This is a genomic window from Shewanella sp., from assembly GCF_013214165.1.
Classification (GTDB): Bacteria; Pseudomonadota; Gammaproteobacteria; order Enterobacterales; family Shewanellaceae; genus Shewanella.
The window spans coordinates 1-57,671 of record NZ_JABSSM010000026.1 but is presented as its reverse complement, the minus strand read 5'-3'; the positions used below and the strand labels follow the sequence as shown (position 1 = coordinate 57,671).

Here is a 57,671-nt window from a genome sequence, read left to right as displayed (position 1 = left end):
GGCGCTTAATGACTTGCCTCTGCTGACTCAGCCTTCGAAGGCCAATGAGACAGTGGCCTGGCAGTTGCTGGCGCTGTTAGAGTTGGTCGATGCACAGAGGACGCTGACCCGCCATGGTAGTCAAGCTTATCAGCTGGGCTGTCATCCAAGATTAGCGCATATGTTACTCAGGGCAAAATCGCTGTCACAAACTGAGGGAGATGAGCATCTGGTGGGTTTGGCTTGCCTGCTCGCCGGGATTTTAGAGTCCCGATCCCTGGGTCGACATGGCGTCGATATCAGTCACTACCTCAGGGAGGCAATCCAGGGCGAAGCCGGAAAGCAGGTGCGTAGCTGGATGAAGAAACTCAAGGTTAATGTCGACCTGTCGCGGCTCGTCTCATCTGTGGGCTCGGGGGATATCGCCCTGCTACTCGCGCTGGCCTTCCCGGACAGAATAGCCAAGAGCCGCGGTGTGTCCGGCTATCTGTTGGCGAATGGTACCGGAGTCACACTACCGGAACATGATCCCTTAGCCCAGGCCGATTGGCTGGTGGTGGCGGATTTTCAGGAGAGTGAGGGGCGCACCAGTGGTCGAGTCTATTTGGCGGCCGAGATAGATGAAGATTTGTTTAAGCAGCGATTATCTTTTTTGGTCAAGCGCCAAGATTATTGTGGCTGGGATGAGGCGAAAGGGCGATTCTTTGCCGAGAGTCGACGGAAGATCGGTCAAATAGTCTTGAGTAAGGCAGCATCGAATAAGCCTGCACCCGAGCAGATAAAAACAGCCATATTTGAACAAATACGCAGTAAGGGGCTGGAATTACTTAATTTTAACCCTAAGGCATTACAGCTTCAAAGTCGAGTTAAGCTAGCCGCCGAGCTAGATACTGCTACCGGCTGGCCGGATATCGGCGAGCAACACCTATTAGACACCTTGGAAGAGTGGCTGGGGCCTTACATTAATGATGTAAGAAGCTTGTCACAACTGCGCGCGCTTGACTGCTATACTCAGCTGCTTAATCTGTTTGAGTGGGATAAACAGCAGCGCCTCGACACACTTTTTCCCTGTCATTGGCCCATGGCGACCGGGACCCGTGCGACCATCACCTATGATGATGTAGGCAGGGCTCGGCTCAGTGTCAGATTGCAAGAAGCATTAGGCATGGCTCAGAGTCCTATCTTAGCGAATGGCAAGCTAACGGTGACCATGGAGCTACTCTCTCCAGCGCGTAGACCTTTAGCTTTAACGGCCGATCTTGCCAGCTTCTGGCAGGGGCCATATATCGAGGTTAAGAAAGAAATGAAAGGCAGGTATCCCAAGCATTTGTGGCCAGACGATCCTGCCAATACCTTGCCGACCCGTTTTACCAAGAAAAAGACATTAAGTAAAAATGATCGCTAGCTCCTGAGCTTAACCCTAGGAGCTGAAACCTTTTTTCGGAATAAAGATGACAAACAAAGCCGTATCTAAACAAGGTGCTAAGAAAGCACCATCTAAAGCTAAGCCGCGTAAAAAGTCTTCGGCTAAAAAAGTATCCTCTGGCTGGGGCCGTAAAGTCTGGTCTATTATCTGGAAGCTTGGCGTTATTGTCATCGCCACTGTGTCTATTTACAGCATCTATCTGGATCAGGTTATAGCGCGAAAATTTGAAGGGCAAAAATGGCACCTTCCTGCTCAGGTATTCAGTCGTTCCATGGCCCTTTATCCCGGCGCTGCAGTCAGTCATGGCCAATTAATTTCAGAACTTAAACTACTCGGCTATCGTAAGGTCGCCAACCCCAGGCAGGTTGGTGAGTTTTCCGCATCTAAAACCAGAGTCGATCTCTGGCGTAGGCCTTTTCTGCATCCTCAAGGGGATCAGGCTGAGCTGAGGGTGATGATCAGCTTCGATTCTCAAGGTGTGAGCTCAGTTTCCCGCTCCCAAGATCATCGTCAACTGGCTGTCTTCCATCTCGAGCCGGTATTACTGGATCGAATCATCACCGGCGATGGCGAAGATAGGGTGTTTGTCAAAGCCGATAAGATGCCGTCATCGATTATAGAAGCCCTTATTTTGGTCGAAGACAGAAGCTTCTACCAACACTATGGTGTGAACCCTTTAGCCATTCTCCGCGCCTTGATGGTCAACATCAGCGCGGGAAGAACGGTGCAGGGGGGCTCGACACTGACTCAGCAGCTGGCTAAAAATTTCTTCTTGTCGAGTGAGCGTTCACTGGTGCGCAAAGCCCGTGAAGCCTTGATGGCCTTGATCATAGATTTCCGTTATGGCAAAGATGAGATCTTAGAAGCGTATCTCAATGAAGTGTACATGGGTCAAGATAAGGCCCGCGGCGTGCACGGAATGGGGCTGGCGTCTCAGTTTTATTTTGGTCGTCCTATCGCCGAATTGACTCTGTCTCAACAAGCTTTCTTAGTCGCCGTGATTAAAGGGCCTTCTTATTACAATCCCTGGCGTTCTCCCGAGCGTGCACTGGAGCGACGAGACCTAGTGCTTAGGCTCTTGATGGAAGGGCAGAAGATCTCTGTTGCCCAGTACAAGGCCGCCGTCGAGTCTCCTCTGGGGTTGAGAAAGTCAGATAGACCCGTGCATCAAAAGTTACCCGCCTTCTTTGCCGTGGTGAAACATGAACTGGCGAGACGCTTCGGCGATACCTTACTCAAGCAGTCGGGCATCAAGGTTTACACCACACTCGACCCTATGGCCCAGGAAGCGGCCGAGAAGTCGGTCAAGAAGGTGATGGCTCGATTGGGCAAGAATGATAAGCAGCTTCAGGTTGGCATGGTGTTGACCGATAAGGCTACGGCCGGTATTGCTGCCATGGTGGGAGATAAGTCTCCGGGCTACAAGGGCTACAACCGCGCGGTTGAAATACGTCGTCCCATAGGCTCCCTGATAAAACCTTTTGTCTATGCCACCGCGCTCAATCAAGCGGATAAGTATAATCTGGCGACGCCACTGAAAGACCAGCCCATCACCTTGAAAAATGGTCATGGTAAGACCTGGTCTCCACAGAATGTGACCAGGACGTTTAGCGGTGAGGTGCCCCTGCTCACGGGCTTCAAGAAGTCGATGAATGTGCCCACGGTGAACTTGGGCATGGCTATCGGAGTCAGCAGTGTGGCTACGACCTTAGACAAGGCGGGCTGGAGGGAGAAAATTTCTGAGTATCCTTCTATGCTGCTGGGAGCGGTGAATGGCTCACCCTTGATGGTGGCTCAGGTCTATCAAACCATTGCCGATAATGGACGTTATCGTCGACTATCGTCTATCACGGCCGTGTTAGACAAGGACAATAATCCACTGCCAGTATTACGTATTTCTCAGCGCCAGGCGATAGACCCTGCAACAGACTTCCTGGTGCAATATGCCATGATGCAAGTGGTGCAATCTGGCACGGCGGCTCGTTTAGGTAAGGCATTCCCAAGCACTAGCCTTGCGGGTAAGACTGGTACCAGTAACGATTCTCGCGACTCTTGGTTTGCTGGCTTCGATGAACGTAACGTCGCCGCGATCTGGGTTGGCCGCGACGATAACGGTAAGACTGGACTCTACGGCAGCAGCGGCGCCATGGCCGTCTACCAAGACTTCCTCAATAATCGTCCTCCTATCAGTTTAAGGCGCACGCCCATCAATGGCGTAGTTAATGGACACTTCGACCGTTTAACCGGTAAAGCGATGGAGGCAGGTTGTGACAACACCATAGCACTGCCAGCCTTGAGTGGCAGCTATCATCCGGCTAAAAACTGCGGCGACCCCTTGTCTTGGTGGCAGAAGTTCACTGGTGGTTAAAGTGGTCAGAGTAAGATAAGAGTATTTAGCTATATTCTTATCTTTATTCGCTAAACAAGCAGCTAAAGGTATTAAAACCTAAGAAGGATGTTTAAAAATGTTCTTCAGTGCTCAATAATGTCAAAAGATATAAAAAAATAGTAAATGTATTTCTGTCATCGCAACCTTTGGTAGGCGGGATCTGGAATTATAACAATATACTTTTTAAACTTAATTTTTGAGTATAATGATTCAGCTCTTGTATATACATATTTAGCCATGTTGTCTTTTGGAGCTGCGGTAAGTATATATAAAGTTATCACGAAAAATTATTTACCGTCCAAATGAGGGGGGATCTAGACTTCTAGTATTCTTTCATCTAATAACGCGAGTCTACTTATGAATAACAAGGCACAATCATGATTAATCTGCTACGAGTATTATGCGTCTCTGGCGTGCTGTTGCCGCTTTATATGCATGCAGCCCCGATGGATGCGGAGTTAAGCGTTTCTGTTCGAGTGATACAAGAGCAAAGAGCCACATTGGCTCTCAATACTCAGGGTAAAGGTTACGGTCCTCAATCACCACGGGATATTGACACCATCAAGGGCAATAACCCACGTATTTTTGCTGAGGCTCCTCCATACTCGAAAATGAACCTGTGTAACATACATTTTCATAAGAATGCAGAGCACAGAGGTGGTGAGTTTACCCAGTATGCCGGCCATGGAGATGGTCATGGTAATGGCAGTGGATATCAGTATTCGGGCCAATTATCTGCAGCCGAGTTAACTCCGCTCCCGCATACACTCGGTGATAGCAAGCACGGCAGCCTACATCCTGGGGATACGATAGAGGTGCACTATGTCCACTCGAGTGCTCAAGTGAGTCCTGGCCCAACTCTCGGTGCCTGCCTCAGTGAGGAAAATAGTAATCCTCAATTACGGGTAGAGACACAGGTGTATGTGCTGGTGCACGACGCAGAAGGTCGAGATTTTACCGAACTGACTCAATTAGGGGTGATCAACGGACTGCATCAGGCACTCAATATTCCTGCTAATACTGGCAAGCCGGTGCAATATGCAGGTTCAACGACTGGGCCTGGATATAACGAGAAAGCATCGCCTCTACAGGTAAGCTGGAGTGTGCGTCCTCTGGTCATGAAGCTAGATATTAATACTGTGGCTAGCTGGTTAAAAGGCAATGTCTTCAATGAAGATCATGCTCACGGCGTCAGAAATTTAGTCGTTAATCCAGATTTATTATCAGATAACACTGAAGAGTGAAGCTGGAGTTATAGCCCATTAATACATGCTCGCAATAAGAATGTAACTCTGCTTCATTCAGGCTTGCTTGTATTGATACTATCTGAGTTTATATTGAGTACAATCAAAGTTAACGTTAAAAATGCGCTTCAACTGTTAATGATGTTTGAGGCCTTGGTAATCTTTTGTTATTCTCTCGACTTGCAGAGGAATAAACCAAGGAAGATTAAATACTAGATGAAATACAATGTACTCGCATCGGCGCTAGTAGCCGCTATATTTGCCCCGTCAGTAGCGGCAATCGAAATTTTTAAAGATGACAAGAACGCAGTGGAGATTGGTGGATTCATTGACGCACGTGTGATCAATACCCAAGGTGCCACCGAAGTGGTTAACGGCGCATCGCGAATTAACTTCGGTTTCACTCGTGTAATGAGCGATGGTTGGAAAGCGTTCACTAAGTTGGAGTGGGGCGTTAACCCATTTGGTACCAGTGAAATCGTTTATAGCAGTGAGAGTAACTTCGAGTCTCAGAGCGGAGACTTCTTACATAATCGTCTAGGTTACGTCGGTATTGGCCATGATACCTACGGTACATTAAGTATAGGTAAGCAGTGGGGCGCTTGGTACGACGTCGTTTATAACACTAACTATAGCTTCTTGTGGGATGGTAACGCCGCGGGTGTTTATACCTACAATAAGGCTGATGGTGCGGTAAATGGCACTGGTCGTGGTGATAAGGTAGTTCAATACCGTAATAGTTTCGGTGATGTTAGCTTCGCACTTCAAGTTCAGCTAAAACACGATACCTTCTATACCTGTGAATCCGCACTCAACTTAAGCACTGATTGTGAAGCACGTTGGAACGCTGATAAGGATCCACAAAAGGATAAAGAAGAGTCACAAGAGGTCAATTATGATCAGACCTACGGCGGTGCGATCACTTATCTGGCTACGGATATGCTCACGTTAACTGCAGGTGTTAACCGCGGCGAGTTTGAAGTGGATTTTCATACCGGTGAAACGCTCACCGCGATCGATCTTATTTATGGTGTCGGTGCTACCTGGGGAAGTTTCGATGATGAGGGCTTCTATGCCGCCGCCAATTTTAACAAGAATGAAAATCACGATACCGATAACCTAGGCCGTCTAATTAATGACTCTTATGGTATCGAATCTTTGTTCTCATATACGTTTGATAACGGCCTACGTCCATTTATCTCTTATAACATCTTAGATGCGGGCAGCGATTACGTTATTCAGCCAAACAGTGCCGATCCAAACGACGTGTTTAAACGTCAATTCGTCGTTGCAGGCCTGCACTATGTTTGGGATGTGAGCACTGTGCTCTATGTGGAAGCCCGTAAAGACTACAGTGATTTTACCAGTGCAGACAAGGAGCAAGAGGCGAGAATGTCTATCTCTGAAGATGACGGTGTAGCCATAGGTATCAGATATACGCTCTAACTCATTAATTACACTGGTTTAGATGCGATTGTAAGCATAAAAACGCCGAAAATGTTTGCTACATTTTCGGCGTTTTTTTATCTGGAGATGGTCTAAAAGTCCCAGCTACGAGTGCCTAGAAAGTCGAGCCTTCTTTTTTGGACGGACTTGCTGCCATAGATATATCCCCGATATGGCCATGATGATCAAAGACAAGGCCACTAGATCCATAAACCAGGGGCCGAGTGAGCCGAAGAAGCGTCCGCTATGAATATCTAATATTACTCTCTCCCAGGTGAGGTGACTCGATCGGGCCAGTAAGGAGATAGTATCCGATTCTGCTTGAGCGGTTTGCGTATCTAGGACCTGTGACCAGGAGATGGGGGCAAACGGCATGGCTGGTGTCCATTCGATAAGCTCATCATCTGCCATGAAGTATCCAGCCTGAGTCTTTAGCCAGACTTGGCCATCGAAACCTATGGCTTCTATGCCTCTGGGGAAGCCCATGGAAGCATCTTGTTTCTCCATCAGCTCGCCATCCTGTGACACCATGTAGAGATTATTCGAGTCGACGGCGAGTATCATCTTGCCTAAAGTGAGCATACCTTTAATGGGAGAGTCGGCTTCGACGGCTAGCCGATGTTGTACCCAGACTAAATTATCTGAGCTGGCAAGACTGAGGGGCTGGGTCTGATAGATAGCAAGCTTGTTGGGTGGAGTGATGCCGTAATGATCCAGTAGCCAGGCTTGTTGCACGGGAGCCGAATCTATGGATAGATGATTGCTATGGTTGATAACCACGCCGCTAATGGCCATTAGCATGATGAACAGGGCGCTGAATATACCGAGACGGCGATGCCAGCAACGGAATTGCTTGGCTAAGGTATTTCTTAGCTGCTTGGTGCGACTTCGTCGTCTTTGACTATTAATTCGAGTTCTATGATGCTTTTGAGTCATTGTTCCAGTCTTAATCGTTCGTGGTTGCCCTGCCTCCTGCATCATAGCCAAACTTTAGCTTAACTTTTGGTGACATGGGCATCTAACCATAATGCGATGCGAGACAGTTTAGTCAAGGCTCTGACTGACAGGGTTGCACCTGTGATGCCATCTATGTGACGATCTAATTTTAGATCATCCTTTAGTTTGACCGATTTAAATTGATCAGTAAAGAAATCATGCCTGACTTCATCGCCGCGGCTCTCTCTATAAACCAGTACCTTAGTCTGGGCGATCGCCTGATCTTTAATATGGATACCGACGGTGATCGGCGACTCTTTACCTATCTCTTCTAATATCCAAACGGTTTCAGATTCTTGTTGCCAATATCTTAGGCGCATCTTTTTGAATCTATGTGACAATATCTCTTCGATAACATCCTGTGCCTCATCGTCTATCCAGAAGACTCTTGCCTTGGGCGTTGGGGCATTGAAGGCGTGACTAATGAAGTCATCTGGTTGCTGATAAACGCCGCGAGCGAGCACAGATTGACTCAAGGCTAAGCTAAAAATGAATGAGAAAGCTAACAGGTAAACAGAGGTAAACTTCATATTAGACTCGGATGCGGGAGAAAAAATCGTTAAAACTAGTTAAAATATAGATGAGTGCCCGATAAAGGGCACTCATTTTCGCACTCATTACTCATGGGCGCTTAGCTTAAGGCTAATTAGAACTGGTAGCCGATACCTAGGTTGAAACCGTCAGAATCTTTAGCGCCGCCAACTTTCTCGTAGTCAGCCTTGAACACGACGTTTTCGTGCAACCAGTAGTTCACACCAACATTAGTCTGAGTGATATTGGTGTCATCGCCGTTGCCAGCCTCGTTATCATACTCGTTGTAACGTGCGAAGACGCCGAAGCTGTCGTTGAAACGATAAGCAGGCTCTATGTACCAACCATTTTGCTGGTCACGACCTAAATTTTCAGCTTCTTTACCGTCGATATCCCACTGTGCATAAAGGGCCTTAACCGTGAATCCCTGGATGCTATAGATGACGTGTGCAGTCAACAGGGTCGCAGATGCCGTGTCGACACCGCCAGCGCTCTGAGTCAGATCTGACTGGTATTGAGCGGTAGCAGCAAGCTCTAGGCCTGCAATAGCGGTGTATTTTACCCGTGCGGTGTAAGCGAGATCTTCAGCTTTCGCCTTAGAGACTTTTTGACGTCCACCTCGGATGCTATATGTCTCATCGACATATAGACCAGAAGTGATAGCACCATCGAAGGCTAAGCCTGGAGCTGCCTTAATGTTTAAGTTTATACCGGCTTCCCACCAAGTGGCAGGGATGATGTTCTTCTCGACCGGATTACGCTCGACACCGTAGAAGGCTGGTGGCTCGTGAGTCTCGTTGATGATACCCACTGGTATCAAGAATAGACCCGCTTTACCCGTTAGCATCTGGTTGAAATCGTGCTCGATATAGGCCTGCTCTAGCTCAACTTCACCTTTCTTGCCATCACCCGAGATCGAGTGTTCAACTTCAAGCTCGGAGAAGAAGCGGGTGCTCTCTGTGAATTCATGGCCGACGAAGAGCACGAAGCGGTGGAAATCGACTTCTTTCTTATCTTTGCCAGTCTGGTTATTAGAGATGTTGTTGTAGTGAAGCTCACCATAACCACCGAGTGTAGTGGCACTCTTAGACTCGGCTGTCGCTTCTACTACGTCGGCAGTCTTTTCGACGCGTTTCTCGGTCTCATCGAGGCGGCGCTCAAGATCTTGTAACACTTGCTGCTGTTGTTCGATCACTTTTCTTAGCTCTTGAGTCTCATCCGATGCAAATGCTGCTTGAGATGCGAAGATGCTAAACAAAACGCTAGCAATTATAGTTTTCTTCATCATTCTTTTCCCTATTGTAAATGGAGGGTTATTAAATTTAGGGGGATTCTATTCAAATGATTTGAGTAATGCAAACTATTATCATTTGGGTTTTGGTTAAGAATCACAAAAGTAAACTAACAGTAAATAATACTTATGGGGGGTTAACATCTGATTGTTGTTGTATTCACGTTAATAATCAGTGTGATATTAATATCTAGGTACAGAAACGTTTCGGCAGAGGCTCTTTTTTTTTAGCGAGAATTTTTTTTCAGTGTCGAAAAATAAACGCACTATTTACATCATAAATTTACATATAAGCATTTCATCTAATATATATCCATACAAATCAGGTGGATATAGTCTTATCTATTATTGCTTCAACTTGCCTAAGACCCTAGGTGACAATCATAGGCTTAGTGGCAACATTTGATGCCTGACGTGTCAGCGGGACCAATGAAGTGGGATTGATATTAAGTCTTAATGGCTAACGAGTTACAGGGGATTGGTAATATAGCCGCACCAAGCTGGGCTAGCCTCGATATTAAGCTTGCGGGACTTGAGCTAATTTAAGTCATCGGGTGTGTGTTTTAGTGGATCTGATATAAGATGTGGCGCAATGTTTGTATACCAATAGATTTATAGAGTGACTATGTTCTTAACACCTTATTTTAAAAAAGAAAATCAAACCATTACAGTACTTGCAGAGCAGGCCAGTGATTTCGCCAAAGGCGTGGCTCAGGACTTCAATCCTATTCATAGTGTGGGGGCTAAGCGTTTCTGTGTGCCGGGAGATCTTCTTTTTTCATTGGTGTTAAACGAATATGGTTTGAGTCAGAAGATGACGTTTAACTTTGCTGGCATGGTCGGAGCAGGCGTTGAGCTGCAGTTTCCCGAAACTGCAGAGCAGCGAGTCGAGATCCGCGATGATAAGGACAAGTTGTATCTGAGCGTCGAACGTCTGGGAGATGTGAGACATTGCCAGACTCAGATAGAATCCTTTATTCGCAGCTATGTCGCCTTCTCCGGTCACAATTTTACCCATGTATTAGTGCCCATGATGGAACAGCATCAGATGATGATCAATCCGGCGCGCCCTTTAGTGATCTATGAGAGCATGTCTTTCGATTTGACTAGCTTGGATTTCGAACAAGTGAGCCTGTCTCTGGTTGGACAAGAGCTTAAGATTAACGGTAAGCGTGGAGATGTGACCCTTAAGTTTGAGCTGCACAGTGGTGATAAACTGGTAGGAACCGGCATTAAGACACTAGTGATGAGCGGCCTGCGCCCCTATGATGCCGATCTAGTCAAGGGCATGGTGGGCAATTATGAGAGTTATCGCACCGAGTTCGACAATAGATAACGGTGAATGTTTGATGAACCTCGGATGTTTCGGATGTTTCGGGGATTTCGGGGCTAAAGCCTCTCCTACAACATATCGGGGATTTCGGGGATTTCGGGGCTAAAGCCCCTCCTACAGGCAAGAAAATATATTGATTGAACCGATATATATCGACATAATGTCTGATTCCTTATAAATTATCACCCCTTCCCAATTCGTATTACTTCTGTTTGAAAACCGTTCATATAAGGATCTAGCATGGCTCAACAAGGCTATTCACTACTGCGTATTATTATTATAGACAGTTTCTGGAAGGGTCAGGTCAATGAGCTGGACTTATCGGGGCATACGCAACTTGAAGGGACTAATGGTGCGGGTAAAACCTCATTAATGCGACTACTACCATTATTTTATGGCATGCGTCCGAGCGATATCGTCAGTAAGGTCGATCAGGCGCGTAATTTTGTTGATTACTACCTGCCACGTACTTCAAGTATGTTGATCTATGAGTATCAGCGTCCCCATGGGCAAACTTGTATGGTTCTGGTTTGTAGCGATGGGCGTGGCGCGCAGTATAAGTTTATTGATGCACCCTATAACAGCGAGCACTTCATTGGCGACAACCACCAACGTCGTTCAATGAAAGAAATTGAAGGCTTCTATCGACAGCTAGGTTGCGACTCAAGTCGCTATCTAGCCGTTGAACAATACCGCCAAGTGATTCAAAATCTCCGTAGTGGCCGTAAATTAAAAGATGTCCGCCAATTGCAAAATCGCTACAGTTTCTGTGAGCAACCCAGCCCGCATATCGACAAGGTGATTAACGGCACTATAGAGAAAAATCTTGATTTTGAGGCGGTTAAGCGGATGTTGGTTGCTATCGCAAGCGACTACATAGCCCGAGGTTCAGTGGAAGGAAAAGAACAGATAAGCCTTAATAAAGAGGACATCAGCAACTGGCTAGCGGATATTCGAGCCAGCCGTGCGGTACAAAAAGTTGCGGATAAAATTGGCCTATGGCAGGGGGACTTCAATAGCCTAGACAGCTTATTGATCAAGCTGCAACATCTGCATTTTGAAATACTGGCTCACCAAGAAAGCCTCAATGAGCAGCAAGCATTAGGCGCCGAAAAGAAACAGCAAGCCCAACTTCAGCTATCAAGCTTGATCAACGAGCTAGAAACAACTAAGCAATCATTAAGTAAGCAGGTGTCTAACCTAAAAGCGGATATCGAAGGCGATCAGAGCCGTATTGATCGACTTGATACCGATAAAATGAAGTTTGACGATGATGATGCCGCTAGCTATCAGCTACAAGCCGACAAAGCGCCGCATTATCAAGACCAGCTTAATGAAATCAACGCCATTATTAATGCCTTCGAAGGCAATATTAGTAAGCTGCAGCAAAAGTTTGCCGACCTTATTCAAAAGCTTAAGTATCAACATCTGCAAGAACAAAGCAATAACCAAGCGAAAATGACCGACATTCGAGACATTGCCACTGGGCAACTGACTAAAATCACCGACACTGATAGGGTGCAAAACCGCGAATTAGAACAACAGCTGAATGCACGAAATATTGATCTTCAGCTGAAGAAACAACAGCTGGAAAGCGATCTTAAAACCGAGCAACAAAAGCTCTCTCAAGTTCAGCTCAATCAAGTTCAACTTGCGCCAGAACTACAGCAAAACATTGCTCTAAATACCGAAGCATTAAGTGAGGCTAAAGATAAGCAGAACAGCCTGTACCAAGCACAATCTCAAGCGTTAAAGCAGCACAGTGACCTAATAAAGCGTCGAGATAAGCAGTTAGAGCAATACACTCAAGAAAAGCGTCAGCTCGAAGGGCTGTCTGCTGAGTATGAACAAGTTAGATCGCAACTTATTCCAGCTGAAGGCTCATTGCAGTATTTTCTTGATAATGAAGCGCAAGCAAAAAACTGGAAGAACAACATTGGACGCCTGCTCACCAGTGAGCAACTTACTCGTTGTGATTTGGCCCCCACATGGGTTGGCGGTGACAGCCTTTATGGGCTTTTACTCGATTTAGAACCATTACAGAGTAATGATTCACTGTTTCTCGATGAGATCCAGCTGCGTGAGAAATACGAAGCGCTAGGGGACAAAATCAATCTACAGGCTGAGAAGATTAAGCAGCTTGATGAGCATATAGGCTTATTAACTAAAGACATTTCAGCCGCAGACGCCGAATGCTCAGCCGCAACGCAGCAACTTGCTATAAATGACCTTAATTTACAGCAGCTAAATACGCAAAAACAGAATTTTGAAGTTAAAAAACGCATCGCAATTAAAGAGTACACCGATGCGGTTAATCAACAGCTTAAAACCCTAGAATCAGCACAAAGGCGCCTAACCAAACAGCAGCAAGAGTACACCCAAGATGCTGAAGAGCAGCGCCATGAGTTGCACAACCAACTACTTGAAAAGCGCATGGTGGTTGAAGGTGACCGGGACTGCCAGTTGTCACTGTTGAAGGCAGAAAGTGCCGAGCTAGAAGCCAGCTACAAGCAACGTTTAAAAGATTTGAGAAAGCAGCAAAATACTGACTTGGCCAAACTGGATCCAGACGGTGAAGTGGATAAGCGCACCACCGAGCGTAAGGTGATAGAGCAGGCATTGAAGCAATGCCTAGTGTTTGAACAAAAAGCTCATCGTTACCAGCACTTTATGACGGATCAATACTGCCATCGTGATGGCCTAGTCGAGCAGAACCAGAGTAGGTTAGTACGGCAGCGGGGGATTGAGACTCAGCTTGAAGATACCAGCATCAGCCTAAATAGTGATATCACGGCACTGCGCAGTGATATCAAGAAATTAAACCATAAGAAAACCTATGTTGAGGATCTACTCAATCAACTAAGCGACAGCCAGCGTCAGTGTGAAAACCTGGGTATTGAAGCGTTAGGGTCGGCAGAACAGCCGCATAACCAAGCGGATCTGAGTGTCAGTTTTTGCGCCGATTGGCTCAATCAATTTAAAGTGATTCAAAAACGTTTAGGCGAGCAGCTTAATAAGTTTAACGACGGCTTTAAAAAGGTGCATTCTAACAGTGACTTGTACGATAACTGGCAAAAACTGGTGGCCGAACATGATAATTTTAGTACTGCTAAAAGCCTGTTTAAGTATCGTGAGCCCATTGTTGAGCTATTAAGCAGTGCAGAGCAAAAACAGAAGAATACCTATCAGTTGGTGTCCGTTAACGCCACCATGATTAACGAGTTTTATCAGCATGTAGAAAACTTTGCTCGGCAAATTAAAACGATAGGTAAAAAGTTGTCGAGTAAGGTGACTGGCTTAGCCCATTTTGATGCCTTAGCGGAGATCAGCGTCACTACGGTAATGAAGCAAGAAGAGTTGGAATACTGGGGCTCGCTAAAAGAATTCTCCAAGGCTTATGAGCTATGTCGCGACCAATTAAGCGATGGTGTTGGAGAGATCCCTGACGATCTTGTTTATGCGATGCAAAAGCTAGCGACATACCTGCCAAGCGAAGGTTTTGTCTTGAACCATTGCAATCTCTTTGATATTGAATTTACTATCATAGAAAAAGGCCAAGTTAAGCATGCTCGTAATGCTCGTCAACTCAAAAAAGTGAGTTCGACGGGTTTGTCATATCTGGCTATGTTGTCATTGTTTGCTGGCTTGCTTGGTATGTTGCGCGGCGAGAGTCAATATGGCAGCAAGATTATTTTACCCGTCGATGAGCTAGGTGAATTAGCGGCTGAAAATATTGATCTACTATTGAAAATGTTTAGCGATAACGACATCAACATTTTGTCAGCATCACCGTCTACCGACAGGCATATTCTGTCTCTGTACGACAGACACTATAAGTTGAAAGATAATAAAATTTACCATGCTGAGATCCCGCAGTCGCGCCTCGATGAGTTACTTGCGAACCGTGCCAATCAGCAACAGGCGGCTATCGCTAAGCAGGAGTTATAATGTTTAAACAGACTATCCAAAAGCTATTAACTGGGGCGGTGATTTGTGAAACCGCCTTTGCTGAAGAGTTTACCTATCTAAAAGTGGACAGTGAGTTTGAGCGAGTCAGCGATTTTTTGTCGAACTTAGATCGCAATATTACCTACCTAGATAACGCCGATGCTTTTTTCTGTACCTATAAGCAGGTGGACCAAAGTAATTCAGCTGAGTTGTCAGCTCTGTTTAACGAAATGCGCAGTGTATTTAGGCCGTTAGTCGAATTCTTAGACCTATTACTTACCGCTACGCAAGCTGATTTACCCTTGCATGGCAAATCAGTGGTTAATATCAATTCCTTGTTTGAACCGTTCGAGCAAGATCAAACCTTGCGTGATCAACTAAGACGATTAACGTCTATTAAGCCGTTTAAAACCAATAAAGAAGAAACCAGAGAGCAGCTTGCGACCTTATTTAATAAGCTCGAAGAGATGCAATACTTCGTCCGTAAAAACCCAGGTAGTAGCCGTTATTTTGCCACGGCGCGGTTTGACCTTATCTACAGTTTAATTGAGTTTTTAAATGACTCTGAACAGGTCGATTTGCCCGATGAGCAGGCCGAAAAACAAGATGAGTTATTGTTCTAATGGCCGGTTTTGATGCAGGGCAGGTATCAGCGCTACTCAGAAAAATTGGCGCCAATGACGATCTACTGGCTAACGCTTATGTGTATGGTTCAATAGCGGCAGATAGCCAAGACAGTAAAACCATTTCAACGCTACATAAGGCGGGTTTACTGCGGCCAGATGATGAAGCGGGCGAGTTTAGGGTCACGACTGATTTTAAGCGTATGCTCAACCGCTTGATGCGAAAGCAGAGCAGTTACCGCCAGTTGACCGATATGGGCAAGGTGATTGAAGCCCTTGACGAAACGGTTAAAGACTATCAACTTTCGGTACAGGCAGAACAGTCGGAAGATGCGGATCTTTTTTTAGAACAGCTGGATGACCTTTTGTATGAGACCAAAGACGGCTTAAACAACAACCTCGATAATATGCATTATGGCATTGTGAGTCAGTTTGGTTTTGTCAGTAGTTTAGCGAATAAGATAAGGCAGAATGAGCGTTATCTTAACCATGCGCAAAACCTACTGACAGAGCTACAACAAATTGACCCTGAAGCCTGTTATGAGTGGATAAACTGGGCCTGTCCCAATGAGTTTGCGCGTAAGATTACCGGCTTTGTCTATTGGTTTAACCAAGTGCTGCCAAGGCTACGATTTATCATCGACAATATGCGTTTGAGTTTGTTCCGCTTGCGCCGTGATGAGAAAAAAGCCAACCAACTTCGCAGCATGGCACGTTTTTTACGTCAGCACCCTGAGTTTGAGTTAAGTGATAACTTGTATGAGCACCCATCACTGCCAGAGGGGTTAAAGTTAGCCCCATCGATGCCGCTTAGATCTTATGTAGATACGCGAAATACCGAGCTAGAAACACCGCTTGTTCAATTAGTACAGGCTTTACGCAAGCAGTCGATTGCTCAGGATGTAAAAGAGCGAGAAACGGCCGAGATTGAGGTTAATCCGATAGAGCGGATCAGCTATCAAAGTGACTTCTTCGATCTTCAAACAGAATCTTTATTTGAGCAAGCGATTACCTCAGATTCCCCTATCTCAGCGTTAGCGTTTTGGCGACAGTCTCAAGATGACTGGCTCGCGAATGAGCATTGCATTAACCCAAAAGCTTGGATTGAATTAGTGTTTAGCTGTTATTGCAAGCTAACCAATGAGCAGCAAGCAGCCTTCAGTATTAATATGAAGGGCCTGCAAGTGCAGGGGACATCGGATAACTTCAGTTATCATGATGTGGTGATAGGCTTACATTAGTATTTTAGCTGATGATAACTTAGACCAGAGTGGATAAGTTGCACTCGAGGCTTAGAACCTACTGAGCGAGTGCTTAAGGATAAGGTATTTGTGTGAAAGAAGGTTTATTTAACAAAACAAAGGACCTCTTGCTGACATCCTCAACGGGCGACAAGATCCCTACTAAAGAGTATTTAAAGCAGCTAAAAGAGGACTTTGATTTTGGTTCGTTTTCTGGTTCATCTTTTAGTTACAGCCTGACCGATAAAATTCACCTAATAGCAGAAGTTAAGCAGCAATTAGGTGTACAGATTGAATTTGATTCCTACCCAGAACAAAAAAGTCGATATGACAACTCAAAGACGAATAGAGCTGAGAAGCTAAATAGTTACCCTGTTAGCCGTGACTTTATTCTTATCAACAGCATTAACGAGCTTAAAATTAACCAGGGAGTGATCGCTAAGTCGCCACTATCATCATTAGGGCAGTCGGTGAGGGCTGATGAAATCGACAGCATTGAACATTCATACATAGTGCTGGTGGAGAACCTAACCTTAATGGCGAACTTAGCAGCTCTCAATTTGCCAGAATCATTAAGGGATGCGTTGTGGGTATACCGTGGTGATGTAAAACCCAGTCAGCAAACCGGTATGGCCTATCAATTTTTTAGGCGTTGGAAAGATAACCCTTGCTATAAATTAGTGTGTTTTAGCGATTTAGATCCCAAAGGCATTGAGATTGCTTACACCTGCGAAGCGGATTACTGGCTGTCGCCTGCTGATTGTGAAGCTGCGATAGCAATCGAGTTGCAAGGAATTGAACAAGAGTGGCATAAGCAAACACAATCGCGCCTTTATTTGCACCGTCAGCAGCAGTTACCAGCACAATGTCAGTTAGCTTTTTCCCTAATGAATGAGCAACATATAACATTGAAGCAGGAGCATATGCTGAGCCATAATTTGAAGTTGCAATTATTTTCTTTGAAGAAGAAAGGAAGCGTATTATAAATCAATTGCTGAGGTCTTTTGTCAATACCTACAAATGTACGCGAGATCGCCACTCGGGTAGAAAATCTACCGTTAGTCACTTTATATAAAACGGCTTAATACAATTGAGCAGTTATTTGATTCGATATTTTCTAGCATCACGACTATCTATACTTCTGCGGCATGGCTTTATTGGCTGGAACTACTCATCCGTGATGTCGAGCTAGGTTTCGCTTAGTCAGGTTTCTCTAGCGATTAATATCTGGCTTGAAAAATATAATTAGCAAATAACAGGCGTATAGCGGAAGCGTTAACGGCTGTTATTCTGACCTGAGTCAGATGCCAATCCACTTTTAGCTTGCACCTATTTAGTGCTTAATGCTTATGGATGCTTACTTTGTAGTTTTAACTTTGGTTTTACGTTTTTTTGTGGATTTTTACTCCGTCATTGTGTCGGTGGCGCCTTTCCTGGTGTTGCTAATTTGATAAGGATGTAAATTTTATCGTTACTACCTTCTGCGCGCTTTCCTCTAGAACGCAGCGCTAATGGCCGCTAAGTCAGATGTTGCTGTTATGTGGTTTTTCATCTCGACCTTAATTCGGTTGAAATTGTATCCAGCATGATTCACTATCAGTCCCCACAAGTGGGATAGAACCCCAAAATATGAGCATCGGCATAAGTGCAAATTAATAAAGGCATACATAAAAGATATGCTGAATCGAAGGCAGGTATATGACTAAATCACTTTCATCACGGATCTTTATCGGTCTGTTTTCTGGATTAATTTTCGGTTCAATCATTCAATATCTTCTTGGGGATGTGAGTTTCTTCTCTGGCACTGTGGTCGAGATATCTTCTGGCGTGGGAACCATGTTCGTCAGCATGATCATGATGCTGGTCGTGCCTCTGGTGTTCGTCAGCATAGTATGTGGCGTCCTCGAGCTTAAAGATCTGAAAAGCTTCGGCCGTTTGGGCGGTAAGACATTCGGTTTCTATATCATCAATACCTTAGTGGCTATTTTTGCCGCCTTAGCCGTGGCGCTACTGATACAGCCTGGCTTAGGTGTCGACATGTCCGGTGGTACTGGCGCGACAATCACAGCCACCGAATTGCCAAATCTAGTCCAGTTGATCGTGAATATCGTGCCGAGTAATCCGGTGGCCGCGTTTAGCTCGGGTAACATGTTACAAGTGATCTTCATGGCCCTGCTTGTGGGCGGCGTACTCAAGTCTTTAGGTAATGCGGCTCCCTTATTGGTTCAAGGTTTCCAGGAAGGCAACAAGTTGATGATGAAGCTGATCACTGTGGTGATGCAGCTGGCTCCAATCGGTGTCTTTGCCTTGATGCTTAAACTTGGCGCAACTTTAGAGGCTGGGGTATTTGTCAGTGTTGCCGAGTATCTGGTCGTCATCGTCAGCTTATTATTACTGTGGATTTTTGTGGTATATCCGATGGCAGTGGGGGCGTTCACCTCTGTTTCGGCTAAAGAGTTTCGCGCTAAGACCCGTGAGCAGATCTTGTTCTCACTCTCTACGGCGAGTTCGAATGCCACTATTCCTGTGACCATGCGTACCTTGACCGAGAAGCTAGGTGTTAAACCTTCCATCGCTGGTTTTGGTGTGCCGCTCGGCGCCACCATGAACATGGGTGGTGTGTCTATCTATATCACCATAGCAATCTTCTTCGTGGCGAATGCTTTTGGTGCGCCAATTGCGATGGAGCAGCTACCTGCATTGTTATTCAGTATATTTCTGCTCTCTGTTGGCGCCGGCGGCGTTCCAGGCGGCGGTATGGTGATGATAGGTGTGCTTATCCACCAGATGGGCTTGCCGGTAGAAGCTTTCGCCATCGTCGCCGCATTAGACCGTTTAATCGACATGGTGCTGACCTCGTGTAACGTAGTGGGAGATGCCGCGGTATTGACCATAGTCGATGCGACTGAGCAGGGTTACGAAACAGCAGAGCAAGCGCCAAACGGCGCTGCAGCGCAAACCAAAGAGAGTTAGTCTTAGGACAATAGCTTGGTAAAATATGCCCATAGACCCGCCTTACTCGGGGGACTATGGGCTTTTTTATGGGTCTCAATTAGCATCGATTCAACAGCCAAGGTAGCGCTCAGCCTCCTTAAGGGGGAATGCGAGTCCGAAAGGGTGATGGATCGCTTGCCTGAATGAATTATTAATACACCTTAGGTACGATTTATGGGCGGTGATTGTGGTATGTTGGTGGATTGGGTTACTTGTATGTAGCGGGATGCGTTACTTATATATTAAGGATGATGACGAGTGAAAATTTTTGTATTGTTAATCTGTGTAGCTCTACTCACAGCATGCTCTTCCAATGACCTAGCTCATGTCAGTTGCGATTTTATTTCCGGGGCCGTAGAAAACGAGCAACAGCGTGAACAGAGTCTGGCTAGTCCTGGGGCGCGGAATATTCAGCATGATAGCAATAAACGAGCTCAAGATACGACCGTAGGTATTTTAAACGTCCTTGTAGGGGCTCTGAGTAGAGCATTATCGAGTGACGACGCCGATACTCGGTGTTTATAACTCTGCCGTAATTCAATTTTTACGCTCAGCGGTGAAGCTAGGTAAGCTCAGGCTGTTTGTATGAACGTGTGCGCAGCGAGAGGCAATGATACCCATTGGTATTATCCCCCTAGAGTTTGCCCCATCATCAAATACCGTTACCCGATAAGGTTGCGGTATTTTTTTGCCTCACTTTTAGCGAAATCCAATCTCGTAAAACAGACGATAAAAATAGCTCATAAAAAAAGCCGCTTAAAGCGACTTTTAATATGTTGCTAGAGCCTAGCGTCTAGCGTCTAGCGCCTTCAGTTAAACCTCTGGCTCTTCGCTATAATCGATTTCATGGTACTCGAGACAAGCATCGACTTCGTTAGCCGAGCCTAAGATAACGGCTACGCGCTGGTGAATTTCACTAGGCTCGATATCCATGATGGTTTCATAGCCGGTAGAGGCCTTGCCACCCGCTTGTTCGACTAAGAATGCCATAGGGTTGGCTTCATACATCAATCTGAGCTTGTAGGGCTTCTCAGGGTTCTTGTTGTCGCTAGGGTAAGTGAAGATACCACCGCGAGACAGGACGCGATGAACATCGCCGACCATGGCTGCTATCCAGCGCATGTTGAAGGCTTTCTCTCTCGGCCCTATGGTGCCAAGCAAAAGATCGGCAATATAGGTCTGCATCGGGGCTTCCCAGAAACGCTGGTTAGACATGTTGATGGCAAACTCAGTCGTGTCTTTACTGATAGACATGGCTGCTGTGGTTAACAGGTATTGGTTGGTTTCTGGGTTTAGGGTAAATAACTGCACCCCTTGACCTGTGGTGAGAGCCAACATAGTCGAAGGACCATATAAGACATAACCGGCTGCGACTTGCTTGCGACCCGCTTGTAGGAAGCTTTGTTCACTGAGTTCGCCTTCTGGAGCGGGAAGAATCGAGAAGATGGTACCCACTAGCGAATTAATGTCGATATTCGATGAGCCATCTAATGGATCGAAACAGACCAGATAGTCACCCTTGGTGCCCACTTCGACGATAAAGTCTTCCTCTTCTGATGCCAGCCCACGGACGGTATCGTCTTTATCCAGCGCATCTTTGAGCATATCGTTGGTAATAACATCCAGCTTCTTCTGGGTTTCACCCTGAACATTTTCTTGCTCTGTGGTGCCGAGTACACCGGCAAGCGCACCGTGGCGTACGGCATGGCTTATCTCTTTAGAGGTGTTCGCTAAGGTGTGAATAAGCTGAGTCAGAGAGGCATTTATGCCTTGTGAAGTCAGATTTTGGGCCAAGGTCTGCATGTTATTTCCTATTACAAGTTCGAGCGATACTCGAGATTGGGGTCGGGTCAAATGTGAGTGTTCTTATTTGGCGCGATCATACCTGAGATTGAACTTTTTTTCAGCGTAGCATGGCGGCAAATTATAACTTGGGCAGCGTGTTGCAGTTTTTGCCGATTTTAGTGCACAATGTCAGTGATATTTATGCCGTTTGTTAATTAATGTAGGCCTTGCCTACAGCGCTTTGAACTCCCGCTGAAAAACCAGGTTATTTAGTGGGGTTGCTAATTAGTCGGCATGGGGTAATTACATTCAGATCCAGGACATAATAATGACAATAAAATGGATGACATCAGCGCTATTGGCGGTTCCTATGATTTTATCAAACACAGCTTGCTCGACAATCACGAGTACGACTAATGCAGAAACAGACCGCTCACTCGAAGGAGGTGTTACACCTCTGAGTATCGAAAGGCTATACGCTTCTCCCGGATTGGCAGGCACGAGTCCCAGGGGACTTAAGCTTTCACCCGACGGTAAAACAGTGACCTACCTCGCCGGACGTAAAGACGATCAGTATTTTTATGACCTGTGGCAGATGGATGTGGCCAGTGGTAAGCAGTCGATACTACTCGATGCGGATAAACTCACCATAGGCGAGCTTTCTGATGAAGAGAAGGCCAGGCGAGAGCGGCAACGAATATATGGTCAGGGGATCATGGAGTATTTCTGGTCTGATGATAGCCAGGCCATGCTCATTCCTGCCTCTGGCGTGCTTTACTACTTTTCGGTTGATGATGGCGAAGTAAGCTTGTTACCTACGGGGGACGGCTTTGTCACCGATGCTCGTTTATCTCCCAAGGGAAATTATGTCTCTTTTGTACGCGATCAAAATCTGTTCGTCTTAGCGCTGAAAACCAGCAAGCTAACCGCCATGACGACTGATGGCGGCGGGGCGATAAAAAATGCCATGGCCGAGTTTGTCGCGCAAGAAGAGATGGGCCGCATGACTGGCTACTGGTGGTCACCGGATGAGTCGGCCATCGCCTATACCCGTATCGATGAGTCCGGCGTTGAGTTGGTGACCCGCAATGAGATCTATGCCGATGGTATCAAGTTAACCGAGCAAAGGTATCCCTATGCGGGTAAGAATAATGTCACGATTAAATTAGCCGTGGTGACACTCGCCGACCAGAAGAAAAGCTGGGTCGACCTTGGTAAAGAACAAGATATTTATCTGCCCAGAGTCAACTGGTTGCCGGGTAGTAAGCAATTATCTTATCAATGGCAGAGCCGAGATCAGCAAAGCTTAGAGCTCAGAGTCGTTGCCCTTGCTCAGATCGATAAATCTAGGGTCTTAGTCGAAGAGCGCAGTGATGCTTGGGTGAATCTAAATAACGACCTGCATTTCTTAAAGCAGCAAGACAGCTTCATTTGGGCCTCGGAGCGTGATGGTTTCAATCATCTGTATCTGATTGGTCTGGATGGCAAGGTGAAAAAACAGCTGACATCGGGAGACTGGACCGTCGATGAGGTCGAGCTGGTGGATGAGGCAACGGGGTGGATCTACTTTACCGGCCGCAAGACTCTGGTCACCGAAAAACATCTATATCGCGTGCCGTTAAAGGGCGGCGAAGTCGAGACTATCAGTCAGAGAAACGGTATGCACTCACCAGTGTTTGCCGAGAATGAAGCCGTTTATCTGGACTATTTTAGCAGCTTGTCACAACCGCCGCAGATCAGCCTACACGGTGATAAGGGGCAGCAACTCGCTTGGGTAGAGCAGAACGAGGTGAATAAGAGTCATCCTCTTTATCCCTTCTTTGGATTGTGGCAGCTACCAGAGTTTGGTCAGGTCAAAGCAGAAGATGGCCAAGCGCTGCAATATCGTCTGTTTAAGCCGACTAATTTTAGCGCCGACAAGCAGTACCCTGTAGTTGTGCGTGTCTACGGTGGACCCCATGCTCAGCTAGTGGTCAACAGTTGGAGCGAGCAGGATTACTTTACTCAGTATCTACTCCAGCAAGGCTACATCGTGTTTCAGCTCGATAACAGGGGCTCGGGACACCGTGGGACTCAATTTGAGCATGTGATCTATCAGCACTTAGGCGAAGCGGAAGTTAACGATCAGAAAGCCGGCGTCGATTATCTGCGTACACTTGCCTTCGTCGATGACGAAAACATAGCCTTGTACGGGCACAGCTATGGCGGATACATGGCCTTGATGGGTTTGTTTAAGGCGCCGGATTACTTTAAGGCTGCCATCTCAGGTGCACCAGTGACTGACTGGGCCTTGTATGACACCCATTACACCGAGCGTTATCTGGGGCATCCGCAACAGAATGCTGCAGGCTATGAGGCCAGCAGTGTACTGCCATATGTCAAAGGCTATCAATCTGGCTTGTTGATGTATCACGGCATGGCCGATGATAATGTACTGTTTGAAAACAGTACCAAGGTGTATAAGGCGCTGCAGGATGAGGGCAAACTATTTCAGATGATAGATTATCCAGGCTCTAAGCACTCGATGCGCGGCGAAAAAGTCAGAACGCACTTGTATCGCTCACTGGCCGATTTTCTCGAGAGAGAATTGAAATAAAGAGTTGAAATAAGGCTCTAGGTTCTAGCTATAAATTTCGAGCTAGAGCTAGAGATTGAGTCTAAGAGTCGTAGCGCTGAGGCGGGTTTTAGCGCTATCTCGAGCCTTACAGCTTTATTCCATATATAACGTCCTTCCTATACCATCCATGGTGTAAGGACATAAATGTTCCAGACATAACGTCCTTCCTATACCATCCATGGTGTAAGGACATAAATGTTCCAGACATAAACCCCCTCTTTGGCCGTCCGTGGCCACCGGGGATAGCTTTTAGTTATAGGAAGTCCATGTATAACGTCCTTCCTATACCATCCATGGTGTAAGGACATAAATGTTCCAGACATAAAAAAACCAGCCCTTGGGCTGGTTTTTATTTAACAAGTATAAAGCGCTAGCTTTATACTTCTTCTAAGTTACCGCAGAAACGATAACCTTCGCCGTGAATCGTGGCGATGATTTCTGGCGTATCTGGCAAGCTTTCGAAATGCTTACGGATACGACGAATCGTTACGTCAACGGTACGGTCATGTGGCTTAAGCTCGCGGCCTGTCATCTTCATAAGAAGGTCGGCACGGCTAAGGATCTTGCCTGGGTTCTCAACAAAATGCAGCATAGCGCGGAATTCACTACGTGGCAGCTTGTATGGCTCACCTTGAGGGCTAACCAAAGAACGGCTGTTGATTTCAAGGCTCCAACCGTTGAAACGGTAGAACTCAACACTGTTCTTATCTTCAGCTTCTGTACCTGTGCTATTGACACGGGTCAAAAGGTTGCGAGCACGAATAGTCAGTTCACGTGGGTTGAATGGCTTAGTGATATAATCATCTGCACCAATTTCAAGCCCTAAGATCTTGTCAACTTCGTTATCTCGGCCCGTTAGGAAGATTAGACCGATATTGTTTATTTCACGAAGTTCACGTGCTAACAGAAGACCGTTTTTACCAGGAAGGTTGATATCCATAACAACCAAGTTTATTTTATTTTCCTGCATGGCCTTATGCATTTCGGCGCCATCATTGGCTTCAGTTACCACATATCCTTCAGCTTCAAAAATACTTCTTAGCGTGTTACGGGTAACGGCTTCATCTTCAACAATCAGAATGTGCGGGTTTTGCATAATAGTTTACCTAATTTTGTTCAAATCTGTTCTAACCATGAGCGTGTGTCATCAGTGCCCAATACGCTCGATCTTGTCATGTTGACGCTTACTGATCTACGATAGGTGCTTTCAAACTGGCTGAAACAGCAACACACTTCCATGATTAGTAAAGTATGCGTATCTCATTAAATGGGAACGCGAACTGTATTCACTTCGAGTAACAATATTAGGGTTAGTTCCCTATTATTAATAAATATTTATGAAGTTAAAATGCAAAACTAAGCACTGGTCGCATTTTATACAGAAATCTGGCTGGCTGTAAGTTCTATGTCAGTTCCACTTGTAACAAAATGCATCGTATTAATCAGTGATGCAGAACCAACCGACTGGTCTATTGTACTCGTTTTAGGCAATTGTTAACAAATGAAATGTTAACAAATTTGCTTGTGGACTTGACCTAGGTCACACTTTATTTATTAACCTGTTGATATTTAAGTATGTTTTAAAACCCGCTTTAGTGATATAGATCTCGCTTATATGAAGATATACTAAATTTGCTATAATAATTTCAATCAAATTGAGGGAATTGGTCCAGATGATCGACTCGAGCAAGCAATTCTTGAACAAAAAACGGTGGCAGCATTACCAAGAAACTGAATTTCTATTTACCCAAACGTTATCTACTCAGTTATCTTTTGCGATCATCACGGCCCACAACCCCAGAGGCCAGATCCTCACCTCTTGTCAAAATCGACTCTTAGATAGACAATTACTGCTCGCGATAGAGACATTTAACAGACCCTATCGTGCCGTGATGGGCACATCCCGCGACCGAACTCATATGGAAAAAAGCTGGGCAGTCGCTATCGATAAGCTGAGCGCGGCATATCTGGGATTGAAATTTAAGCAAAATGCGATCTATTTTGTCGATAATAACCAGTTAATTTTAGTTCCCTGCCTATTCTCTCAAGCCGAGCATCAACAGGAGCTCATCATAGGCGACTTCTCTGAGCGGGTTAACTTGGTGAGTGAGCTGCCGGATTTTGATTATTAGCTTAAATCTTTCAGCAATAGTTGAGATTCTCCATTGCTTGGTTAGCCAAAATTTGATATTTTCTCTCCCCTCGCTCTCTTTTTGAACAATGACAAAAGAGTGCGAGGTACAGAAGAGGAGCGTTAGCTAGGTAGTAAGTCTGAAGAGTCCAAACTCTGATGATGACTTATGAGGGAGATTAGCGCCGAGATATCGAGTATTTGGAATCACTCTATGTCGGTCGAAAGGGCTGAATCCCTTAGGTTGTCACCTGTTTATTGGTGGAGAGCTTCTGGTGGTGATCGCTGTTTCCCGTCTCTGGGGTGCGTAATCTTTGCACCAGGCTCTTCGAACGAAGTCAGTTCGGAGTGTAATCATGTTTATTCTATATCCTTATATATCTTTAAATGAATCTTATCAGTGTCTGCAATCTGTGGAGGCTGTGTAATGGCCCTTATTGTCGCTAAGTTTGGCGGTACCTCATTGGCCGATTATGCCGCCATGAGCCGTTGTGCCGATATTATTCTCGCCAATCCTAATACCCGTGTTGTGGTGGTGAGTGCTTCGAGTGGTGTCACCAATTTGCTGGTGGAGCTGACCCAAGAGCACATAGGTGAAGAGCGAAGAATGCAGCTCGTTAAACAGATAGCCCACATTCAATATCAAATATTAGACTCCTTGGGGAGCCCACAAGAGGTCGCCGCAAGACTAGATACCGTATTGAGTCGTATCTCTGTTTTGAGTGAAGAACTGAGTAAAAACAGAAACAAGGCAAGGATGGATGAGCTGCTTGCTCAAGGTGAGCAATGTTCATCGGCCTTGTTTGCCGCCGTATTGAGGGAGAAAGGGGAGGCGGCCAGCGCATTCGATGTGCGTCAGGTGCTGCGCACCGATAGCCATTTTGGCCGCGCCGAACCACAAATAGAGACCATATCTCTGTTAGCTGCTGAGCATCTAGCTCCACTATTATCCTCCCAGCGTATTGTGACTCAGGGATTTATTGGCGCCGACGATGCTGGCGCTACGACGACTCTGGGTCGTGGGGGGAGTGATTACTCTGCCGCCTTGTTAGCCGAGGCTTTGAAGGCGACAGCCGTCGAGATCTGGACCGATGTGGCCGGCATCTATACCACTGACCCTCGCATCGCTCCTAAAGCCCGCCCTATTGCCGAGATTAGCTTCAATGAAGCCGCCGAAATGGCGACATTTGGTGCTAAGGTGCTGCATCCTGCCACCATTCTTCCTGCTGTGAGACAAAAAATTCAAGTATTTGTTGGCTCTAGCCGTGAGCCTGAGCGAGGTGGCACCTGGATCCGCCATGAAGTCGAAGATGCTCCGGTTTTTCGAGCGGTAACTGTGCGCCGGGATCAAACATTACTCAATCTTCACAGCTTACAGATGCTCCACGCCCAAGGTTTTCTGGCAGAAACCTTCGCTACGTTAGCCAGGCATAAGATCAGTGTCGACTTGATCACAACCTCTGAGGTGAATGTCTCACTGACCTTAGATAAGACGGGGTCCGATTCTGCAGGCAATGGCCTACTCAGTGAGTCTCTGCTGCAGGAGTTGTCTCAGCATTGCCGTGTACGAGTCGAAGACTCTCTGGCGCTGGTTGCCATAGTTGGCAATAAGATTGCGTCCACTCCAGGGGTATGTCGCCGCGTATTTGAAGTCCTTGAACCCCATAACGTGCGCATGATCTGTCAGGGAGCTAGCCCCCATAACCTGTGTGTTTTAGTCGCCGAGTCGGAAGCCGCACAGATAGTCAGGGCGCTGCACAAGAATTTGTTTGAGTGATAAAAGACTTGGACGCTAGATGATAAGTTCTTAGCATCTAGGTATTAGGGCTGTATGCCTTTGAAGGATGAAATATGCGTTTTACCCAATCATCATTGAAGATAGGTGAATTGGCCACAGGTCAAGATCTCACCATACCCATATTTAGCCATGAGTGCGAAAGCGCCACGGCGCCCAGCGTCTATATTCAGGCCAATGTACATGGCGCCGAAGTGCAGGGTAATGCTGTTATCTATCAGCTGATGAAATTGCTGGATAAATACACAATATGTGGCGACATCACACTGGTGCCTCTGGCTAATCCGCTGGGGATTAATCAAAAAAGTGGCGAGTTCACCCTGGGCCGCTTCGACCCAATTACCGGTGTGAATTGGAACCGGGAGTACTTCGGTCATGGAATCGATGTGGCAGCCTGGTATCAGGCGCATGATTCTCTGAGTGATGCAGACTTGATCGCTCAATTTAGGGCTATATTAGTTGAAGGCTGCTTTACACGTTTAAACAGCGAATGGGGTATCACTACCGGGCACCAGCAAGCGGTCAATTTACAAGTGATGGCACATCGAGCCGATATTGTGTTAGATCTCCACACCGGGCCTAAGTCTTGTAAACATCTCTATTGCCCTGAATATGATGCACAAGCGGCATCTTTCTTCTCTATCCCCTATACCTTGCTTATTCCCAATGATTTTGGTGGCGCCATGGATGAATCTATCTTCTGCCCTTGGTGGCAACTCACCGAGCATATGCAATCTGTGGGAAGGGATTTGCAGGTACCTATATCAGCCTTTACCTTAGAGCTAGGTTCTCAAGAGAAGATCAATCTCGACGATGCCCTGGTCGATGCCAAAGGGATTCTGGCGTATCTGAGCGAACGCGGCGTGATCGAACAGAAGCTTGTTCCAGCTACGATGAAAAGGTATGCCTGTTATCTGCAAGACTATAAGAAATACCATTCGCCTCTCGGTGGCATGGTCGAGTATCTGGCTGAGGTTGGCCAACCATTGGCTGCCGGAGAGTCACTGGCAAATATCTTAAGGCTAGATCTTTATGGGACCGATAAGGCCATAACCCCACTCAGTCTAAATCAAGCTTGTGTCCCCATCCTGCACTTTGCCTCGGCATCGGTTTATCAAGGCACAGAGCTGTATAAGGTGATGACTAATGTGTTTGAAATTTGATAAATCTCTTTGCTAGGAGGAATTACCTCTTTACAAGTGTTACGCTTGTGTTTGTTTTGTTAGGCATACCAATGAACGTAGGTGGATTATGAAAAAAATGATGTTGAGTACCTTATTAATACTTACTACTGCGTGTTCGAGCGATCAAGTTGACGACAATCAAAAGTCAAACAGTGCGTCTACAGAAAAAAGTATTGCAACCACTATCACTCAGCTTCCAGAGAGTGATAGCAAAAATATAGAGCTTAATACAGGTAAAAATAGCCTGACTTTTTCTAACACATATAGTTATGGATTAAATGAACGAAAATTTACCTCTAGTACTGATGTTTTAATGAAGGGGAGTCCTGTCTCTAGCCCTACTATGTCTGAATATGGGATCTTGAAAGGGGGCTTTATTGTTATTACAAAAAAAAATACAGAGCAATTATTTTCTGGTTACCAAGTTAAAAAAATAGCTAAAAATACCTATCGATTAACCCCCTTAAAAGCTCAAGAAAACTTATATGTTCTGTATCTAGACCTACTTAATAATGGTGATTTTTCACGAGTAGAAATTGAGATTGATTTTAGCCAGCCTTTTAATCCACAAAATTATTGAGTGTAATCTTAGCAGCGTAAGAAATTTAATTTACTAATAAAAAAGAGCCATAACTGAAAGGTTATGGCTCTTGTATTATTAACGTTTAGTTATTACTTACGGCGACGTAGAAGTGCCAATGGTAATAAGAGTAAAGTGAGGAACCCAGTTGAACCGCCTGAACTTTTAGATTTAGCAGGAACGACTTCAGGAATATCATTAACCTCGACACTAACAGTAGAAACGACATCTGCAGTTCCGTCATTTACTGTTAAGGTAAACTCTAAAGTTTCATTACCACTAACTTCTGGAGCTGTGAAGCTAACCTCGTTAGTATCTGCACCTGTCAGTGTCGCTTCTGTTCCTGATGTTTGTGTCCAAGCAAAGGTATGCGTATCAGTTGCATTAGCATCAACCGTTACTGAAGATATGGTTACAGTTTCACCTTCATTGACGCTTTCAGCGCTAGCAGTTGTAGTTACACTAGGTAAACGGTTATCACAAGCATTTACATCGCCGGCTATTTGTGTATGGAACACATTTGAAGTGATATTGTTGAAGGTTAAATTATCAACAATCCAACCAAATGAACTCGTATTCGTATCAGCTACGATACGGAAGCGGAACTGTACTTGGTTACCATTTAACGCTGTGCCAAAGTTCAGCGACTCAGTTTCACCTGGCCATGCAATGTTACCGGTAAATGCTTCTCTACCAGGAAGTAGATCCGCGAGTTCACCAGCATAACCTGCACCACCAAAGTTTCCACCCATCTCAGTGACGTCAGCCCAGTCACCACCATTAACGCGGATCTCAACAACACCGCCGTCATATGCTGCTTCGATTTCATAGTACTGGAACCAGCTAACAGTGAAATCGCCACCATATCCTACGGTGAAAGGCTTGGTTTCATATGCAACATCTGATGCGAAGCCATTGTTAGCTATGTATAGATACTGACTGTCTACAGGGAAGCTAGCTGCATAACGACCACTCAGTGATGCTGTATTCTCGGCAAGTTCGCCACCGCTAATGACAACTTCTGTCAAGTCAATAAGAGCTGAGTAATCTTCCATATCACTCATTGAGCTGTTCGCGTCAATATCTTTGCTGCTGAAGTCCATATTAACAATCGTTGAAAGACTGTAATCACTGACTTCTACTTCTTCATCTAACTCAGGGAATGAGAGCTCGAAAGTAACTTGCTCAGCGGTACCAGCTTCATTTAGCGTAAACTCGATTGGAGAGCTTGTTACTTCACCGAATATAGGCACTGCTGAGAAGGATACTTTACCTTCGTTAGCAAATGTCACATCGTGACCACTTGTAACTCTGATTTCAGCCTCGATACTGTCGAAAGCTGCGCTGCCTTTATTAGAGACTGTGAAAGAGACCGTACCTGTTTCGCCCATATCCACAATGCCATCTTTCGAGCAGTAACCAAGAGTCATACCTTCATAATCAGCATCAATAGAGTGGCCCGTTACACTAAAGGCAGCCAGTTTCGTTTCATAAGACTCAATCACGCCTATATGTTTGGTATCGAAACGCTCTGGAGACACAGCACCAAGGCCCAAACCGCGGCGAGCGAATGCAGTGAGCATAAGATCGTAATCGGCAACATCATTAGCGTATGCCGCCGCAAGTATTGCATCACGTGCTTCAGTATAAGTTGGCGCAATCGGCGTCATCTTATAGCCAGCCACTAGATAATCCATCATTAAGCTGCGGGCTTCTTCAAATGAATGACGCTCATCATTGATTAATGCTACGTAGCTATCCCATAGCATTGCTGCCCATGGTTCACCTGCATCATGCACTTCTGCATCGCCATATTTGTCAGCCCTAGTCCCCTTTCCTAGTTCAACATTCGCAAATGTTAGAGGGTTGACTGTCATGTCGGTACTGTACGGGTAATTACGAATACCGGTATAGAAAGAACCAACATAAGATACCGCAGCATAAGCCTTTTGGAACATGTCGTTACCGTCAAGGTTGACATCATCGGCTTCAGAAACGAGTAGTAATGCGTGGAAGTCACCCCAACCTTCACCCATTGAGCGACCCTGCTGGTTGATTAAACCTGAAGAGTTACCCACTAAACGGTTAGAGATATAATGTCCCCATTCGTGAGCGATGATAGCGTTGTCCCAAGAGCTCGCTTTAAATGGTTTGTGGTTGAACATAGATACAGCAACATTTTCACCAGCATCGAGTAAAGCGTAGATTTTAGCACTATCATTTAGTGATAGACCCATGCTAGGTATTTTCACTGTATCGTCGCTACCACCCATAGGTGTTGGTTCATCAGTACCTCTGTTATTAGCAATGAGTACTGCAATAGCACCCGCATCTTGAGCGTGTTTCACTTTTATGGTGAAGTCACAAGCACCACGATCTATTATGGCAATTTTACCAGCTATATCAGCTGCATTTATTGTTGTTTCACATCCATCGTAAATGGTGCCATCAATGATCTGACCATCTGGGCGGGTTGTGAGGATCGAGCCATCATCGATTTTAACGATTGAGCCAGCAACCTCGAACTGACCTTGGCCAAAGCTCGCACGTTGAGTTGATTCAAGAAGTCCTACCGCATCGTCTGATGTAACGGTTACACCAAAGTGCTCACCAACGATTGCGTCTTTACTGTCCCAAAGGTACATCTGCATACGTGGAGAATTACCATCGGCGGGAGTAGTCATGTTGGCATTGTTAAAGCCAGAGTTATCTTGAACTTCTGCTCGTATCGCATCGCCTTCAACACCACCGCGATCGTAGTTTAATGCCTGTGCGTTACCAGATGCTTCGTCGAAGCCGTGGTCATAGAAAGTATCGTGTAAATAGTTATTGATATAGAAAAGGTTAACAATTGCAGCTTTACGGTTCCCGACAGAGCTTTCTGGCTCTGAAGTAGTGTATTTGTAATCGAATGTATTACCACTAGTGACTTCTGCGGTGAAGTCGCCATTAGTAAAGCCGTCAGGAGCGATTGCATCAACATAAGCATTAACGTTATTGCCTGAAGTGGTGGTAGCATCTTCAGCCAGCCAAGCGTCTTTAGTGCTTATAGGGCCATGTGTCATGGTGACCATTGGTGCTTCAAGGTATTCAGTAGAATCAACCTGATCGGCACTTGTGGCTGGAATTACGTTTCCATGTGGACTATCCCAAGGCACACCAGTTTCATCAGCATAAACTCGATAGTCAAATGCTGAATCTTCAGAGGTTAAGTTGTGTTTAAAAAGAACTTCATTTGTATTGGCATCGATAACGAAACTATAAAACTCAGAGTCGACGCTTTCTGCGTCTGAAACTTCTAGTTCAACATAGTGCGCGGCAACAAGCTTACCTTTCTTGTCGAAATAAACTTGCTTAGCTCGAGGGGAGCCTACAATCTGCTTTGTACCAGAGGCGTTTGAGCTTAAATATGATTGATACTTATTGGATTTAGATGATGTAGATGTAAGCGTTACTGAACTGCCCCCCATGTTTGAGAATGCGGCACTAATCGCTGAAGTACCGTCGTCAAAGTTAGCTTGAAGCGCTTTAATGCTCTTACTTTGATTAGAAACATTCGCAAACTTTCCAGATGAAGCTACTAAATTGAACTCACGGTCCATCATGATATTTACTTCATGATTAAAGACTTCAATATTATTAATCTCTTGATTATACTTAGCAATTGTCGCACCGCGACCGTTATCGTGCATGCTAACTAATACTGCTTTTGCTGCACCTTTATTAGCCGTAGATATGCCTGTAACCTTGTTGAGGTAGAAGTCGGCTACTGTCGCGATTTTGTATTTTTGTTCTAGGGCGCCTAGCGAAGGGGCTATTTGACCTTTCTTAGCCCACTGGAACGTAGCTTGGCCTGTTTTAGAGTCGAACTGATCACTCATTCCACTGAGGCTGGTCGTTGTTGGGCTAGAGGCAACATTCTGTAAATCAGGAATTAATTGCTGCTGGCTGATGGTGGCTGGCTGCTGTGCTGAATATGCTGCTGATGAAATCAGTGCTGCTGTTATTGCTATCGATAGTTTTGTTTTCACAACTTCTTCCTTGTCAACTGAAGGCACAACACCCGAGTGCTGTACTAATTTATTTCATACTATTGTTTTTTTTATGTTGCTCTAACGAATGAGCTGCACATCTTGTAACACAAAAGTACCAAAACGTTAACCTTAAAGTGAAAAAAGTTGCAATTTACATTTTTTAGTCTACTGATATGGGCGAAGTCACTTATTTATATTCAACCTATGGCTTCACAGCCCTTGTAATGGGGTTTTGTAGGCTGATTAATGTTTCGGTAGATTGAATTTCATCTATGGATTGAATGCGATTAATGAGCACATGTTGTAATCCGTCGATAGATTGGCACATAACCTTTACAAAAACGCTGTAATTTCCTGTGGTGTAATAGGCTTCTACCACCTCTTCAAGTTCGTTTAACTTAGATATGGCAGCGGGGTAATCACCAGCACTCTTTAAGTTGATGCCGATAAAGCAGCAGACATCGTAGCCAAGCGCTTTAGGATTTACAGTTATCTGTGCGCCTGTGATGATCCCGGCTTGTTTCATCTTTTCGACGCGAACGTGAATGGTACCTGCGCTGACGTTGAAACGTTTAGCCAGCTCTGCAAATGGCGTTCTCGCCTCTTTCATCAATGCAGATAAGATTTGGTTATCGAGTTGATCTCTTTGAAATGATGTTTCCATAATAAAATTCTTAAAGTAATAACTAATGATAAGTAACTTACCTGTAATTATGATGAAATTCTATTAATAAGGTGTGATTGATATCAAATCAGCAAATATAGAGGTTGGTAATGAGTGACAATGGATTAAAAGTGAGTCAGCTACATCATTTGCTCACGTCACTTATCTACTGTAAGTGACGTATGTGATGCGAAACTCATAAGATAGGGGGGAGAGCTGCCGTTTTCTTTCTTGATGAGTTTTAGCAACTAGATTCTGGTCCATTTGAGGCTGATTAACAGTGGATTCACCTAGCTATTGCTCAACAATGCGCCTCAATTTAACTGGCCTGAGAGAGCTCTGAATTGCTCATAAATTTAATGGCATTGGTATTACGTCTCTACTGGTTATCTTCAGCAGCCATAAAAGGCACTTTGCAGTTAAAAGTAAGCTCTTTACCTGAATATGGCTGTTTGATAGTGAGCTCATGTGCGTGCAGTAGTAATCGACTCGCTAAGCGCTTAGCTAAGGGGTCTGCATAGAAGTTATCACCGAGTATAGGGTGGCCTATGGCCATCATATGTACTCTCAACTGATGTGAGCGACCCGTTATAGGGGTCAGTTTGACCAGTGTAGAGTGTTTTGCGTAGCTGATCACATCAAAATGAGTTAAGGATGGCTTGCCTATTTCATGATCTACTTTTTGTTTCGGTCGGTTGGGCCAGTCACAGATTAAGGGCAGATCTATACTGCCTGTGTGTTGCTTTATATGTCCCGCAACTCGCGCGTAATATATCTTCTTAGTTTCTCTTTCTCTGAACTGTCTCTTTAACTCTTTTTCAGCATTTCTCCTCAGCGCCACCACGATCACGCCCGATGTCGCCATATCTAAACGGTGGACTACTTGGGCATTGGGATACTCGGCTAAGACACGACTATAGACGCTATCATGATGCTCAGTTGCTCTACCTGGTACGGATAGAAGCCCAGAAGGTTTATTTACCACCAAAATGTCTTTGTCTTGATAAATTATTTCGAGCCAGGGATCGGTTGGTGGAGAGTAAATAAAGTCTGACATTGGAAGCGCCTAGGTGAGAAAACGAGGCCAAGATAACTGCAAGCGGATGGGCTAGACAAGTGAAAAGTTAAAATTGGAGTGATTTCTTTCAATCTAGCTTACGGATATTGTTTGATTAGTATTGATTTAGCTTGTTTATATTGTTCTAATCCCACTCTGAAATAACGCAATTATCTTACTAAAATCATTGATTAATTTACTGGGATGTAATGATAACTCAACCTCGATATCGTCTGGCTGATAGGATAATAGATCCTAGCCAATGTACCATTATAAAGGATGGCTCATTGCTCAAAGTTGAACTTAGAGCCATGCAGGTACTGGTGTGCTTGATCAAGCATGCGGGTGAACCTGTGAGTCGAGATATGCTGCTCGAGGAGGTATGGTCGGGAGGAGAGGTCTCTGACAATGCAATCAACAGAATCATAGGATTACTACGCAATCAGCTAGGAGATAATGCAAAGTCTCCCAGCTTTATAAAGACGCTCCCTAAGGTCGGTTATGTACTAATTGCCGAAATCACATTAGTTAAAGAAATTACTAAAGAGGAAAAGTTTACCGAGGAAGTAATAGCTGGCAGTCATATAGATGAGAGAGATGCTAAGGAGCGGGGCTCGGTTAAGAGAAAACTGTTCTCTGTTCTTTATGAGCACTCGAGTAAGTTTATTTTAGTTTTTATAAGCCTAGTTTCATTAGCTTCTTGGCTAGCATTTCAGTATTTTGGCAACAATCCCTTTGTGGCTCCTCTGCAGCATAGTACCGAACTTAAACGTTTAACTTTTTTGGATGGACAAGAGTTCAGTCCTGTACTTTCACCAGATGGAAAATACTTGGCATTTTCACAACGTGAACTAGGAGAAAAGAGCTGGCGAATAGGCATGATGGAGATTGATAGCCGCTCAATCGTTTATTTAGAAGACCCCATGGATAATCAAGGGTATCCAGCTTTTAGTCCCGATGGTTCTAAACTAGCTTATCTCTCTTTTGATCTGACTGGTCGCTGTAAAATCAACATGGTGGATTTAGCTAACGGAGAATTTGGACTGATAAGTACAATTACAGCCTGCAAGAGTCAGATGCAGGCAACGAGTATTGCCTGGAAGCTGTCTGGTAAAAGCCTGTTCTATATAGATGAGGATCATCAATATGATTATTTAACAGAGAAAAAAATATTTTCCATTGGAATCAATGGTGACAATAAACAACAGATAACTCAGCCATATTCAATTGGCAGAGGAGATTACTCTCTAAGTCTCTCACCTGACGGTCGGTACTTAGCAATGGTGAGAAATGTACGCTGGTATCAAACTCAGGTGATCTTACTTTCATTAGAGACTGGTATCTGGCAGGACCTTTTTACGGTAGATATTATTTTACATACAGTGGCTTGGACTAGGGATGGCAGCTCTTTGATTTATCGGTCTTTAACTGGCCATCTCACTAAATTCAACATAGAATCTCATTCTCATAGCCAGCTGACCAATATCATGCAGCCAATTATTTCTCCCATTTCAAATCAAAATGGTGAAATTGTTGCGGTTCTTGGAGATTTTTTTAGAACTGAAGTGTGGCGTCTTGAAGCTTCTCAGAAACCCAGTTTAGATAAGTGCTCTGCAACTAATAACATATGCTCAAATCGCTATATTTATTCAAATGGAAAGAATGATAGAGCAACTACTGACTTTAATGGGACTAAGGTCGCCTTTATCTCTGATAGAACAGGTGTCCCTGAAATTTGGTTAAAGAAAAATGATGGCGATGAAATAAAAATTAGCAACTTCGAGACTATTAATAATATAAAAGACCTTAGTTTCTCTTTGGATGGTGAGAAACTACTAGGAAGGCTAAATAGCAAACCATTCATTTTTTATGTTAAAGAACATAAAATCAAATTTATTGAAATAACGAATACGGATGAGGTTTATAGTGTCTCTTGGGGAAGGGATGCTAACTCCATAGTCGCCACAATTGATAATTTGGGGCAATCATCATTGAAACTCATTGATATCAATTCTGGTGAAATAATCAAGAATCTGGCTGGCGGTGGAGAATATGGGAAGTTTTCTGATGACGGTTTATTTTACTTTACTAAACGTGCAGATGGAGGCTTGTGGATGTTAGTGGATGGGAGTGAAAAGCTGATTGTAGATAATTTTAATATCAGAAGTAATTTATCTTGGAGCGTCATTAATGGATATTTATATAATTTGGTCAATAAATTTGGTTCATACAATTTGGAGCGTATAGATATTAAGACATTTGAAAAGATAGCTATAAAGCTGCCTTTTGAAGGTTTAAGGGGGCATTCCATCTCTGTCGATTCTAGTGGCGTTGTATATGTCGTCATATCAAAAGCAAAAGATATCGATGTGATAAGTATTGAGTATAACTAAACCCTGAGTCTATGCATGTTGTTGTTTTTTATGGTAATCACTTTTTAATCACCTTCTTATTATGGTACGTCCGTCATCGGGCAGTGTAGTTTAGTAGTCAGGCAGGTTAGCTCAGTTATTTTTAATGTTTAGTTTTAGCTTGATTAACTTTACCCTGGGTTACTTCATTAATATGAGTTCTTTCGACAATTATATAATGTTCCATCTGGCCCCAGAGTATCTGGTCCATACTGTGGGATTTCTACTTTTATTAGTAGTTATTAGTTGGTTTCATTTATTAGTCACTATGAACTGATGTTTTTAACTAAATTCACTGTAGTTAACCTGTCAACCTATTTGTTGAAAGTCACATCGGCTTTTATTTATGTTTTTTGAACACGATTTTTATTAACTAGTAAGTAAGGGTTTAAAATGAAAAATAAGATGTTAAATACCGTTCTACTCTTTGCTGTTTGTGGTTCTGTTTCTGTCTATGCAGCACAAAGTTACATTGATGATAATTACGACGTGGCACCTATTAATGTTAACGCAGCAATAGATAACAACGATGATGTTATTATTATCCCTATGGGACAGTGCACTCCGATGCCATACTGCCAACAGTTAGAACGATAGAAATATATTAATATTTTGAAGTAAAGTTTTGTCGATAAGATGCGATAAAATTATATTGTTTATTAGTGGCTCTAACAATATTTATGGTATTGGTTATTCACAAGGTATGTGTGTATTTAAAGAGTTACTTAATAGGATATAGTCATCTCCCCCTTTTAGACATAGGTGTTTTCATTTTGATTACACCTTTTTTTTGTCCTTTTTATAAGGGGGTTATTTACCAGGAGTACAATAGAGTCAGATTAACCGAAACAGTTTAATTTTTAGATTATTTCCTCAAGAGAAGCTGTTGCCGTTAACGTGCATTAATGAAAAAGTCCAAACCACGAATGAGAGTAGAGAGTGAATCAAGGCGTAGACGGCTTGATCTAGACGCTCCATTCCTCGAGCCTGCCATATCAAGTGTCCATGAAGCATCACAACCACTGGAAACAATAATAAGACGGGGTAGAAGCCGACGGCGCGACTGAGTGCAAAATGCGTGTCGCTGAAAAGGAGTTGGCTCAAGAGAGCCCACAAGACCATGAGTCCGGTAAGCATGGGCGGGGCGATATGCCGAGACTGCTCTGAATTTAGCACCATATTCTATCTTCCTTGTAATATTGAGCCTAGGTTTTCTGGCTGTTTATTCTTCTTGTCTTTTCTAGCCATATCTAATGGTTTAATTTCGATTCTAGCTTAACGCATATCTTACCTGTATTTTAGCTTAGCAATTAGGCTTGCGGGCGATCAATTGTGCCTTGTAACTCAGGTTTGAACCCTTTATCACCTCTCCTTCAAAATAATGCATAAGAGCCCATGTCTTAAATTCATTTTTGAGTTCATTGGATTTCAACAGAAACTTTGGGTTTCTTGGTCGCCCAATTTCTACTTGTTTCTCTATGAAGGTTTCATAAACGAGCAAGCCACCAGGTTTTACTGCGGCCGCGATCTGTGGAAAAAGCGGGCGGTGCAAGTAATTGAATACTAACACCAGATCATACTTGTTTTGCGTGAGCTCTGGCGCCGAACCATCTTCAAGATCCCATGCCAGATAGCTGTGCCTTGTTGGCATCGGATCCGTGTGTGGCTCTGAAGGTGCATTGAGATTAACCAGTGATTTGTCAATAAAGGTAACCCTATGGCCCTTATCGGCAAACCAGAGCCCATTGCGGCCACTGCCACAGGCGAGATCTAAGACCTCACTCTTATCTAGCAGGCTTAGCTCTAGGCTCTCGGTGATTAGCCTAGAGGCCGTTTCAGCCTTTAACTTCTTTTCTTGCATCGATTCTTCGCCCATGTATAACTGAAAAATGCCTTAAACCTGCCGGACCATGTGAGACGACGACAGAGAGGAGTAATACTGTGATTAACAGCTCAGGCTTGTAGCTTGCGAAAGGAATGAAAAGGCTCAAGAGTCCTAATTTTACTAAGGTGAGTACGCCTTTCAATTGAATTAACCAGCGCCAATCCCTGATTATTTCCCATAACATAAGCAGTGATCCTGTCGTCATGGCCATGCACCAATAGACGAGCCACTCTTCCTGGGCCACGCCCAACAGAATACCCCCGCCGGCTCCTGTTATTCCCAAAATGTGTATCGCTCTAAGAGCCGTTTTTCCAAGTCTTTGCACCCAAAATTGCTTTTCTGATAACTTAGTGTTTTTCATATGAGAGCGGATACTGGCTTGGTGTTGAAGGGCTATTAGCTTATCAGGAAATAACAGGTAGTGAAGTAATATGGGCCCTATTTAATCATTCCTGCCCGTGTGTGGGTACACAGTCAAATAACTTACACAGCTAAATGAAACCAGAAGTACCTAAATGTGATAACAAGGGGTAAACTTTGATGATTAAATATTGGAAGGCAAATGGAATGAAGATTGGATTTTTTAGTGCCAAGCACTACGACATGGAGCACTTCGATAAGACTAACCATGCTTTTGGTGCTTCCATAGAATATTTTGATTATCGGCTGTGCATGAAGTCAGTTAAGCTGGCCCATGGTTTCGAAGCCATCTGCGCTTTTGTAAATGACTCCCTCTGCGAGGAGGTGCTCGTCGAGCTGGCTAAGAATGGCACTAAGATCATCGCCATGCGCTGTGCAGGCTTTAATAATGTGGATTTGGTCGCGGCAGAAAGATTGGGACTCAAGGTCGTTAATGTGCCAGCTTATTCTCCCGAGTCTGTGGCCGAGCACACAGTGGCCTTGATGCTGACGCTGAACCGTAAGGTGCATAAGGCTTACCAACGAACCCGGGATGCCAATTTTTCCTTAGAAGGCTTGGTTGGTTTCAATATGCATGGCCGCACTGTCGGTGTGATTGGCACAGGTAAGATAGGTTTAGCGACAATTAAAATATTGCTGGGTTTCGGCTGTACTGTTATCGCCCATGACCCCTATCCCAATCAGTCAGTGCTAGATCTCGGTGTTGATTATGTGTCCCTGGATGAAATGTACCCTGTCAGTGACATCATCACGCTGCATTGCCCTCTTACGGATGAAAACCATCATCTATTATCTGAATCTAGCTTCAATAAGATGAAAATGGGGGTCATGGTGATCAATACCAGTCGAGGTGGGTTGCTCGATGCCTTAGATGCTATGGAGGCATTAAAAACCGGACAACTTGGTGCGTTAGGCCTAGATGTATATGAGAATGAGAAAGAGCTATTTTTTGAAGATAAATCGAATGAGATCATTCAGGACGATATTTTCAGGAGACTATCGGCCTGCCACAATGTCATCTTTACCGGACATCAGGCGTTCTTAACTGCAGAAGCCCTTGGAGCGATCGCATTGACCAGCCTCACCAATGTTCGCCAGTTACTCGATGGGAAACATTGTCCCAACGAACTATTTTAAGCTTCAACAATATTAATATCCCATGACAGCATGTTTATTGACTGATAATCATTGTCAATGATAGCAAAAGGAAACTAACACCATGATGGTAAAACAACAAGTTCATGATATTCCAACCAGTACAGGTTTGATGCGGACTTACCTTTATCGCCCTAAAGCGGAAGGGGTGTTTGCGACTATTATTTTTTATTCAGAAATTTTTCAGCAAACGGCTCCCATTGCCAGAGCTGCGACTATCATGGCCGGTCATGGCTTCGTAGTACTGGTGCCTGAGGTATTTCATGAGCTCAATCCTATCGGTACAGTGCTGGCTTATGATGATGCTGGTAAAGATAAAGGCAATGAAGACAAGTTTGCTAAGCCGCTTGAGTCCCATGACTCAGATGTCGACGCTCTGGTTCGCTTCGCCAGAAGTCAGGAGTTCTGCACCAGTCAGGTTGGCAGTATGGGGGTCTGTATCGGTGGACATTTGGCCTACCGCGCCGCGCTTAATCCTGATGTCTCGGCCGCATTCTGCCTCTATGCTACAGATATTCACTCCAACACCCTTGCTTGCCAGCCTGGGAATGACTCCCTGAGCCGCACTCAAGACATACAAGGCGAACTGGTGATGGTGTGGGGCAAGCAAGACCCCCATGTCTCCGGTGAAGGGCGTACGTTGATCTACGCTAAATTGGAAGAGAAAGGGCGAAACTTCACCTGGCTAGAGGTCAATGCCGAACACGCCTTCATGCGTGATGGTGCTGATAGACACGATCCGGCGCTTGCGATGCAGATGTATGGTCAAGCCGTCGACTTTTTTCACCGTTTATTAAGGTAATTCTACTTAGCGTTTGCTTCTCGCTTTCAATCGCTGCGTTAACGGGCACTTCATCTCCAATAACTGGGTGAAGTGCCGGCTCGATGACTTCCTTTCATGACCCGCAATTCGTATAATGCTCGGCCAATTCCTCTCCAAATCATAAATAGATGCAAGACGAACAGATTCTCCACCAAAGCCAAGATGAGCTAGGCCCACTCATTGTGTTAGATGATAAATATATGCGGGTGCTTTCATTCGGCGATAATGATGAGCAAAGTAAGTTACTCAAGTCTGAGCCACATATTCCTCAGCATACTTATATCCAGGCCATGCTATTAGTTCTGCTGTTTATCAAGCCAAAGCGGGTCATCATCTTAGGTTTAGGTGGTGGCGGGCTGATCCATGCCCTGCGTAGATTCGATACCGGCATTAAAGTGACAGCGGTTGAGCTAAGAGCACAAGTCATTGAGTTAGCGAGACGTTACTTTCAACTGCCAATCGGTAAAAAGCTGTCGATAATCCATCAAGATGCCAACGTGTTTCTCGAGCAAGGCGATCATAAGCAAGCCGATGTTATTTTTGCCGATATCTATGGTGCAGATGGTGTCGATGAGAATCAGTTATCAGCGACCTTTATTGCCAATGCAGCAGCCTTGATTAAAGCCGATGGTTATCTGGTATTGAACTGCTGGAAGGAACATAGCCAAAATCGAGCGCTATTGAGTCACCTGCAACAACATTTTAGCGAGGTTAGGGCCTGCCTGACCGGAGGCGGTAACTGGGTGGTGTTCGCTGGAAAAACCAAGCGAGAAATCACTAGTGCCGGATTGAAGTCCAAGGCTCACTCCTTATCGCAACAGCTCGATTTTACCCTTGGGCGTTCCCTGACGCGATTCGCCCTGTGGGAATAACCGCATTGAGTCATAGGGTTTGCTCTGGTTATCTGCTTATGATCTTCTGTTCTGAAAAAACGATTAGGATGATAGGTTTTACCCGTTATATTTAATGTTCCTGCTTGGTTAATATCATCACATCGAAAACGAACTGACGAATCACTTGAGCGTCATGACTCAGATTTTATTAGCATTTACGGAGCATTCAATGAACCAATCTATCATCAACACAGTCATCAAGCCTTTCTCTGCAACCGCTTTCCATAAGGGCGAGTTTGTACCCGTTACCGAGAAAGACCTATTGGGCAAGTGGTCAGTGTTATTCTTCTACCCAGCCGATTTCACCTTCGTCTGTCCAACAGAGCTGGGTGATATGGCAGACCATTACGCTAAGCTGCAGCAGATGGGCGTTGAGGTCTACTCAGTATCTACCGATACTCACTTTACCCACAAGGCATGGCACGATACTTCCGATACTATCAACAAGATCCAGTACCCAATGATCGGTGACCCAACCGGCGCTATCACACGTAACTTCGGTGTGATGATCGAAGCAGATGGCTTGGCACTACGTGGCACATTTGTCATCAACCCTGAAGGTCAAATCAAGGTTAGCGAAGTTCATGACCTGGGAATAGGCCGTAGTGCTGCCGAGCTGGTGCGTAAGATCCAAGCCGCTCAGTATGTCGCAACTCACGACGGTGAAGTATGTCCAGCTGCATGGCAGCCAGGTGCCGATACTCTTGCACCCTCTCTAGACCTAGTCGGTAAAATCTAAACTGACATAAATCCGCTGGTCTAGATTTTCCTCTAGGCTAGCGGGACTTAAGTGAAAGCTCGCTTAAGCCGAATTTTATCTCCTTTGCTGGTTCGAGCCACCCCCTTTCAGGTTCGGGCTAGCAAACTCTCAATTTTTATAAAACCAATTATTTATAAAACCAACTTTTTATATCACAAATGGTATTTTTCTAGGAGTCATCATGCTGGATACGGATCTTAAACAACAACTGAAAACCTATCTGCAAAACCTCAAGCGTCCAGTTGAACTTGTCGTGTCTGCAGATGATAGCCCTAAGGCACTGGAACTTAAGTCACTGGCGCAAGATATCACTAGCTTATCTGAATTAATCTCAGTGTCAGAAATTCAAGGTGAGCGTATGCCATCGATGAAGGTGACAAGTGCCGCAACGGAGACCAGTATTACGTTCGCCGGCTTGCCCATGGGTCATGAATTCACCTCGTTAGTATTGGCATTACTGCATACCGGCGGACACCCACTGAAGCTAGATGATGAGGTCATCGCGCAGATCAAAGCGCTACCAGGCGAATACCATTTCGAGACTTATGTTTCTCTAAGCTGTCAAAATTGTCCCGATGTGGTTCAGGCATTGAATATGATGGCTGCGATTAACGCTAATATTACCAATGTGATGATAGACGGCGCCCTGTTTCAGACAGAAGTGTTTGATCGAGACATTCTGGCGGTTCCTTCCGTGTACCTTAATGGCAAGCTTTTCTCCCAAGGGCGCATCAGTTTAGCTGAGATCTTAAATAAGTTAGACACAGGTGCGGCGAGTCGTCAGGCCGAGCAATTAGATCAGAAAGACGTGTTCGACATGTTGGTGGTTGGCGGCGGGCCTGCAGGTGCAGCTGCCGCGATCTACTCGGCGAGAAAAGGCCTCAATACTGGCGTCGTTGCCGATAAGTTTGGTGGCCAAGTGGCTGAAACTGTGGCGATTGAGAATTTTATCTCAGTCAAGGCGACCGAAGGGCCCAAGCTGGTTGCTAATCTTGAGTCCCATGTACGTGAGTACGATGTTGATGTGATGGACAATCAACTTGGCGTTAAGTTGACCCCAAGCCAAGGGCCAAACCCCTATCATGAATTAACCCTTGAAAATGGTGCGACACTAAAAAGCCAAACCTTGCTGCTCGCCACTGGTGCGCGCTGGCGTGAGATGAATGTCCCCGGCGAGCAAGAGTATCGTGGTAAAGGTGTGGCTTATTGTCCTCACTGTGATGGACCCTTGTTTAAAGGTAAACGTGTTGCCGTCATCGGCGGCGGTAATTCGGGAATAGAAGCGGCAATCGACTTGGCCAATATCGTTGAGCATGTAACTGTGCTGGAATTTGATATCAAGCTTAGAGCCGACGATGTGCTACAGCGCAAGGCGGCATCTATGAATAATATCAGCATAATTACTCAAGCCATGACGACCGAAGTACTCGGTGATGGGTCACGAGTCAAGGGGCTTAACTACACAGATAGAGCCACAGGTGAGCAACATAGTGTTGAGCTAGCCGGTATCTTCGTTCAAATTGGGCTAGTGCCTAATACCGAATGGCTTAAAGGTGTGGTAGAGCTGACACCGAGAGGCGAGATCATTGTTGATGAGCGTGGTCAAACATCGGTTGCTGGCATCTTTGCTGCGGGGGATGTAACTAACACTCCCTATAAGCAGATCATCATTGCCATGGGCAGTGGCGCTACTGCCTCATTAGGGGCATTCGATTACTTAATCCGACATAGCGTACCAGAGCAAGTTAATGCCGCTTAATTGTTTAATTTACATATAGTCTTAATGAGAGCAGTCAGCGTTAAATGCTGGCTGTTTTTTTTGACCGCTTATAATCTTATGATATAAAGACTGTAAGATCATATCTGAGCCTCATTTTAAACAAGACGAAGTTTTGATATGGATTTAAATATGCCTTCATCCGAAGTGCAATTGAAGAAAGAATGTCACTTATACCTCATCAAAGGTGGCAAGTGGGCGGCATTAATGTCTACTTTTATTTTGTTTGCCATGCTGGTAAATATTGTTTTACAAACTTCTAAAGTATTGCTCGCATCGAATATCATCTTATACATGCTGCCTGTTTTTATTACTATTATATTGGCAGCGCTAGTGATGCGGGTTTATGCAATCGACGAAATATCCAATAAAGCATTTTTAGCCTATCTCTTTTCTTTAGAGCTCAGTTGGTTATTTTTGATCTGGATGATTTTTGATAGCTCAGAAGCGAGCTTTAGCGGCAATGCCGCTCTGGCAGGTGTCGAGTCAATCGTAGATGTGCTGGTGTTAACTTTTGCCATTGCACTATTTGTTGATAGGAAAATTATGCTAATGGCTGTGTTGCCGTTAATGTTACTGAGTTTTTTTCTGCGGGTAACAGAGATCCCAGATAATTATTTTTTTCCTTTAACTAAGTTTCTCTGTTTTTTTGCCATTATAGTTTCAGGGCAGAGAGTGCTTTACACTTGGTTTAAGAAAGCCGTAGTGCGTGATGTGGAGAAGCAGCACCTGTTGAAACATTTTAGGCGAATGGCATTAATAGATGGGCTGACTAACATCAGTAATCGCCGTCATTTTGATGAGATTTTATCTCAAGAGATCAGGGCGTCTGAGCGTAATAACCACCCACTGTGTGTGATCATGATAGATGTCGATTTCTTTAAAAGGTTGAATGATAGTTTAGGGCATCAGGTTGGAGATGAGTGTTTAATTACCTTGGCTAAGTTGCTTAGCTCGGTAGCTAATAGACCCAGAGATCTTGCGGCACGCTATGGTGGCGAGGAGTTTGCTATTTTGCTACCGGATACCGATAGAAATGGTGCATATCTTATCGCTGATAAATTAAAATCTATCTTGACCAAAGTTAAAATTCCTCATCCAGATTCAGATGTGAGTGAATATATAACCGTTTCGCAGGGAGTGTGTCAGTGGCAAGAAGGGATGAAGCCAGACGAGCTAATATCTGACGCTGATCGGCTACTTTATCAAGCAAAATTAGCGGGTCGAGATCGTTTTTTTGGCGCTAAGGGATAGAAGTCACTTATATCAATTGGTATTACTATGGATGGTATAAGTTGCAGGGAAATAAATGACCCTCAATATTTATCGGTATCGAGGGCATTCTGAGCTAGCTGTTAGCGCTTGTTAAACCGTAACATTGATCTTGTGGCCGCTATTACCTACAGGAGCAGGATTAGCTGACTCAATCAATTGAAGTGCAATTTCTCCTTCAGCTTTTTGCTGTTCCTTCGCGAGTTGAGCTACTTTCACTATCATGCCGCCGCTACTTAACTGTGGCTCGAGATTCGCCGTACCCAAAGAAATTGCCATCGATATGCCTCGCCTTTGTTTTAGATTAGTTACCAATAAAGAACTATCGGCCCGCCTAAAAAAAAATTGAGCATTATTTTTGACTGAGTTTGGAGCGTATTTGAGCGAGAATTGGCCGTTGAATAACGGCCAATTCGTTTATTTTAAAGACTTGCGCACCATAGTTATGATTAAACTCAATAGAATAGAGCCTGCAATCAGCATCATAGCTACAAGGGGACTCTGCAGCAAAACGGGATCTATAGCGAGCATAGTGCCCATACCTATCATCATAATTCCTGACATCAACTTAAGTGTCTGACCTTCTTTCTCTGTGAGTTTTCGTTTCCCCATAGTGGCACTAAAGACGATGACAATAATGGCCAAAGGAATAACATAGACTAGGTTATAGAAAACGAGATACATATAGCGCTCTATGTCGGATAGATCATGCATAGAAAGTACACTGGTATAGATCATCGGGAAGCCTGCGGTACAAAGTAACTCATAGGCGTTAGCGACAATCGCTAGGATAACGGTACCGCCAATCATCGCAGCCATGGAGCTGGCATTGGTCAATTTTCCCATACGTTTAATCAAGCCTGTGCGGTTTTTAGCCGACATGGACAGTGTCACTTCCCCCTTGGTGAAGAAGTAATCCTTGATATTAATGACTCCTGCGATGAGCGCTAGAATACCGGCCCCTAAGATAATCAAACTACCATCACTGCCTGCGCCTAGAAGCGTAAAAATATTGAGCCAAGCTATCATAAACAGGAAGTAGATAAAGCCAGAGAAGAAGACAAAGATACCGCCAACTATCAGCATGCGTGTTTTTCTCTTAGCATTTACCATGATGGATAGCAGGAAGAGTAAAACAAAGAATGCGCAGGGATTAAAGGCGTCGATACCCGCAAGTACTATGGTCAGTAGGGGAGTGATAGCTTTTCAGGTGCTACGATTCCTATTAAAGGGATCTCTATGGGTTGAACCTGGCTTTGTTTAGCCATTTCACCTGTAGAAGCTAATTCGCAAGTTGCTTCATTCCCCGGGTTTTTGCTGGTATCGCTGCATGTACCAAAGAGAGACGAATGCCCCTGCTCATCTGTAGCTTGGAGCGGGTCGTTATCGATAACTGTGCCACCTAAGCTGCGATAGCAAGCTTTCAAGTTATCGAGTAGATACTTACCTGTGACAGCTTCACTGCTATAGCCAAAGGTTGCCAGTTCACAAGCCGCTATATAGGGAACGGAGCGAGCTTCAACTTGAGTCTTCTTAGCGATCCCTTGCCAAATATCCATGGTGTCAGGATCTGACACCAGATGGGTTTCAAGATCGATCCAAGGATAACGTTCAGGCAGTGAATCTATGAAAGGGTGGGCTTCAGCGCAGTGAGGACATGTCTTGGACCAGAAGAAATAGAGTTTAATTTTGAGCTCGCCATCTTGATTAACGTAATGCCAGCTCGAATCTTGACCGTTCTCTTGTGGTGTTATCACAGTATTGGCTAACGTTGAGAATGAGCTGAGGCAGAAAATCATAAGTACGAATAATGCTTTAACCATGTACCCTCCTATGGGATGCGCTAGATGTTATCGCGGATACTGATATCGCAACAAATATCTTACTTATCTTGATTGTGGGGGATACATCGCATGCAAATTTTGCAACAGAAATCTCGAATTATAAGAAAATGGGAACTGAGGCCGATTAACGATATAAGGTTTAAACCTATGGTCACGGGGAGACCATAGAGTGGGAATTTACATCTTATTGGTATCAACTAAATTATATAAGCCTTAACGGTGATAAGGCTTAATCATTGACCCAGTCTTGAAATTAGCTTATTAATTTCATTCACTAAGTTCGTTGCAGAAGTCAGTTCATCAAGGTCACTGGATAGTAAACCTCAACTTCTAGCGAGAACCAGAGAAAGTGCCTGCATGAGTATCACTTGAAGCACCATCTTCAGTGTTAATGGAGGGTAAGCTGATATCTTTAACTGGGAGTTGCTTATCAGCAGCTGCTGCTAGGGATACAGCTGCACTCGATTGAGCTGCATTACACCAACTGACACTGACATCTCTGATATCTTCGTTGCTGGCTGTTAAGATACGGCTGATAACCGGTGCCGAGTAATGTGAATTGGTCAGATATTTTTTTATTCTATTTATACGTCGATTTGCCAGCCACATATTGTACTTGCGGGCATCATCGTTTACTTGCTGCTTTAATATCTGAAACTCGAGCAGTAAATAGCCCGGTTTATTTGATGTAGTTTCAATTAGTTCATCCAACTGCTTGGCATACTTACTGGGGAAGTAAGAGCTGTTTTTAGCATAGGGGATTTCAGTGAGGTGTATATTAGATTCACACTCTGCTATTGCGCTTCCTGCAAATAGCAAACAGGTGATGGATATGATTGCTTTCATTTAGAACTCCTTCGAAGCAATGCCCAGTAGACCTTTTGGAGACAACAAATTTACGGTCTAGGTAGATAATTTAGGTGCAAATCTATGCCAATTAAGGATAAAAATCAATCCATTGCATCTTGATTTTTTTGTAGCTGAGGTTTTTTTAAGCTCAGATCTTATGTGTCATAATATCGACAGGCGCCGAAAGCGTTACCACCTCTGCTTTACTGGTATGTCGTCATACTTTTGATTTATTTTGGCAATAATTATCGGCGAAAATTAGTGTGGATAATTTACAATCCCGATCATCTGTTCTGCCTCTTTTATTAAAAAAGTCGATTTATACCCTATATGTAAGTATATTGCACACAATATAACAACTGTGGTTTTGCTAACATGCCTAACGTAAAAGATACCAATCCTCTGTCACTCGATAATCAAGTTTGTTTTTCCCTGTACAGTGCCAGCAATGCCATGGTGAGAGCATACCGTCCGTTATTGAATGAGTTGGACCTTACCTATCCTCAGTATTTATCCATGTTGGTATTGTGGCAGCATCCAGGTATTAGCGTGAAAACCTTAGGAGAGAAACTGCATCTGGATTCGGGCACCTTGACTCCTCTACTTAAGCGTTTGGAGGTGAAAGGTTTGGTTAGTCGTGGTCGCAGTGAGCAAGATGAGAGAGTTAGAGTGCTGCATATTACTCAATCCGGGAAGCAGTTAGAGGCACAGGCTACAAAAATTCCCGAGCAGATGCGCTGTAAACTTGGGGGAGAAGCGGCAGTATTTAATGAATTAAAACGCCTATGTGATCATGCCTACCAATTACTCACATCTGCTAAGTGAGGCGACTGTTATTGATATGAAAGTGAGGTCGAACTTTCGTTAAACATTTGTGCTATCTTGGTTTTATTCGAGTAAATAGGGAAAACCATGGATACAATAGATGTGGTCATCATAGGAGGTGGGATCAATGGGGCCGGTATCGCGCAATGTGCGGCGGCCGCAGGTTACAGCGTCTTATTACTCGAGAAGGGCGCTATCGGCGGGCAAACCTCCGCGAACTCAAGCAAACTCATTCATGGTGGTCTTCGTTACCTAGAGACCGGACAGATATCTCTAGTCAGAAACTCCCTATCTGAGCGCCGAGCCTTGCTTCGTTTGGCGCCTCACCTAGTAAAGGCCGTACCCTTCTACATCCCTGTCTATGACACGAGTCAGCGCAACCAATGGGCAATACGTGCCGGATTAACGGCGTATTCTGTACTGAGTGAATTCGATCCTTTAGGGCGTTTCACCAGTTTGCCTACTGTGGAGTGGTCGAAAATTGCCGGATTAAAGCTGCAGGGACTAAAAGCCGTGTTCAAGTATTGGGACGCGCAGACCGACGATAAAGCGCTGACCCAAGCTGTGATGAGAAGTGCCCAAGATCTGGGGACGCAAGTGCTCAGGTATGCGGAGTGTGACGCGATAGTCCATACGCCAGACTACTGTGAGGTGAGCTATCGTTATCAGGATAAACTCCTGGTACAAAGAGCATCCAGTGTCATCAATGCCGCCGGTCCTTGGGTCAATGATGTGATAGATAGTCTAGTTCCCCCCATGGCTAAAGAGTCTGTCGACCTAGTACAGGGCTCTCATCTCCTATTGGACATTCCTGCGCCCGATGGGATCTTGTATCTGGAATCTTGCTTCGATAAGAGGGTGGTGTTTGTGATGCCCTGGAAGGGAAAAACCTTACTCGGGACCACTGAAACCATTCTAGAGGAGCTAGATGGCAAACCTGAGTCGACGCGAGAAGAGATTTCTTACTTGCTTGGGATATATAAGCATTACTTCCCAGCCCAGGACAATATTGAACAGCTGGAGGCGTTAATCATAGACACGTTTTGCGGGGTAAGGGTGCTGCCTAAGCTCAATGGCAGTTCATTCGATCGTCCAAGAGAGATATTACTTAAAACCAGTATTACTCATCCCAGGCTGATGACCCTCTATGGGGGCAAGTTAACGACTTTCAGAACGACTGCTAGAGAGGTGGTCCAGTGGATGGAGTCTAGGATAGGCAAACGAGTCGCAGTAGCCGATCTAGATACCACTCCGATCGTATGACTATGACAATGATTATTATCGCCATTTAGTTCCTGATGACTGAGGTGTCATATTGGTGTAATCTTGGTGTCATATCATTCACGATAATTATTTCATTACCCAGTCAATAACGCTATGTGGCATATCTTTGTTCGTTTTCTCTCTTTGGGACTGGTCAGTTTCGGTGGTCCCGCCGCGCATATTGGTTATTTCAGGCAGACGTTTGTCGGTGATCTGCAATGGCTCGACGATAAACATTACGCGAGTCTGGTTGCATTGAGCCAATTTATGCCAGGGCCGGGTTCGAGTCAGGTCGGCTTCGCCATCGGCTATCACAGGGGTGGTTTACTCGGTGGCTTAGCCGCCTTTGTCGGCTTCACTCTGCCCTCATTTTGTTTACTCTTTCTGCTGGCTGTGACCAGTGCTCAATGGCTGGATAATGGCGTGTTTCTGGGGGCCATATATGGGCTGAAATTACTCGCCGTGGTCGTGGTTGCCGATGCTGTGTGGATCATGTTCAACCAGTTTTGTCGCAAACGTCTAGCCAAAATTCTGATGTTAACCTCTAGTGTGCTATTGATTTTGCATGGTTCACTGCTGAGTCAAATGTTGATTTTATTGGTGGCAGCTCTGGTGGGGGTTAAATATCTTTCTCCCATTGATGCGAGTGATGTATTTTCTGAGGCCGAGGCCGAGACCAAACCTATCAGGCTGGGCTATGTCTGGTTAGCCGTCTTTGCCATCTTGTTTATCGCTTCCTTGGCGTTAATAAAGATGGATGCCCACTTGGGTCAAGTATTTGGTCAGTTTTTCCAGGCGGGTAGCCTGGTATTTGGTGGTGGTCATGTGGTGTTGCCGTTATTGGAGACCTTAGTCGGCGATGCCATGACCAGCGATAGATTCATTACCGGTTATGCCTTAGCCCAAGCTGTGCCAGGCCCCATGTTCGCTTTGGCTGCTTTCCTAGGAGCCGAGCTGTGGAGTCAATCGCCTTTAGTTGGTGCCCTAGTGGCCACGATTGCGATCTTTCTTCCTGGCTTCCTATTGATGTTAGTGGCATTGAAGACTTGGGCTGCCCTGAGTGCTCGTCCTAAGGTTGTCGGAGCATTAGCCGGTATCAATGCCTGTGTGGTTGGTTTTCTGGTTGCGGCGCTCTATATGCCGGTGTTTACCAGTGCGGTGAAAGTGCCTTTGGACATGGCATTGGTGCTCTTGGGCTTTGGTTGTTTGAAGTTGTTTAAGCCGAATATCTTATTCTTGGTGGTGATCTTCGCATCGGCAGGGGTATTGGTTAAACTGCTAGCATAGGATTAGCTAAATATTAGGAGGGACAAGTCATTCCCTGTTTATGTTTGGCATTATTGCTGATTATCTTTTCCTAGAACTCTCACTCACCTCGTCATCTTCTTTACAAAAACCACCACGAACAGGGCAATGGTGAAACTGCCTGTGAAGGCTTCTACTGCCGCAATGGCTCTTGAAAAGCCTATGGGGGTAAAGTCGCCGTAACCTAAGGTTGTAAAGGTCACCACGGAATAATAGATACAGTTAAAAAAAAGAAACAGGTTGCTGCTGAAGTCATTGTCCGAATTGAACACGTGTATATGACTGTCGTAACTCAAGCCAGTGAAAAGGTATAGCATGGCGCAGACTAAGATCAGTCCCATAGAGAAGCCGATAACGCGCATCGGCGCCTCACCGTAGCCGCAGAAGATATCGATTGCCTTAGAGACAAAACGTTTGAAGCTATTTTTAGGCATCTGATAACGGCGCATGGTGAGCTCTTTGCGGATATACTCACCCGACATGGCAAATAAACCTTCGCGTTCGGCGGCTTTTCTCAGGTCTCGATAGATCTCTTCGGCTTGTTCGAAGTAATCTATGGCAATCTCCTGTTCGCCAACTTTGGCCGCTTCTAATGCGAGCTTCTCTTGTTTTATTCTCTTGCCAATCGAGATGTTCTCGATCTTGGCGCCATTCCACTTGATGCCAAGCAAGTTTGTGCCGACTAAATTGGCACAGTGGACGTTGGACTCCCTCAGATCGGCCTTCATCAGGCTGGCATTGTGCAGGTTTAGATTGAACAAGTGAGCCTCTTGCAGATCGGCACGGTAGAGTTCGGCATTGGTCATATCGAAGCCGGTCTTCTGATGATGACGAACCAGATCGATTCCATGGAGCTTGGCACGCTTGAGAGATATTCCTCTGAGCATGCCTCCATTACGGGCAAATTGCTCTAAATTGGCGATGTCTTCAGGCTTATCCTTGATGATTTTTGGGTCATGCCAGTAACATAATCCTGAAGGTTGGGCCGGTTCTGAGCAGGAGTAACCTTCATCTTCGTGGTAGCAACATATTGAGGTTTTATCTGTCATGATGAAAGTATAGACAGGAGATTTCTGCTTTGTATGAAGCTGAGATATTAAATATTTGATACGACATCAGTTTAGCTGAGTTTTCTATTCTGGCTGTAATTCTAGTTCCGCTCCCTGAGTGTTAGTTGATTATTGAAACACCCTGTCTTCAATCCTAGCGTATTAAGCTCGAAATAAGCACCATTCATCTCCCCGAACTACTAGTGGTATTGTTCCGATTAAGTTAAAGTAACGGGTTCGCAGTTACTGCCTAATCTATTTTGAGTTGAAGAGATATGTTTGAAGTAAATCCGGTAAAATTTAAAATCAAAGATCTTGCAGAACGTACCCTTAGCCTTCGGGGGTTTCTTTGACTACGATGCTAAGAAAGAGCGTCTGGAAGAAGTTAGCCGAGAGCTAGAGAGTAGTGATATTTGGAATGACCCGGATAACGCCCAAGCCTTAGGTAAAGAGCGTGCAGCATTAGAATTAATCGTTAAGACCATCGACGATATGGATACGGGTCTCGAAGATGTCGAAGGCCTGCTTGAACTGGCTATCGAAGAGGATGACGAAGAAACCTTTAACGATGCGAGCTCCGAGCTCGATGGGTTAGAGAAACGCCTCGAAGACCTTGAGTTTCGCCGCATGTTCTCGGGCCCCCATGATATTGCCAATAGTTATCTGGATATTCAGTCCGGCTCCGGCGGCACCGAGGCTCAAGATTGGGCCAACATGGTGCTACGTATGTATCTGCGTTGGGGCGAGGCACATGATTATAAGCCTGAACTTATCGAAGTGACCGCTGGCGATGTTGCCGGCATCAAGGGCGCAACCATCAAGTTTAACGGTGAATATGCATTTGGCTCCTTGAGAACCGAAACAGGTGTGCATCGTCTGGTACGTAAATCACCTTTCGATTCATCGGGTAAGCGCCATACCTCTTTCTGTTCGGTATTTGTCTATCCTGAAATAGATGATGCCATCGAGATCGATATCAATCCATCGGATCTGCGTATCGACACCTATCGCGCTTCCGGTGCCGGTGGTCAGCATATCAACAAGACTGAATCTGCGATCCGTATTACTCATCTACCCACCAATACTGTGGTGCAGTGCCAGAATGATAGATCTCAGCACAAGAACCGTGATGCCGCCATGAAACAGCTGAAGGCTAAGCTGTATGAGCTCGAGATGCTCAAACAAAATGAAGAGAAACAGGCGGCGGAAGATGCCAAGTCTGATATCGGTTGGGGCAGCCAGATCCGCTCATACGTGCTCGATGATGCGCGTATTAAAGATCTGCGTACTGGGGTTGAGAGCCGAAATACCCAGAGCGTCCTAGATGGCGGTCTCGATATGTTTATCGAAGCCAGTCTTAAATCTGGTTTGTAACACTGACGATTTTTTACCCGACTTATGTGTGACGGCTCAGGAGAACTGAGCCGATTGAACTAATTTATTTTAACGTGTGATCTGTAACATTTACGAGAGAAGAAGATGACTGAACAAGTACAAGACGAAAACAAATTAATTGCAGAGCGTCGTGCCAAGCTTGAGCACATACGCGCTAACTGCCCTGCAAACGGTCACCCAAACAACTTCGATCGTAAACATAAAGCGGCAGACATCCAGGCTGAATATGGTCAATATACCAAGGTAGATCTTGAAGGCATGGCGATCCAACGCAGTATCGCCGGTCGTGTCATGGCTAAACGAGGTCCATTCCTGGTTATTCAGGACGTCAGCGGTCGCATCCAGGCATACGCGGGTAAAGACGTGCAGAAAGATCTTAAGGCCAAATACCAGGGCTTAGATATCGGTGATATTATCGGTGTTACCGGTCAGCTGCATTTATCTGGCAAGGGCGATCTCTATGTGAACATGGAAGAGTATCAGTTGCTGACTAAGGCGCTGCGTCCACTGCCAGAGAAGTTTCACGGCCTGACGGATCAAGAGACTCGCTATCGCCAGCGTTATGTCGATCTGATCGTTAACGAAGAGTCTCGTAATGCCTTCATCATGCGTTCTAAGGTGGTTGCAGCCATTCGTAACTTCATGATCAAGAAAGAGTTCATGGAAGTTGAAACCCCTATGATGCACACCATCCCAGGCGGTGCTACGGCGCGTCCGTTTATCACCCATCACAACGCACTGGATATCGAGATGTATCTGCGTGTGGCACCAGAGCTTTATCTTAAGCGTCTGGTTGTCGGTGGCTTCGAGCGCGTGTTCGAGATCAACCGTAACTTCCGTAACGAAGGTCTATCTCCGCGTCATAACCCAGAATTCACTATGATGGAATTCTATATGGCCTATGCAGATTATGAAGATCTGATGGACTTGACCGAAGAGATGCTTAACTCTATTGCCACCGAACTTTGCGGCTCTCCAAAGCTGCCATATGGTGAACACACGGTAGATTTTGGCGGCCCATATGCGCGTTTGAGCATGTTAGATGCGATTAAGAAGTACAATCCAGGCAATGAGACGATTCAGTCTATGACCTATGAAGAGGTTAAAGACGTCGAGTTTATGCGTGATCTGGCCAAGAGCCTGGGCATGACAATCGAGAAGTTCTGGACCTGTGGTCAGTTACTCGAAGAGATCTTCGGTGAAACTGCCGAGCCTCAGTTGATGCAGCCTACTTTTATCACAGGTTATCCTGCGGATATCTCGCCATTGGCACGTCGTAATGATGAAAACCATTTCATCACCGACCGTTTCGAATTCTTCATCGGCGGCCGTGAAGTCGCCAACGGCTTCTCTGAGCTTAACGATGCCGAAGATCAAGATCAGCGTTTCAAGGCCCAGGTTGCCGCGAAAGACGCCGGTGATGACGAAGCCATGTTCTATGATGCGGATTACATCCGGGCTCTCGAGCACGGCTTGCCACCAACTGCCGGTCAAGGTATCGGCATAGATCGCCTGGTGATGCTATTTACCAATACCCATACGATCCGAGACGTGATCCTGTTCCCAGCCATGCGTCCTCAAGCTCAAGGCTAAACTTTTCAAAAAAGTGAATCTTTAATGAAAGCCGCTGAGTTAAATACTCAGCGGCTTTTTTATAGTTAAAGCAGGATAATTACCAATACTCCGCTCATATTAATTAGTGACTTGCTTCCACTCTTCATGATGTGCGAGAGGGTCAATTTGTGTGCATTAACAAAATAGACTTTTAGGTTATAGATAGAATTTACTTGAGTGCATAGTATACGGATTACGCATTTTTCGTTTAACGAATTTTTATTTGGCCTTGTGTATTTGTTGTTAGGGCATAATTAGGGAAGATTATGAAAACTAGAATAATTGTTATGATTACAGCTGCTGGATTTGGGTTTGGCTTAATGGCTGCCGTGAATGCGACACCAATGCAGGACGAGCAACGCTATTGTGCTGAGAATCCAATAGACTGCTATTGTGAGTATCGCCCTGGCGGGGCAAAAGTCTGCTTTATTTTGTAATATCGACTGGTATGAGTAATAATTAAAACCTATCAATTACTAGATATTGTTAGGTTTTTTTAATCGTTAGCTAGTAAGTCCTCCTCCGAGCTAAATTTTAGTTTATCTTATGAGTTCCACCCCATTAGCTAATAGACTAATACAGATTCGATAAGATCAAGCAGTAAGGATGATTCCTTTGATGGTGCTGGTATCACTTCTAGATAAACTTACTATCCAAATACACAATAACCTTAGGTCTATATCTACTTAGAACATCACTAAAAGTGTGTCTGTCGGTCCTACATTACCTTAGCTAGATCCACTATTGACTAATACTTTGTAATTATAGGTTGAAGTTTGTCGCTGATTTTTATAGTTTAAGCGTTAGATTAGAATATGTTGAATGAGATAACCTTGTTTGATG

At 44.9% G+C, this 57,671-nt stretch carries 44 protein-coding genes, 1 pseudogene and 1 riboswitch (1 of these 46 running past the window's edge); of the genes and pseudogenes, 30 read left to right on the top strand and 15 right to left on the bottom strand.

The features are described 5' to 3' along the window. The 4 genes from hrpB to HRU42_RS09685 all read left to right on the top strand — a co-directional run. Positions 1–1,384: the 3' portion of an ATP-dependent helicase HrpB gene (gene hrpB, locus HRU42_RS09700; RefSeq protein ID WP_295030644.1), read on the top strand. It extends 1,205 nt beyond the left edge of the window; the window shows 1,384 of its 2,589 coding nt (coding positions 1,206–2,589); its start codon lies off the left edge, out of view; the stop codon is at positions 1,382–1,384. Between the two features lie 46 nt (positions 1,385–1,430). Then, entirely contained in the window at positions 1,431–3,773 is a 2,343-nt protein-coding gene (gene mrcB, locus HRU42_RS09695) for a penicillin-binding protein 1B (RefSeq protein WP_295030642.1), read from the top strand. Between the two features lie 452 nt (positions 3,774–4,225). Continuing rightward, the gene (locus HRU42_RS09690; protein ID WP_295030662.1) at positions 4,226–5,038 is read left to right on the top strand and encodes a delta-class carbonic anhydrase; all 813 of its coding nucleotides are present in this window, start codon (positions 4,226–4,228) and stop codon (positions 5,036–5,038) included. A 216-nt stretch (positions 5,039–5,254) separates the two neighbouring features. Next, complete coding sequence (locus tag HRU42_RS09685; RefSeq protein WP_295030640.1) at positions 5,255–6,484, top strand: porin; 1,230 nt, start codon at positions 5,255–5,257, stop codon at positions 6,482–6,484. Positions 6,485–6,589: 105 nt separating this feature from the next. Here HRU42_RS09685 and HRU42_RS09680 read toward each other — a convergent pair whose 3' ends face one another. The 3 genes from HRU42_RS09680 to HRU42_RS09670 all read right to left on the bottom strand — a co-directional run bounded on the left by HRU42_RS09680 (position 6,590) and on the right by HRU42_RS09670 (position 9,296). After that, positions 6,590–7,420, bottom strand: coding sequence for a PepSY-associated TM helix domain-containing protein (locus HRU42_RS09680; protein ID WP_295030638.1), 831 nt, complete (start codon positions 7,418–7,420; stop codon positions 6,590–6,592). Between the two features lie 59 nt (positions 7,421–7,479). Next, complete coding sequence (locus HRU42_RS09675; RefSeq protein WP_295030636.1) at positions 7,480–8,010, bottom strand: FMN-binding protein; 531 nt, start codon at positions 8,008–8,010, stop codon at positions 7,480–7,482. Positions 8,011–8,126: 116 nt separating this feature from the next. After that, a complete protein-coding gene (locus tag HRU42_RS09670) occupies positions 8,127–9,296 on the bottom strand; it encodes a porin (protein ID WP_295030634.1) in 1,170 nt (389 codons plus the stop codon). A gap of 631 nt (positions 9,297–9,927) precedes the next feature. On the opposite strand from HRU42_RS09670, the gene HRU42_RS09665 reads away from it, so the two are divergent. The 7 genes from HRU42_RS09665 to HRU42_RS09635 all read left to right on the top strand — a co-directional run bounded on the left by HRU42_RS09665 (position 9,928) and on the right by HRU42_RS09635 (position 19,966). Next, positions 9,928–10,638 (top strand): DUF3581 domain-containing protein, encoded by a 711-nt coding sequence (locus tag HRU42_RS09665; RefSeq protein ID WP_295030632.1) that lies wholly within the window; start codon positions 9,928–9,930, stop codon positions 10,636–10,638. Between the two features lie 237 nt (positions 10,639–10,875). Continuing rightward, positions 10,876–14,583 carry an ATP-binding protein gene (locus tag HRU42_RS09660; protein ID WP_295030630.1) on the top strand — a complete coding sequence of 1,236 codons (3,708 nt, stop codon included), beginning with the start codon at positions 10,876–10,878 and terminating at the stop codon, positions 14,581–14,583. Beyond that, positions 14,583–15,206, top strand: coding sequence for a hypothetical protein (locus HRU42_RS09655; protein WP_295030628.1), 624 nt, complete (start codon positions 14,583–14,585; stop codon positions 15,204–15,206). Before HRU42_RS09660 ends, HRU42_RS09655 begins: the two co-directional genes overlap by 1 nt. Next, a complete protein-coding gene (locus HRU42_RS09650) occupies positions 15,206–16,447 on the top strand; it encodes a hypothetical protein (RefSeq protein WP_295030627.1) in 1,242 nt (413 codons plus the stop codon). Before HRU42_RS09655 ends, HRU42_RS09650 begins: the two co-directional genes overlap by 1 nt. A 92-nt stretch (positions 16,448–16,539) precedes the next feature. Further along, a complete protein-coding gene (locus HRU42_RS09645; RefSeq protein ID WP_295030625.1) occupies positions 16,540–17,433 on the top strand; it encodes a hypothetical protein in 894 nt (297 codons plus the stop codon). Between the two features lie 712 nt (positions 17,434–18,145). Further along, complete coding sequence (locus HRU42_RS09640; protein WP_295030624.1) at positions 18,146–19,420, top strand: dicarboxylate/amino acid:cation symporter; 1,275 nt, start codon at positions 18,146–18,148, stop codon at positions 19,418–19,420. Positions 19,421–19,699: 279 nt separating this feature from the next. Continuing rightward, positions 19,700–19,966, top strand: a complete 267-nt coding sequence (locus HRU42_RS09635) for a hypothetical protein (RefSeq protein WP_295030622.1) — start codon at positions 19,700–19,702, stop codon at positions 19,964–19,966. A gap of 288 nt (positions 19,967–20,254) precedes the next feature. Here HRU42_RS09635 and HRU42_RS09630 read toward each other — a convergent pair whose 3' ends face one another. Then, a complete protein-coding gene (locus HRU42_RS09630) occupies positions 20,255–21,244 on the bottom strand; it encodes a class 1 fructose-bisphosphatase (protein WP_295030621.1) in 990 nt (329 codons plus the stop codon). Between the two features lie 310 nt (positions 21,245–21,554). Between HRU42_RS09630 and HRU42_RS09625 the strand changes: the two genes are divergently transcribed. Further along, the gene (locus tag HRU42_RS09625) at positions 21,555–23,822 is read left to right on the top strand and encodes a S9 family peptidase (protein ID WP_295030620.1); all 2,268 of its coding nucleotides are present in this window, start codon (positions 21,555–21,557) and stop codon (positions 23,820–23,822) included. A gap of 397 nt (positions 23,823–24,219) precedes the next feature. On the opposite strand, the gene arcA is transcribed toward HRU42_RS09625, so the two are convergent. Beyond that, positions 24,220–24,939 carry a two-component system response regulator ArcA gene (gene arcA, locus HRU42_RS09620; protein ID WP_295030619.1) on the bottom strand — a complete coding sequence of 240 codons (720 nt, stop codon included), beginning with the start codon at positions 24,937–24,939 and terminating at the stop codon, positions 24,220–24,222. Between the two features lie 577 nt (positions 24,940–25,516). Between arcA and HRU42_RS09615 the strand changes: the two genes are divergently transcribed. The 4 genes from HRU42_RS09615 (at position 25,517) to HRU42_RS09600 (ending at position 29,533) form a co-directional block, all read left to right on the top strand. Continuing rightward, a complete protein-coding gene (locus HRU42_RS09615; RefSeq protein WP_295030617.1) occupies positions 25,517–25,975 on the top strand; it encodes a DUF3293 domain-containing protein in 459 nt (152 codons plus the stop codon). A 104-nt stretch (positions 25,976–26,079) separates the two neighbouring features. Next, a riboswitch (Lysine riboswitch) is annotated at positions 26,080–26,254 on the top strand. A gap of 147 nt (positions 26,255–26,401) precedes the next feature. Then, on the top strand, positions 26,402–27,751 hold the full coding sequence (gene lysC, locus HRU42_RS09610; protein ID WP_295030615.1) for a lysine-sensitive aspartokinase 3: 1,350 nt from the start codon (positions 26,402–26,404) through the stop codon (positions 27,749–27,751). Positions 27,752–27,825: 74 nt separating this feature from the next. After that, positions 27,826–28,932, top strand: a complete 1,107-nt coding sequence (locus tag HRU42_RS09605; protein WP_295030614.1) for a succinylglutamate desuccinylase/aspartoacylase family protein — start codon at positions 27,826–27,828, stop codon at positions 28,930–28,932. Positions 28,933–29,020: 88 nt separating this feature from the next. Continuing rightward, positions 29,021–29,533 (top strand): hypothetical protein, encoded by a 513-nt coding sequence (locus HRU42_RS09600; RefSeq protein ID WP_295030613.1) that lies wholly within the window; start codon positions 29,021–29,023, stop codon positions 29,531–29,533. Positions 29,534–29,625: 92 nt separating this feature from the next. Here the strand turns inward: HRU42_RS09600 and HRU42_RS09595 are convergent, their stop codons facing one another. From HRU42_RS09595 to rluA, 3 genes are all read right to left on the bottom strand, one after another. Beyond that, positions 29,626–33,564 carry a rhombosortase-dependent M36 family metallopeptidase gene (locus HRU42_RS09595; RefSeq protein ID WP_295030611.1) on the bottom strand — a complete coding sequence of 1,313 codons (3,939 nt, stop codon included), beginning with the start codon at positions 33,562–33,564 and terminating at the stop codon, positions 29,626–29,628. Between the two features lie 205 nt (positions 33,565–33,769). After that, positions 33,770–34,231, bottom strand: a complete 462-nt coding sequence (gene asnC / locus HRU42_RS09590; RefSeq protein ID WP_077754866.1) for a transcriptional regulator AsnC — start codon at positions 34,229–34,231, stop codon at positions 33,770–33,772. A 379-nt stretch (positions 34,232–34,610) separates the two neighbouring features. Then, positions 34,611–35,288, bottom strand: a complete 678-nt coding sequence (gene rluA, locus HRU42_RS09585; RefSeq protein ID WP_295030608.1) for a bifunctional tRNA pseudouridine(32) synthase/23S rRNA pseudouridine(746) synthase RluA — start codon at positions 35,286–35,288, stop codon at positions 34,611–34,613. Positions 35,289–35,575: 287 nt separating this feature from the next. Here rluA and HRU42_RS09580 point away from each other — a divergent pair, with 287 nt between their 5' ends. Then, entirely contained in the window at positions 35,576–37,681 is a 2,106-nt protein-coding gene (locus tag HRU42_RS09580) for a winged helix-turn-helix domain-containing protein (protein ID WP_295030607.1), read from the top strand. Between the two features lie 411 nt (positions 37,682–38,092). After that, positions 38,093–38,296 (top strand): hypothetical protein, encoded by a 204-nt coding sequence (locus tag HRU42_RS09575; protein WP_295030605.1) that lies wholly within the window; start codon positions 38,093–38,095, stop codon positions 38,294–38,296. 276 nt (positions 38,297–38,572) lie between these two features. Here the strand turns inward: HRU42_RS09575 and HRU42_RS09570 are convergent, their stop codons facing one another. From HRU42_RS09570 to HRU42_RS09560, 3 genes are all read right to left on the bottom strand, one after another. After that, positions 38,573–38,878, bottom strand: coding sequence for a hypothetical protein (locus HRU42_RS09570; protein ID WP_295030603.1), 306 nt, complete (start codon positions 38,876–38,878; stop codon positions 38,573–38,575). A gap of 124 nt (positions 38,879–39,002) precedes the next feature. Continuing rightward, positions 39,003–39,560 (bottom strand): methyltransferase domain-containing protein, encoded by a 558-nt coding sequence (locus HRU42_RS09565; RefSeq protein WP_295030601.1) that lies wholly within the window; start codon positions 39,558–39,560, stop codon positions 39,003–39,005. Continuing rightward, positions 39,535–39,945 carry a hypothetical protein gene (locus HRU42_RS09560; RefSeq protein ID WP_295030600.1) on the bottom strand — a complete coding sequence of 137 codons (411 nt, stop codon included), beginning with the start codon at positions 39,943–39,945 and terminating at the stop codon, positions 39,535–39,537. Before HRU42_RS09560 ends, HRU42_RS09565 begins: the two co-directional genes overlap by 26 nt. A 206-nt stretch (positions 39,946–40,151) precedes the next feature. Between HRU42_RS09560 and HRU42_RS09555 the strand changes: the two genes are divergently transcribed. The 6 genes from HRU42_RS09555 to HRU42_RS09530 all read left to right on the top strand — a co-directional run bounded on the left by HRU42_RS09555 (position 40,152) and on the right by HRU42_RS09530 (position 46,666). Continuing rightward, positions 40,152–41,141 (top strand): 2-hydroxyacid dehydrogenase, encoded by a 990-nt coding sequence (locus HRU42_RS09555; RefSeq protein ID WP_295030599.1) that lies wholly within the window; start codon positions 40,152–40,154, stop codon positions 41,139–41,141. 82 nt (positions 41,142–41,223) lie between these two features. Continuing rightward, entirely contained in the window at positions 41,224–41,961 is a 738-nt protein-coding gene (locus HRU42_RS09550; protein ID WP_295030597.1) for a dienelactone hydrolase family protein, read from the top strand. Between the two features lie 149 nt (positions 41,962–42,110). After that, positions 42,111–42,854 carry a spermidine synthase gene (locus HRU42_RS09545; RefSeq protein ID WP_295030596.1) on the top strand — a complete coding sequence of 248 codons (744 nt, stop codon included), beginning with the start codon at positions 42,111–42,113 and terminating at the stop codon, positions 42,852–42,854. Between the two features lie 190 nt (positions 42,855–43,044). Beyond that, the gene (ahpC, locus tag HRU42_RS09540; protein ID WP_295030594.1) at positions 43,045–43,614 is read left to right on the top strand and encodes an alkyl hydroperoxide reductase subunit C; all 570 of its coding nucleotides are present in this window, start codon (positions 43,045–43,047) and stop codon (positions 43,612–43,614) included. A 202-nt stretch (positions 43,615–43,816) separates the two neighbouring features. Further along, positions 43,817–45,394, top strand: coding sequence for an alkyl hydroperoxide reductase subunit F (gene ahpF, locus HRU42_RS09535; RefSeq protein WP_295030593.1), 1,578 nt, complete (start codon positions 43,817–43,819; stop codon positions 45,392–45,394). Between the two features lie 138 nt (positions 45,395–45,532). Continuing rightward, complete coding sequence (locus HRU42_RS09530; protein WP_295030592.1) at positions 45,533–46,666, top strand: GGDEF domain-containing protein; 1,134 nt, start codon at positions 45,533–45,535, stop codon at positions 46,664–46,666. 111 nt (positions 46,667–46,777) lie between these two features. Here HRU42_RS09530 and HRU42_RS09525 read toward each other — a convergent pair whose 3' ends face one another. The 3 genes and pseudogenes from HRU42_RS09525 to HRU42_RS09515 form a co-directional block, all read right to left on the bottom strand. Continuing rightward, entirely contained in the window at positions 46,778–46,963 is a 186-nt protein-coding gene (locus HRU42_RS09525; protein ID WP_295030590.1) for a cytoplasmic protein, read from the bottom strand. 138 nt (positions 46,964–47,101) lie between these two features. Further along, positions 47,102–48,507 (bottom strand): annotated as a pseudogene (locus HRU42_RS09520) (cytochrome C biosynthesis protein). Between the two features lie 351 nt (positions 48,508–48,858). Next, positions 48,859–49,374, bottom strand: coding sequence for a hypothetical protein (locus HRU42_RS09515; protein WP_295030589.1), 516 nt, complete (start codon positions 49,372–49,374; stop codon positions 48,859–48,861). Positions 49,375–49,752: 378 nt separating this feature from the next. Between HRU42_RS09515 and HRU42_RS09510 the strand changes: the two genes are divergently transcribed. From HRU42_RS09510 to chrA, 3 genes are all read left to right on the top strand, one after another. Beyond that, positions 49,753–50,202: a MarR family winged helix-turn-helix transcriptional regulator gene (locus HRU42_RS09510; protein WP_295030587.1), complete on the top strand. Its 450-nt coding sequence runs from the start codon at positions 49,753–49,755 to the stop codon at positions 50,200–50,202. An 87-nt stretch (positions 50,203–50,289) separates the two neighbouring features. Further along, positions 50,290–51,465, top strand: coding sequence for a glycerol-3-phosphate dehydrogenase/oxidase (locus tag HRU42_RS09505; protein ID WP_295030585.1), 1,176 nt, complete (start codon positions 50,290–50,292; stop codon positions 51,463–51,465). Positions 51,466–51,579: 114 nt separating this feature from the next. Then, positions 51,580–52,752, top strand: a complete 1,173-nt coding sequence (gene chrA / locus HRU42_RS09500) for a chromate efflux transporter (RefSeq protein ID WP_295030583.1) — start codon at positions 51,580–51,582, stop codon at positions 52,750–52,752. Positions 52,753–52,835: 83 nt separating this feature from the next. Here the strand turns inward: chrA and HRU42_RS09495 are convergent, their stop codons facing one another. After that, on the bottom strand, positions 52,836–53,819 hold the full coding sequence (locus HRU42_RS09495; protein ID WP_295030582.1) for an ion channel: 984 nt from the start codon (positions 53,817–53,819) through the stop codon (positions 52,836–52,838). A 275-nt stretch (positions 53,820–54,094) separates the two neighbouring features. On the opposite strand from HRU42_RS09495, the gene prfB reads away from it, so the two are divergent. The 3 genes from prfB (at position 54,095) to HRU42_RS09480 (ending at position 57,265) form a co-directional block, all read left to right on the top strand. Continuing rightward, positions 54,095–55,193 (top strand): peptide chain release factor 2 gene (gene prfB, locus HRU42_RS09490; RefSeq protein ID WP_295030581.1). Its coding sequence is split into 2 segments (ribosomal slippage): positions 54,095–54,169 and positions 54,171–55,193, totalling 1,098 coding nucleotides; the frame shifts between segments, so codons are not numbered across the junction. 105 nt (positions 55,194–55,298) lie between these two features. Continuing rightward, the gene (gene lysS / locus HRU42_RS09485; protein WP_295030579.1) at positions 55,299–56,807 is read left to right on the top strand and encodes a lysine--tRNA ligase; all 1,509 of its coding nucleotides are present in this window, start codon (positions 55,299–55,301) and stop codon (positions 56,805–56,807) included. 287 nt (positions 56,808–57,094) lie between these two features. Further along, complete coding sequence (locus HRU42_RS09480; protein ID WP_287944173.1) at positions 57,095–57,265, top strand: hypothetical protein; 171 nt, start codon at positions 57,095–57,097, stop codon at positions 57,263–57,265. The last annotated feature ends 406 nt before the right edge of the window (positions 57,266–57,671 follow it).

Coding starts and splice junctions, on each gene's coding strand:
- HRU42_RS09600 (WP_295030613.1), top strand. CDS start 29,021: ATGAAAAAAATGATGTTGAGTACCTTATTAATACTTACTACTGCGTGT.
- HRU42_RS09510 (WP_295030587.1), top strand. CDS start 49,753: ATGCCTAACGTAAAAGATACCAATCCTCTGTCACTCGATAATCAAGTT.
- HRU42_RS09515 (WP_295030589.1), bottom strand. CDS start 49,374: ATGAAAGCAATCATATCCATCACCTGTTTGCTATTTGCAGGAAGCGCA.
- HRU42_RS09560 (WP_295030600.1), bottom strand. CDS start 39,945: ATGAAAAACACTAAGTTATCAGAAAAGCAATTTTGGGTGCAAAGACTT.
- HRU42_RS09660 (WP_295030630.1), top strand. CDS start 10,876: ATGGCTCAACAAGGCTATTCACTACTGCGTATTATTATTATAGACAGT.
- HRU42_RS09495 (WP_295030582.1), bottom strand. CDS start 53,819: ATGACAGATAAAACCTCAATATGTTGCTACCACGAAGATGAAGGTTAC.
- rluA (WP_295030608.1), bottom strand. CDS start 35,288: ATGTCAGACTTTATTTACTCTCCACCAACCGATCCCTGGCTCGAAATA.
- HRU42_RS09555 (WP_295030599.1), top strand. CDS start 40,152: ATGAAGATTGGATTTTTTAGTGCCAAGCACTACGACATGGAGCACTTC.
- HRU42_RS09655 (WP_295030628.1), top strand. CDS start 14,583: ATGTTTAAACAGACTATCCAAAAGCTATTAACTGGGGCGGTGATTTGT.
- ahpC (WP_295030594.1), top strand. CDS start 43,045: ATGAACCAATCTATCATCAACACAGTCATCAAGCCTTTCTCTGCAACC.
- chrA (WP_295030583.1), top strand. CDS start 51,580: ATGTGGCATATCTTTGTTCGTTTTCTCTCTTTGGGACTGGTCAGTTTC.
- HRU42_RS09665 (WP_295030632.1), top strand. CDS start 9,928: ATGTTCTTAACACCTTATTTTAAAAAAGAAAATCAAACCATTACAGTA.
- HRU42_RS09690 (WP_295030662.1), top strand. CDS start 4,226: ATGCATGCAGCCCCGATGGATGCGGAGTTAAGCGTTTCTGTTCGAGTG.
- HRU42_RS09625 (WP_295030620.1), top strand. CDS start 21,555: ATGACAATAAAATGGATGACATCAGCGCTATTGGCGGTTCCTATGATT.
- HRU42_RS09630 (WP_295030621.1), bottom strand. CDS start 21,244: ATGCAGACCTTGGCCCAAAATCTGACTTCACAAGGCATAAATGCCTCT.
- HRU42_RS09650 (WP_295030627.1), top strand. CDS start 15,206: ATGGCCGGTTTTGATGCAGGGCAGGTATCAGCGCTACTCAGAAAAATT.
- HRU42_RS09685 (WP_295030640.1), top strand. CDS start 5,255: ATGAAATACAATGTACTCGCATCGGCGCTAGTAGCCGCTATATTTGCC.
- HRU42_RS09575 (WP_295030605.1), top strand. CDS start 38,093: ATGAAAAATAAGATGTTAAATACCGTTCTACTCTTTGCTGTTTGTGGT.
- HRU42_RS09565 (WP_295030601.1), bottom strand. CDS start 39,560: ATGCAAGAAAAGAAGTTAAAGGCTGAAACGGCCTCTAGGCTAATCACC.
- HRU42_RS09670 (WP_295030634.1), bottom strand. CDS start 9,296: ATGAAGAAAACTATAATTGCTAGCGTTTTGTTTAGCATCTTCGCATCT.
- asnC (WP_077754866.1), bottom strand. CDS start 34,231: ATGGAAACATCATTTCAAAGAGATCAACTCGATAACCAAATCTTATCT.
- HRU42_RS09680 (WP_295030638.1), bottom strand. CDS start 7,420: ATGACTCAAAAGCATCATAGAACTCGAATTAATAGTCAAAGACGACGA.
- mrcB (WP_295030642.1), top strand. CDS start 1,431: ATGACAAACAAAGCCGTATCTAAACAAGGTGCTAAGAAAGCACCATCT.
- HRU42_RS09480 (WP_287944173.1), top strand. CDS start 57,095: ATGAAAACTAGAATAATTGTTATGATTACAGCTGCTGGATTTGGGTTT.
- HRU42_RS09605 (WP_295030614.1), top strand. CDS start 27,826: ATGCGTTTTACCCAATCATCATTGAAGATAGGTGAATTGGCCACAGGT.
- HRU42_RS09505 (WP_295030585.1), top strand. CDS start 50,290: ATGGATACAATAGATGTGGTCATCATAGGAGGTGGGATCAATGGGGCC.
- arcA (WP_295030619.1), bottom strand. CDS start 24,939: ATGCAAAACCCGCACATTCTGATTGTTGAAGATGAAGCCGTTACCCGT.
- lysC (WP_295030615.1), top strand. CDS start 26,402: ATGGCCCTTATTGTCGCTAAGTTTGGCGGTACCTCATTGGCCGATTAT.
- HRU42_RS09640 (WP_295030624.1), top strand. CDS start 18,146: ATGACTAAATCACTTTCATCACGGATCTTTATCGGTCTGTTTTCTGGA.
- HRU42_RS09675 (WP_295030636.1), bottom strand. CDS start 8,010: ATGAAGTTTACCTCTGTTTACCTGTTAGCTTTCTCATTCATTTTTAGC.
- HRU42_RS09525 (WP_295030590.1), bottom strand. CDS start 46,963: ATGGCAATTTCTTTGGGTACGGCGAATCTCGAGCCACAGTTAAGTAGC.
- HRU42_RS09615 (WP_295030617.1), top strand. CDS start 25,517: ATGATCGACTCGAGCAAGCAATTCTTGAACAAAAAACGGTGGCAGCAT.
- lysS (WP_295030579.1), top strand. CDS start 55,299: ATGACTGAACAAGTACAAGACGAAAACAAATTAATTGCAGAGCGTCGT.
- ahpF (WP_295030593.1), top strand. CDS start 43,817: ATGCTGGATACGGATCTTAAACAACAACTGAAAACCTATCTGCAAAAC.
- HRU42_RS09530 (WP_295030592.1), top strand. CDS start 45,533: ATGGATTTAAATATGCCTTCATCCGAAGTGCAATTGAAGAAAGAATGT.
- HRU42_RS09570 (WP_295030603.1), bottom strand. CDS start 38,878: ATGGTGCTAAATTCAGAGCAGTCTCGGCATATCGCCCCGCCCATGCTT.
- HRU42_RS09550 (WP_295030597.1), top strand. CDS start 41,224: ATGATGGTAAAACAACAAGTTCATGATATTCCAACCAGTACAGGTTTG.
- HRU42_RS09545 (WP_295030596.1), top strand. CDS start 42,111: ATGCAAGACGAACAGATTCTCCACCAAAGCCAAGATGAGCTAGGCCCA.